A 49359-nucleotide genomic window follows, 5' to 3' on the forward strand; every position below is an offset into this window, starting at 1 on the left:
CACGGCCTCGGCCACCAGGCGCTGCCCGGCCTGCCCGCCGAGACTCTCGCCGTCCAGGCCCGGGAGAGTCGGCGCCTGCTGGAGGAGGCCGTCGGCGGATCGGTCACCGGCTTCTGCTACCCGTACGGTGCCGTCGACCTGCCCGCCGCCCTGGCCGTGCGCGACGCCGGGTACGACTACGCCTGCGCCATCGGGCACTCCCCGCTCACCGGCCGCTTCGCCCTGCCCCGCTGCTACGTCGGCGCCCGCGACGGCGCCTGGCGGCTGCGCGCCAAGAGGGGCCGGCAGCGGCTGCGCGACGCCGTCACCGAGCTGCGCCGCGCCCGCAGGGAGCCCCGGCCATGAGGGTGCTGCACATCGTCACCGGACTGGCCGCCGGCGGTGCCGAGCGCCAACTCCACCTGCTGCTACGGCACCTGCCGGCGCACCAGCAGTGCGAGGTGCTCGCCCTGACCGAGCCCGGCACGGTCGCCGCCGCGCTGCGCGCCGACGGCGTCACCGTCCACCACCTCGGCATGCGCGGCAACCGGGACCTGCGCGCGCTGCCCCGACTGGTCCGGCTGGTCCGGGCCGGCCGCTACGACCTGGTGCACACCCACCTCTACCGGGCCCAGCTGTACGGCCGGCTGGCCGCCCGGCTGGCCGGGGTGCGCGCGGTGGTCTCCACCGAGCACTCGCTGCACGCCGGGGTGATCGAGGGCCGCCCGGTCACCCGGGGCGTCAAGGGCCTCTACCTGGCGGCCGAACGGCTCGGCAGCACCACCGTCGCCGTCTCCCGACAGGTCGCCCAGACGCTGCGCTCCTGGGGCGTCCCGCCGGCCCGGATCGAGCTGATCCCGAACGGCATCGACGCCTCCCGCTACCGCCTCCCACCCGCCGAACGGGCTGCCGTCCGCAGCCGGCTGCGGGCCGAGCTCGGGCTGCCGCACGGGAGTTGGGTGGTCGGCGGGGTGGGCCGGCTGGTACCGGGCAAGCGCTTCGAGGTGCTGGTCGAGGCGCTCGCCGAGCTCGACCCGGCCACCCGGCTGGTGCTGGTCGGCGAGGGCCCGGAGCACGCCGCGCTGGAGCGCCGGGCCGACGAGGCCGGCGTGCGGGACCGGCTGGTGCTCGCCGGGGAGCGCGACGACGTGCCCGAACTGCTGGCCGCCCTGGACGTGTTGGCCGCCCCCTCGACCGCGGAGACCTTCGGCCTCGGCGTCCTGGAGGGCCTCGCGGCCGGGCTGCCGGTGCGGCACAGCGCCTGCCCGGCACTCGACGAACTCCCGCCCAGCGCCGCCCCGCAGGCCCGCCGCATCCCCTCCGAGCCGGCCGCCTACGCCGCCGCGCTGCGCGACCTGCGGCCGCTCAGCGGGCACATCGCCGACCCGCTGCCGCACCCCCCGGCCATCGGCCACTACGACATCGCCCGGGTCGCTTCCGACCTGGGTGCCCTCTACGACCGGCTGGCCCGCGTCTGACCGCCTGCCACCGCCGGAACCGCCGTACCAGACCCAAGGAGCTACACCCATGACCACACCGCGCCGAAGCGCCCGCCGCCTGGTCCGCCGCTGGTGGCCGGTGGTGCTCGCGGTTCCGCTGGGCGCCGCGGCCGGCGCCGGGTACGCCGTCGTCGCGCACCCGTCGTACGCCGCGAACGCCTACGTCCTCGTGGTCGCGCAGAACCCCGGGGAGGCCGCGATCGCGACCAACTTCGCCCAGGCGTACGGCCGGCTGGCCGGCCAGCCGCAGGTGCTCGCCGTGGCGGCCGACGAGACCGGCCACACCCGGACCGAGCTGCAGACCCTGGTGCACGGGACGACCTCGCCGGACGCCCCGATGATCGAGATCACCGGGACCGGGCGGCGCCCCCAGGACGCGGCCGGGACCGCCGACGCGGTGGCCCGCTCGCTGGTCGCCTTCGCCAACACCAGCAGCAAGGACACCAACGTCCGGCTGGTGACGCTGGCCCCGGCCGCCGCGCCGGACAAGCCGACCACGCCCTCCGGGAAGCTGGACGTCGCGGTCGGCGGCTCGGCCGGGCTGCTGTTGGGCGCGCTGGTGATGATGACCCGCCGCCGGGGCGGCGCGGGAACGTCCGAGGCCGACGCGAGCCGCGAAGCGCCGCGGGCCGCACGGGCACCGGAGGTCCCCGCCCCCGCCCCCGCTGCCCCCGCCCCCGCCGCCGTCGTGTCGGTGGCGGTCCCGACGCAGCCGCGCCCGCGTCGCGAGGAGCCGGCCGAGGCCGAGCCCGGGGCTGTCACCGCTACCGAGACCGGAGGAGCGAAGGCCGCGAGCCCGAAGAAGGAGAGCGCCAGGACCACCAGAGTGAAGAAGGAGAGCCCGAAGGCCGAGAAGAAGGCCGACGGCAAGGCCGACGACAAGGCCGACAAGCAGGCCGGCACCGCGCCCGCGACGGCGGAGCAGCCCGCGACGGAGCAGCCCCCGGCCGAGGAGCAGGCCTCCGCCGAGGAGCAGGTCCCCGCCACCGCGGGGGAAGGCCCCGCGGCCGCCGAGGAGCAGGTCCCCGCCACCGGGAACCAGACCCCCGCCCGGAAGAAGGCCCCGGCCGGGAGCGGCCGGTGAGCACCCGCACCCGCGGGAGCAGCCTGCCCGCCCAGGCGACGGCGCCGGCCTGGACCACCGAGCTGCGCCGCGAGGACGACGCCCTGGACGTCCTCGCGGAGGAGTGGGACGACCTGGCCGCCCGCTGCCGGACCGCCACCTTCTTCCAGGCCGCCGACTGGCAGCGCTCCTGGTGGCGCCACTACGGCCGCCCCGGCGGCCTGCTCGTGGTGCTGGTCCGCCGCGACGGCCGGCTGGTCGGCGCGGGCGCCTTCGTGCGCCGCGGCGGACCGTTCGGCGGCCTGACCGGTCTCGGCGTCGGGCTGGCCGACTACACCGACGTCCTGCTCGACGACGAGTACGCCGACCGGGCCGCCGTCGAACTCGCCGCCGCCCTCCCGCTCACCCGCCCGTGGCACTGGCTGGAGCTGCGCGAGGTCCACCCCGACGCGGCGGTACATCGGGTGTACGGGCACTGGCGCGGCAGCCGCCGCCGCTACCGCGACTCGCTCTGCCAGTACCTGCCGGCCGTCCCGATGGACCGGCTGCTCAAACGGGTACCCGGCAAGACCGCCCAGCGCAGCCGGGTGAAGCTCCGCAAGATCGCCGAGGCCGGCGTGAAGGTCCGTACGACCCCGGTGGCCGAGGTGCCGCAGGCGCTGGACGGGCTGCTGCGGCTGCACTTCCTGCAGTGGCAGGCGCGCGGCGTCACGCCGGAGCACCGCACCGACCGGTTCGCCCGGCACCTGACCGAGTCCACCACCGGACTGGTCGCCGCGGGCAGGGCCGTCGTCCACCAGTTCCACCTGGACGGCCAGCTGGTCGCGGTGAACCTGCTGCTGCTCTGCCCGTCCTTCGGGGGGCTGTACATGTACGGCGCCCACCCGGTGCTGCGCGAGCGCCTGGACATCGCCGGGCTGCTGTTCAGCGCGGCCCTGGACGAGACCGTCGGCGCGGGCGTCCCGGTGCTCGGCCTGCTGCGCGGGCAGGAACCGTACAAGCAGCGCTGGCGGCCGGACCAGCTGTCCAACCACCGGCTGCTGCTCGGCCCGGCCGGGGCGGCACCGGCGGCCGCCCTCCGGGCCGGGGCGGTGCTCGCCCGGCAGGCGGCGGCGCACCAGCTGCGCACCCGCTTCCCCCGGCTCAAGGAGGCGCTGCTGGCCCGCCGCCGCAGCTGACCGCTCAGTGCCGGGCGTGCTTCGTGCCCGTCGGAACGGCCGTCGCCTTGGCGGTCGTCGGACGGGCCGCCGGGTGCGGCGTCGCACTCGGCGCGGCGCGGCCCCCGGGCGCGGCCGGCGAGTCCACGGGGCCGGCCGGGCCCGGCGCCGCGGGCACGCCGGGGGCCGCCGCGGTGGGCGTCGGCGAGGGCGCCCCCTTCGACCCGGCCATCAACCCCTTGAACGTCGCCGCCGAGCGCGGATTGCGCTCGCACTGGAAGAAGCCGTGCGGACAGTAGTCGGTGACGGTCTGGTAGACGGTGTCGTGGGTGCGGATCCAGTCGACCATCCGCTGCACGAACTCGGGGTTGTCGCCGTTGCGGAACAGCCCCCACTCCGGGTACGAGACCGGCTTGCCGCGTTTGGCGGCGAACTCCACCTGGTCCTGGAGGCCGTACGGCTCGCGCACGTAGTCGTCGAAGGTGCCGCCGGCGGGCTGGTCGTAGTTGTCCATGCCGATGATGTCGACCACGTCGTCGCCGGGGTAGCACTTGGTCCAGGGGATGGCGTCCAGGCCGCGGCTGGGGGCGAAGTCGAAGCGGAAGCGCTGCCCGGGCACCGAGCGCATCACCTCGACGATCCGCCGCCAGTACGTCTTCCACGCCGACGGGTCGGGCTTGCAGCGGTGGGTGTAGGTGGTGCCGTTCATCTCCCAGCCGAGCGTGAGCACGGTGTCCGGACTGCCCAGCGCGACCAGTCGGCGCGCGAGCTTGAGGAAGTGCCCGTCGAAGTCCCCGCGCGCCCCCTGGGCGAGCAGTTCGGCGACCTCGTCGTCCGACACCTTCGCCTCGCTGGGCACCAGCATCGGCACACCGAGCACCAGCAGCCGCGACGGGTCGGCCTGCCGCCACTGCGACCAGAGGCCGAGCACCATCGGCTCGCCCTCGATGTCGCTCCAGCCGTTGCCCGCCAGGTAGGTGTGGCCGACCTGGATGTTCGCGTCGCCCAGCCACTGCGCGTACCGGCCGATCTGCGGGATGTAGTCGTCCCAGGAGCCGACGAACGCGCCGAACGGCGGCTCGTGGCTCGGCCGCTGGACCGGCGGGCGCGGGGCCGGACCGCGCTGCTCGATGGCGTCCGAGGAGAGGGTGTGCCGTTCGGTCTGGCTGAACGGCGTCCCGGCCGGGACGCTGGCCGTGGCCATCAGCAGCAGGGTGGCGGCGGCCAGCGTCAGGCGGCCGATTCGCATGGTGCTCTCCTCCGGAGTCTCGTGGGCGGGGAGCCACGGTCACGGCGTGGACGGACCGTGGCGCCCCGCTCGCTGACAGTAGGCCCGAAGAGGGACGAAGGGGCCGAATGTCACCCCAAAGTGGGCGCCGATCGAACGTCGGCTGCCACGGCGGCCGACGATCGCCGGTCATGTATCAGCTCTGTAACGGTCCCGCCGGGCCGCTGCGGCCCGCTCCGGCGCGCCCGCCGGAGCGGCCGCGGCCCCGACGGCGCAGGTGGGCGGGCGGACGTGCGGGGAGGGCGCGCGGGGCCGGGCGGACGCCGGGCGGGAGGTATCGGCGGCGGAACCGGGCTGACTCGCGGGCCCGGTGAAAGGTACCCTGCGGCCGTGTCCTGGAAGCCGCTGCGTGTACTGACCCCCCGCTCGATCCTGCCTGCCTCGGCGGTGGTGCTGGTCCTTGCGGCCGGAGCGGCGGCACACGCGAACAAGCCGGTGCCGTTCGGCGACCGGGTGGCGGGACCGGGTGACGCGGGGGCGACTCCGGTCAACTCCGAGTCGCTCAGCTCGGCCGACCTCGACCTGCGGGTGGGCCCGGGCCTGGAGGCCTCCCACAAGCAGACCGGCGAGCACGCCTGGTCCTACCGCCGCGAGGGCGCCGAGGCGCTCTACCTGGCGATGGCCGGCGACAACGCCATTGTGGTCTGGGACGACGGCATGGTGACCTCGGTGCGGCCCGGCGACCACGAGGTGCGCTGGCACCGCGCGGTGCCCGGCCTGGCCGACTGGCTGCGCGGCGACGGCGAACCCGGCGCCGACAAGCGGACCGAGGCCCAGCGCAAGGCGCTCGCCACGCAGCGGGCCGCGGGCGCGCTGCACACCGTCCAGCGGGACGGCTCGCCCTGGCTGGCCCTGGTCACGCCGAACCTGACCATGGGCCTGCGCGACGCCGACGGCGACCTGCGCTACAACGACAAGCCCTCCGGCGGCTGCGTCTACGACCCGCTGCGCGCCGTCCACACCGACTACGCCGTGCTCATTCCGCGCACCTGCACGAACAGCAGCGGGCAGGCCGTGTCCGGCGGCATCACCGGCTACCGGCTGGACAGCAACGGCTGGGCGACGAGCACCGGCCCGAACGCCACGGTCAAGGTGCTGGACCGCAGCCGGGTGGAGATCACCGACGGCCCGATCGTCCCGCCCAGGGTGTTCGACACCAAGGCGGCGGCGCCCGAGACGCCCTGCGGCAGCGTGGACGCGCCGTTCGCCGCGGTCCGTCCGCAGGGCGGCTGCGCGGCGGACCCGTCGGCGCTCCTCCCGGCCGCGGGCGAGTCGGCGGCCGCCGGCACCGCCCCGGACGCCCCGGCGGCGGACTCCGCGGCGCCTGCGGGGGACCAGCCGGCCGGACAGCCGCAGTAGTCGCGGTCGTCGCGGTCGGTCGCGGGCCGCGGTCGTCTCCGGTCGCGGCCACCGGCTCGGCCCGCGGACGGCGGCCTCCGGCCCGGGGTGACGGCTTCGGCCCGGGGCGAGGCTTCGGTCCGACGTGATGGCCTCGCTCCGGGCGGCCCTCGGCCGGACCGGCGGGGCCCCGGTGCCCGGCGGATACCCCAGGCCGGTACATCTCCGGAGGCGACACACGGGGCCCGGTAGACTTGCCGCCATGGCTATCTTCTCCGGGCAATAGCGGGTGGCGGCGCCACGAGGGCCGCGCCGACCGCCGTTGAAGTCCCCCTCACGCCAACCCGGCCCCGGGTCCGTCGTACCCGGCCGCCCGCCCACGTCCCAGGAGTAGTCCTCAGCCATGATTTCCGCCAACGCCCTCGAACTGCGTGCCGGTGCCCGGATCCTGATCGAGTCCGCGAGTTTCAAGGTCGCCGCCGGCGACAGGATCGGTCTGGTCGGCCGCAACGGCGCCGGCAAGACCACGCTCACCAAGGTGCTGGCCGGCGAGGGCCTGCCCGCCGCCGGCACCGTCACCCGGTCGGGCGAGGTCGGCTACCTCCCGCAGGACCCGCGCACCGGTGACCTGGACGTCCTCGCCAAGGACCGCATCCTGTCCGCCCGCGGCCTCGACACCGTGCTGAAGAAGATGCGCGAGAACGAGGACCGGATGGCCAACGGCAAGGGCGCCACCCGGGACAACGCGATGAAGAAGTACGCCCGGCTGGAGACCGAGTTCCTCACCAAGGGCGGGTACGCCGCCGAGGCCGAGGCCGCCACCATCGCCGCCGCGCTGGGCCTGCCGGACCGCATCCTCGGCCAGCCGTTGCACACCCTCTCCGGCGGTCAGCGCCGCCGCGTCGAGCTGGCCAGGATCCTCTTCTCGGACTCCGACGTGCTGCTGCTCGACGAGCCCACCAACCACCTGGACGCCGACTCGATCGTCTGGCTGCGGGACTTCCTGAAGACGTACAAGGGCGGCTTCATCGTCATCTCGCACGACGTCGACCTGGTCGAGACGGTCGTCAACAAGGTGTTCTACCTGGACGCCAACCGCTCCTGCATCGACGTCTACAACATGGGCTGGAAGCAGTACCAGCAGCAGCGCGAGGACGACGAGAAGCGCCGCAAGCGCGAGCGGGCCAACGCCGAGAAGAAGGCCGCGACCCTCAACGCCCAGGCCGACAAGATGCGCGCCAAGGCGACCAAGACGGTGGCCGCGCAGAACATGGCCCGCCGTGCCGACAAGCTGCTCTCCGGCCTGGAGCAGGTGCGCCAGAGCGACAAGGTCGCCAAGCTGCGCTTCCCGGAGCCGGCCCCGTGCGGCAAGACCCCGCTGACCGCCAGCGGCCTGTCCAAGTCCTACGGCTCGCTGGAGATCTTCACCGACGTCGACCTGGCGATCGACCGCGGTTCGCGGGTCGTCGTGCTCGGCTTCAACGGTGCCGGCAAGACCACCCTGCTGCGGATGCTGGCCGGGGTGGAGCAGCCGGACACCGGCGAGGTGATCCCGGGCCACGGCCTGAAGATCGGCTACTACGCCCAGGAGCACGAGACGCTCGACCCGGACCGCAGCGTGCTGGAGAACATGCGCTCGGCCGCGCCGGACACCGACCTGGTGCAGATCCGCAAGATCCTCGGCTCCTTCCTGTTCTCCGGCGACGACGTCGACAAGCCGGCCGGGGTGCTCTCCGGTGGTGAGAAGACCCGTCTGGCGCTGGCCACCCTGGTGGTCTCCTCCGCCAACGTGCTGCTGCTCGACGAGCCCACCAACAACCTCGACCCGGCCAGCCGCGAGGAGATCCTGGGCGCGCTGCGCGAGTTCTCCGGGGCGGTCGTCCTGGTCACCCACGACGAGGGCGCGGTCGAGGCGCTCGACCCGGAGCGGATCATCCTGCTGCCGGACGGCGTGGAGGACCTCTGGAACCCGTCCTACGCCGATCTGGTCTCCTTGGCCTGACCGGAAGTAGACGCGAGATCCGCTTTTCGGATGAGAATATCTAGTCCTTTCGGCGTGTCCGGGAATGAAGTAGACCCGGATTCCGTTTAAGGACTTTCCGTCGGCCCGCCACTCGATCGTGGTCGGGCCGACGCTGCTGATCAGCTATTTCTCGGCGAACGGCGACTTCCACCCGGGGGCGTGCACTCTGTGTGAGCGCCCTGATGCGCTCGGATCACCACCGTAGGACCACGCATTTCCGACATCGACCTTGTCGAATGGGTGGCCAGGACGCGATGGATGGGTGATCATGGGAATCTGACCGAGCAACGCTACGAGGAGGCACGGGTGGCCGAGACTCTGAAAAAGGGCAGCCGGGTGACCGGTGCCGCGCGTGAGAAGCTCGCGGCCGATCTCAAGAAGAAGTACGACTCCGGGGCGAGCATTCGCGCTCTCGCGGAGGAGACCGGTCGTTCGTACGGCTTCGTGCACCGGATGCTGAGCGAATCCGGAGTCATTCTCCGGGGCCGCGGCGGTGCCACGCGGGGCAAGAACAAGGCAACTGCCGGGGCCGGGTCCTGACGGTTAGTCAGCCACCGGCTGGATGACGCGGCGGCAGGGCGCCGGCCGAGGAGACGGCAGCTGACCACCAGCTGGGCGTCCGCCCTCGGGTCGTGTGGACCGGCCGCCGATCGTCATGTCCGGGGTGTCGTCCGCCCCCCGTTCTTCACGTCCGTTCGTTTTCCTTTCGAGCTTCGCTCCGCTCCGCTTTCGCGTTCCGTCGAGCGCCGTGGGCCCCGTCGATCTTTTCGGGCCGGGGCCCCTGCCCTCGCGTCTCGAGTTTTGTTACTCTCCGGTAGCCAAGTCCCTCGCCACCGGAGGTTCCCGCATGACCGCTCCCGCCACCGACCCGCAGGCCCCGAGCTGGGAGCGCGACGGCGTCCGCCTGGAGATCGACGGTGAACTCGCCGTCGTCACCCTGTGCCTGCCCAAGCGGCGCAACGCCCAGTCGCCCGCGCTCTGGCGCGCCCTCACCGCGGCCGGCCGCGAGCTGCCCGGCAGCGTCCGAGTGGTGCTGCTGCGCGCGGAGGGCGTTTCCTTCTCCGCCGGGCTGGACCGGGCCATGTTCACCCCCGAGGGCATCCCGGGTGAGCCCACCTTCCTCCAGCTCGCCGCCTCCAGCGACCAGGAGCTGGACGACGCCATCGCCTCCTACCAGGAGGCCTTCACCTGGTGGCGCCGCCCGGACCTGATCTCCATCGCGGCGGTCCAGGGCCACGCCGTCGGCGCGGGCTTCCAGCTGGCCCTCGGCTGCGACCTGCGGGTGGTCGCCGAGGACGTCCGGTTCGCGATGAAGGAGACCTCGCTGGGCCTCGTCCCGGATCTGGCCGGCACCAAGCCGCTCACCGACCTCGTCGGCTACGCGCGGGCGCTGGAGATCTGCGCGACCGGCCGCTGGGTGGGTGCCGAGGAGGCCGCCGCGATCGGGCTGGCCAACCTGGCGGTGCCGGGCGAGGAACTGGACGCCGCCGCCCGCGACCTCGCGGCGGCCCTGCTGGCCGCTCCGCGCGGGGCCGTGATCGAGACCAAGGCCCTGCTGCAGGGGGCCGCCGGGCGCTCCTTCGACGAGCAGCGTTCGGCCGAACGGGCGGCGCAGGCCCGCCGACTGCGGGAGCTCGCCGGGATCGGCGACTGACCGCGCGGTGACGGCGCAGGGCCCGGCCCCGGGAGATCCTCCCGGGGCCGGGCCCTGCCCTTTGTGCGGGGCGGGGGCTTCCGTGCGGGGAGCCGGCCGTCGGCGCTCGGCGGGCGGGGTTCGTGGCGAAATGCCAGAGTTGTGGAGGCTTGCGATATAGCTGGAGCCGCACGACGGGAGAAGCGCCATGCCTGACACTCCGACGCCCGCGACCATGCACAAGCACACCAGCGGCGGCAGCGCCGCGACCGCCGGCCCGCCGCCGGGGGCCGGCGGCGGTACCAAGCCGGCCGGCGAGCGCGGCCGCACTGCGCTGGCCGTCGGCGTGGTGGAGAAGATCGCCGGGATGGCGGCCCGTGAGGTCGCCGGGATCCACGCGCTCGGCTCCGGGCTCGCCCGTACCTTCGGTGCGATGCGGGACCGGGTGCCCGGCGGCAAGCCCAGCGTCGGGCGGGGGATCAAGGCCGAGGTCGGCGAGAAGCAGACCGCGATCGACATCGCCCTGGTGGTCGAGTACGGCGTGGTCATTCCCGAACTCGCCCGCCAAGTGCGGGAGAACATCATCAACGCGGTCGAACGGATGACCGGCCTGGAGGTCGTCGAGGTCAACATTTCGGTCAACGACGTCCACCTCCCGGACGAACCGGAGTTCGAGGAGGAAGAGGTGCCGGAGACGGCGCCCGGGCAGCGGCCGAAGCTCAAGTAGCGCGTTCGGCGGGGCGGGGCGGGGCGGGGGCGGGTCGGGGTCGGGTTGTCGGCGGCTCGGCGATGGCTCGGCGGCGGTTGGCGGTGGGTTGGTGGCGGGTCGGATCAGGGCCGGACGAGGTAGCTGGAGACGAGGGAGTAGCGGATGAACCTGGCCATCATCGGCCTGGCGGCGGGTATGGCCCTCGGCTTCGCCGGGTACTTCGGCGGATTCGCGGCCTTCCTGCTGGTGGGCGCGCTCGGGCTGGTCGGCTTCGTGGTCGGGCGCCTGCTGGAGGGAGACATCGAGCTGGGCGACCTCGGGGACCTGCTCCGCGGCCGCGACCGGCGTCACTGATGGCGGGCGTCGCGTCCGGTCCGGGGCGGGTTGCGGTCCCTTCCCGTTCGGGCTCCGGTCCGGATTCCTCGGCGGTCCCCGGGTCGGGTTCCGCCGTGGGATCCGTGCCGGGCCGTCGGGGGCGGCTCCGGGTCGCCGACCGGGTGTACGCCCGGATCGCGGCCCGGGCCGCCCGGGAGGTGCTCGCCGATGCCTGGCCCGCCGGGCGGGCGAAGGGGGCGCCGCCGCATGTCTCGGTGACCGTACCGGGCAGCACGGTGACGGTCCGGGTGGAGCTCGAGCTGCCGTTCCCCTCGGACATCGCGGCGCTGGCCGGGGCGGTGCGGCAGCGGATCGCCGAACGGGTGGTGGGGCTGACCGGGACGAGGGTGTCGGAAGTGGTCGTCGTGGTCGAGAAGTTGGTGACGGGGGGCGCCTCGTGGGCGTGAACGAGGAGGATTCCGCGACGGCGGGCGTGGAAGGGGCGGCGCCGAAAGCCCGGCCGCGGAGGGTGAGACGGCTGCGGGCTCCGCGTACGGCCGCGGCGGCGCTGGTGGCGACCGGGGTGCTGGTGATGGCGGGGGCACTGCTGTACGACGTGATCGCGGTGCGGGTGGGGCAGCCGGCGCGGCGGTGGCGGGCACAGATCGCGGACGAGCTGGCGACACGCCACCTCGACGACCTGGGAGTGCTGGTGGGGGCCGGAGTGGCGACCGCACTCGGTGGGTGGTTGCTGTGGCTGGCCGTCGCGCCAGGGCTGCGGCGGTGGCTCGTGCTGCGTCCGTACGGGGGGACGTCGGCGGCCATCGACCGGGCCGGGGTCGGGCACCTGTTGGCGGACCGGGCGGCGGGCCTGGACGGGATCGACCACCTGCGGATCCGGGTCGGTCGGCGGCGGGTCTGGATCTCGCTGGCGGGGGTGGCGGATCCGGCGTTGGTGCAGCGGCAGCTGCGGGACGAGCTGGAGCGGGTGGGGCTGGGGCGGCCGTTGCGGCTGGACGTGCGGATGGCACGAGGGGCCGCCGGCGCGGTGGGGGAGGACTTCGGTGCGGGGACGGGCGCGGGGACGGGTGGCGGCGCGGGTCGCGGTGAGGGGGTGGCGGGGTGAGGAGGACGGTCGTCAACCGGGTGCTGCTGGGGCTGGTGGGTGCGGTGCTCTTGGGCGTCGGGGTGCTGGTGTTGGCGGGCGGGCTCGACCTGTACCGGCGGCTGGGCGTACATCCGCCGGACTGGTGGCCGCTCACCTCGCCCGACCAGCCGGTGGTGAGCGCGCGTTCGCGGCGGCAGTGGGTGGCGTCGGCGTGGTGGTGGCCGACGGTGATCGGCGGGTTGGCCGTGCTGGTGGCCGGGATGGCGTGGTGGCTGGTCGCGCAGCTGCGGCGCAGCGGGCTGCCGAGCATCGCGGTGCCGACGCCGGGCGTGAGCGGGCTGCGACTGCGGATCGGTGCGCGGGCGCTGGAAGAGGCGCTGGAGAACGGGACGGTGGTGCTGCCGGAGGTCGAGCGGGCCGGGGTGCGGCTGGTGCGGGCACCGAGGCATCCGCGGTTGCGAGGCGCGGTGCGGTTGCGGCCGGGCGGGGATCCGGCCGCGCTGGTGGAGCACTTCGAGGACGGGCCCCGGGCGGATGCGTGCGGGAGCCTGCGGCTGGCGGAGTTGCCGGCCGATCTGCGCATCCGGGTCCTGCAGGCGGCCCCCGCCGAGCCGCGGCACGGGTGGGGGCGGCGGGGTCGGCGGGGGCGTCGGCAGTCGAGGGTGGAGTAGTCGGGACGGAGTAGCCGGGACTGACTGATCGGGATCGATTGGTCAGGAATGAGTGATTGGGAGTTGCGAGGGCGTCAGAGGGTGCGGAGGGCGCCGCCGTCGACGGGGACCATGAGGCCGGTCAGGTAGGAGGCGGCGGGGGACAGCAGGAAGGCGGCGACCTTGCCGAACTCCTCGGGGGCGCCGTACCGGCCCAGCGGGATGGTGGCGGTGGCCTTGGCGCGAGCGGCCTCGGGGTCGGGGGTGAGGCCGTCGAGCTCGCGGACCCGGTCGGTGTCGATCCGGCCCGGGAGCAGGCCGAGCACACGGATGCCGCGGGGGCCGAGCTCGTCGGCGAGGGACTTGGCGGCCATGGCGAGGCCCGGGCGCAGGCCGTTGGAGATGCCGAGGCCCGGGATCGGCTGGCGGACCGAGCTGGAGAGCACGAAGGCGATCACACCGCCCTCGGGGAGCGCGGCGGCGGTGGCGCGGGCGAGCCGGAGGGCACCGAGGAAGACGGACTCGAAGGCGTCGCGCCAGGCGTCCTCGGGGGTGGTCTCGACGGGGCCCGCCTGGGGGCCGCCGACGCTGATCAGGATGCCGTCGAGACGGCCGAAGTGGTGCCGGGCCTCGGAGATGAGGCGCTCGGGGGTGTCGGGGTCGGCGTTGTCGGCGACGAGGCCCCGGGCGGTGCCGAGGGTCCCGAGTTCGGCGACGGCGGTGTCGACGGCCTGCTGGGTGCGGCCGCTGACGAGCACGCGGGCGCCGTCGGCGGCGAGTTCGCGGGCGCCGGCGAGGCCGAGGCCTCGGGTGGCGCCGGTGACGATGTAGGCCTTGTCTTTCAGTCCGAGATCCATGGGGACATAGTGCCCGGTGGGGGTTGGGGTTCGAGGGGTGGGCTCTCGGCATGGTTGGGCCGAGGGCGGTTCCGGGGGCGGTTCCGGGGGTGGGGGGAGGCCGCCGCCCGGTGGGGTCGGGTGAGGGGTGATCGGAAGCCGGGGCAGGGCTGGCGTTGACGTCGGGGGGAAGGTTTACGGTCGTTGCCGGAAGTGCGGGAGGAGTGGTTCGGCGTGCGGATCGGGGAGTTGGCGGAGCGGGCGGGGACGACCACGCGGGCGTTGCGGTACTACGAGCAGTTGGGATTGTTGCCGGCCCGGCGGGCGGGCAACGGGTACCGGGCGTACGACGAGGGGGATCTGCGGTTGCTGCGGGAGATCCGGATGTTGCAGGACTTCGGGTTCGGGCTGGAGGAGACCAGGCCGTTCGTGGAGTGCCTGCGGGCGGGGCACCCGGAGGGGGACTCCTGTCCGGCCTCTCTGGAGGTGTACCGGCGGAAGTTGGGGGAGCTGGACGAGTGCATCGCCCGGCTCCAGGAGGTGCGGGCGCAGGTGGCGGGGCAGTTCGATCGGGCCGTGCGGGCACGGGACGAGTTGGCCGCCGTCCGGGAGCCGCCCCGCTGTGAACTGGTGAAGGAGTAGACGGTGGTGGAGATCACGGGTGTGCCGGCGGTGACGGACGACACGTTCGCCGCGGAGGTGCTGGCGGCCGAGGGCCCGGTGCTGGTGGACTTCACGGCGGACTGGTGCCCGCCGTGCCGGATGATGGCGCCGGTGCTGGCGGACATCGCGCGGGAGGAGGCGCACCGGTTGCGGGTGGTGAGCGTGGACGTGGACCGCAACCCGCGGACGCAGGCGGCGTACGGGGTGTTGTCGATGCCGACGCTGATGGTGTTCCGGGGCGGGCAGCCGGTGCGGTCGGTGGTGGGGGCGCGGGCGAAGGCGCGGTTGCTGCGGGAGCTGGACGACGTGCTCTAGGCGGGGGCGGCTTCGAGCTAGGCGGGGACGGCCTCGAGCGGGACCTCGGCTTCGGCGGCCTGCTTGGCGCGGTCCTTGGCCTCGCGGCGGGCGAGGACCCAGACGCCGACCGGGATCATCGCGGTGAACAGCCACCACTGGATCGCGTAGGCCATGTGCGGGCCGATGTCGGAGTGGTTGGGCTCGGGGATCAGCTGGGGCTGGTCGGCCGGGGCCGGGGTGGTGCCGGTGAGTTCGAGGTAGCCGCCGAGGAGGGGGACGCCGGTCCGCTTGGCCTGCTCGTCGGTGTTGATCAGGTTGAACTGGCGGTCCGGCAGGCCGGTGCGGTCCTTGATGCCGCTGGCGCCGTACGTCTCCTCGGCGCGCAGGCGGCCGGTGAGGGAGACCTCGCCGGCGGGGGCGGCCGGGACGGGGGGGTACTCGGTGGCCCCGTCGCCGGAGGCGACCCAGCCGCGGTTGACCAGGACGGTGCCCTTGCCGTCGGCGAGCTGGAACGGGGTCACGACGAAGTAGCCGATGGTCCCGCTGGAGTCGGTCCGCTTGCGGACCACGAACTCGTGTGCCGGGTCGTACTGACCGGTGGCGGTCGCCGCGCGCCAGGTGAGGTCCTTGGGGACCGCGAAGCCGGGGGTCGGCGACAGGGTGTCGAAGGGGACCGGCGCGGCCGTGAGGGCCTGGCCGATCAGCTCGTTCCGGGCCACCCGTGCCTCGTGGCGGTGCAGCTGCCAGAAGCCCAGCTTGATCGTCGCGGGGATCAGCAGCAGTGCGACCAGCATGGTGATCAACCACTGTCGGGTCAGCAGAAAACGGTACACATGGGAACGGTACGCCGACCTCACAACCGGCTCACGCACCGGGGTGCGGGGCGACCTCGCGCAGCAGCTGGAGGAAGGCGTCCTCGCCGACGACGGGGGTGCCGACCTCGCGGGCCTTGCGGGCCTTGCCGCTCCAGCTGTCCGGTTCGTTGGTGACCAGCAGGCTGGTGAGGCGGCTCACGGAAGTGGCGATGTGCAGTCCGGCCTCGACCGCGCGGTCCTCCAGGACCTCGCGGTCGGTGGCGGTGTCGCCGGTGATGGCCACCCGCATGCCCTGGACCAGCGGCTTGCCGTCCTCCCAGCGCCCCGGGTTGGGGTACGGGCAGGGCCGGCGCTTCTTGGCCTGGCGGTACGTGGCGCCGGTCCAGCCGGTGCGGCTCGGGCCGGCGGGCTCCTCCTCGCCGAGGTCGGTGACCGCGACGCAGTTCTGCAGCGGCAGCGGCACGCCGCCGTCACGGGCGAGGTGCAGGCTGGGGCGGAAGGCCTCGGCGAGCACCCGGGCGTCGTCCAGGGCGTTGTGGGCGTGGCGCTGCTGGACGCCGAAGTGGGCGGCGAGCGAGGACAGCTTGCCGTTGGGCAGCGGCAGCCGCAGGTCGCGGGAGAGGACCATGGTGCACAGCCGCTGCTCGACCGGGGCGCGCAGGCCGGCCCGGGAGAACTCGCGGGAGATCATGTTCCAGTCGAACAGCGCGTTGTGCGCGACCAGGACGCGGTTGCGCAGACGCGCGGCGAACTCGTCGGCGATCTGCGGGAAGGTCGGGGCGGTGGCGAGCAGTTCGGCGGTGAGGCCGTGGATCCAGACCGGGCCCGGGTCCCGTCCGGGGTTGACCAGGGTGTACCAGTGGTCGACGACGTCGCCGTCCGGGTCCAGCTGGTAGACGCCCGCCGAGATGACGCGGTCGGAGCGGCCGAGACCGGTGGTCTCGACGTCGACGACCGCGAAGCCCCGGGAGGGGTCGGCGGAGCGCTGCGCGGGGACCGGCGCGGTCCGCGGCACTCCGTACGTCTCGGGCTGGATCGGTTGCATGGTCCAACAGGATAAGGGGCCGGGCGGGGGGTTCCGGCCGGAATGATCCGATGGACCGGCCGGAATAGAGTGGTCGCGGGGGGTGTCGTACACCTGGTCGAAACCGTTCAGCTAAGGAACAGCGCATGCGTGCCACCGTGATTCACGGCCCCAAGGACATCCGGATCGAGGAAGTCCCGGACCCGGTGATCCAGCACCCGACGGACGTGGTGCTCCGGGTGGTGAACGCCTGCATCTGCGGCAGTGACCTGTGGGCCTACCGTGGGGTCGCGCACCGGGTGGCCGGGCAGCGGATCGGGCACGAGTTCCTCGGGGTGGTCGAGGAGGCCGGCGCCGAGGTGCGCGGCTTCGTCAAGGGCGACCTGGTGGTGGCACCGTTCGTCTGGTCGGACGGGACGTGTGACTTCTGTCTCGAAGGCCTCCAGACCTCCTGCCCGCACGGCGGGTTCTGGGGGCAGGTCGGTTCGGACGGCGGCCAGGGCGAGGCGGTGCGGGTGCCGTTCGCGGACGGGACGCTGGTGAAGCTGCCGAAGGAGGCGGCGGGCGACGAGAAGCTGCTGCCCGGGCTACTGGCACTGTCCGACGTGATGTCGACCGGACACCACGCGGCGGTCTCGGCGCGGGTGCGGCCCGGCGCGACGGTCGCGGTGGTCGGCGACGGTGCGGTGGGCCTGTGCGGCGTCCTGGCGGCGCACCGGCTGGGCGCGGGCCGGATCATCGCGCTGGGCCGGCACACGGCCCGTACCGAGCTGGCCCGTCGCTTCGGCGCGACGGACGTGGTGGCGGAGCGCGGCGAGGCCGCGGTCGAGGCGGTGAAGGAGCTGACCGGCGGTCAGGGCGCGCACGCCGTCCTGGAGGCGGTCGGTACCGAGGAGTCGATGCGGACGGCCGTCTCGATCGCCCGGGACGGCGGCGCGGTGGGCTACGTCGGGGTGCCGCACGGAGGCAGCGCGGGCGTCGACATCGGTCAGATGTTCGGCCGAAACGTTTCGTTGAACGGCGGAGTCGCCCCGGCCCGCGCGTACATCCCCGAACTGCTGCCGGACGTGCTCTCGGGCGCCATCGAGCCGGGGCTGGTCTTCGACCGCACCGTCGGCCTGGACGACGTTCCGGACGGCTACCGCGCGATGGACGACCGCTCGGCCCTGAAGGTGCGGATCGCGTTCTGAGTCCTCGGCCTCCCGGGACCGGGGGGGGGGGGGGGGGGGGGGGGGGGGGGGGGGGGGGGGGGGGGGGGGGGGGGGGGGGGGGGGGGGGGGGGGGGGAGGGTACTCTCGTACTTTCTCCCCCCCCCCCCCCCCCCCCCGCCCCCCCCCCCCCCCCCCCCCCCCCCCTCCCACCCCCCCCCCCCCCCCCCCCCCCCCCCCCCCCCCCCCCCCCCCCCCCCCCCCCCCCCCCCCCCCCCCCCCCCCCGGTGCCGTGTTCCGGGTGGGGCTGGAGGGGCGGGGCATCACTGGGATGGGCTGTTTTTCGGCCAATCGGATGGTGCGAGGGGGTGAACGGTCGACTGATCGCGGTCAACCCCTTCCGGGGTGGGCGGGACGCTCCTAGCATTGCGCGGCGCGCACCAGACCTGTGATGCCCCTCACGCTCGACCGTTCCCCCGTGTGACACATACGCCGAAGGAGTGAGGAGACAGCGTGGATTCGCCGCCGCTCACCACCACCGCCGCCACGGAAGCCCAAGTCATCGACGAAAGCGAGGAGTTCCGCACCCTGCGGCGCTCGTTCCGAAGCTTCGCCTTCCCGGTCACCATCGGCTTCGTGCTCTGGTACCTGCTCTACGTCCTGCTCTCCTGCTACGCCCCGGGACTGATGCGCACCAAGGTCCTCGGGCACGTCAACGTGGCCCTGGTGCTCGGGCTGCTGCAGTTCGCGACCACCTTCGCCATCGCCGCCTGGTACGCCCGCTACGCGGACCGGCGGATCGACCCCGCCGCCGCGGCGATCCGCGAGGCGCACGGCGCCGTCGTCCACGCCCCCCGGGAGTCCGCCGAATGACTCTGCTCGCCAGCTCCGCCACCGAGCACCGCGGCCTGACGATGGCCCTGTTCGGCGTGTTCGTCCTGGCCACCCTCGGCATCACCGTCTGGGCCGGGCGGCAGACGAGGAGCGCCTCCGACTTCTACGCGGGCGGCCGCGGCTTCACCGGCTTCCAGAACGGCCTGGCCATCTCCGGCGACTACATGTCCGCCGCCTCCTTCCTCGGCATCGCCGGGACCATCGCGCTCAGCGGCTACGACGGCTTCCTCTACTCGATCGGCTTCCTGGTCGCCTGGCTGGTCGCCCTGCTGCTGATCGCCGAACCGCTGCGCAACTCCGGCCGCTTCACGATGGCGGACGTGCTCGCGTTCCGGATGCGCCAGCGCCCGGTGCGCACCGCGGCGGGCGTCTCCACCATCGTGGTGTCGATCTTCTACCTGCTCGCCCAGATGGTCGGAGCCGGCACCCTGGTGGCCCTGCTGCTGGGGGCCGAGGGGAGTGCCGCCAAGCGCTGGACCATCGTCGGGGTCGGCGCGCTGATGATCGTCTATGTGGTGATAGGAGGGATGAAGGGCACCACCTGGGTGCAGATCGTCAAGGCGGTGCTGCTGATCGTCGGCGCCGCGCTGATGACCGTCCTGGTGCTGGCCAAGTACCACTTCAACCCCTCCGAACTGCTCGGCGCGGCGGCGAGCGCGAGCGGCAAGGGCGAGGCCTTCCTCCAACCGGGGCAGAAGTACGGCACCGGCACCGCCAAGCTCGACTTCATCAGCCTGGGCATCGCGCTGGTGCTCGGCACCGCCGGCCTGCCGCACATCCTGGTCCGCTTCTACACCGTGCCCACCGCCAAGGCGGCCCGGAAGTCGGTGCTCTGGGCGATCGGCATCATCGGCGTCTTCTACCTGATGACCCTGGCGCTCGGCTTCGGCGCGGCCGCGCTGGTCGGCTCCAAGGCGATCAAGGCGGCCAACGCGGCGGGCAACACCGCGGCCCCACAACTGGCCGAGGCGCTCGGCGGAGGCGTCGGGACCACCGGCGGCGCGATCCTCCTCGCGGTGATCTCGGCCGTCGCCTTCGCCACCATCCTGGCCGTCGTCGCCGGGCTCACGCTCGCCTCCTCGGCCTCCTTCGCCCACGACCTCTACGCCAACGTGATCCGGCGCGGGAAGGCGAGCGAGCGGGAGGAGGTGCTGTCGGCGAAGTGGGCCGCGGTCGCGATCGGCGCGGTGGCGATCGTGCTCAGCCTCTTCGCGGACAAGCTCAACACCGCCGCCCTCGTCGCCCTGGCCTTCGCGGTCGCCGCCTCGGCGAACCTGCCCACCCTGCTCTACTCGCTGTTCTGGAAGCGGTTCACCACCGTCGGCGCCGTCAGCTCGGTCTACGCCGGCCTGGTCACCTCGGTGGTGCTGGTGGTCTTCTCCCCGGTGGTCTCCGGCGCGAAGACCTCGCTCTTCCCGCACTCCGACTTCCACTGGTTCCCGCTGGAGAACCCCGGCCTGGTCTCCATCCCGGTCGGCTTCCTGGCCGGCTGGCTCGGCACGCTGCTGTCCACGGAACGCCCCGATCCGGCGAAGTACGCTGAACTGGAGGTCCGCTCACTGACCGGGCTGGGCGCCCACTGATCGTCCCGCGATGACTATGCTGGCCCGGCCCGCCGTGACGGTGGCCGGGCCGGCCGCATCTCGGGGAAGGACGCACGTGCTGCTCGACACCTTCGGACGCCAGGCCGTCGACCTGCGGGTCTCCCTCACGGACCGGTGCAACCTCCGCTGCACCTACTGCATGCCGGAGGAGGGCCTGCAGTGGCTGGCCAAGCCGGACCTGCTGACCGACGAGGAGATCGTCCGGCTGGTCACCGTCGCCGTGCGCGACCTGGGCGTGCGCGAGGTCCGCTTCACCGGCGGCGAGCCGCTGCTGCGCCCCGGGCTGGTCGCCGTCGTCGCCGCCTGCTCGGAGCTGGAGCCGCGCCCGGAACTCTCGCTGACCACCAACGGCATCGGGCTGGCCCGCACCGCGACGGCGCTGCGCGAGGCCGGCCTCGACCGGGTCAACGTCTCGCTGGACACCCTCGACCCCGAGGTGTTCCACACCCTCACCCGCCGCCACCGCCACCAGGACGTGCTGGACGGGCTGGCCGCCGCCGAGGCCGCCGGGCTGGCGCCGGTGAAGCTCAACGCGGTGCTGATGCGCGGGGTCAACGACCACGAGGCGGCTGACCTGCTGGCCTGGTGCCTGGAGCGGGGCTACGAGCTGCGCTTCATCGAGCAGATGCCGCTGGACGCCCAGCACGGCTGGGACCGCGCGTCGATGGTCACCGCGACGGAGATCCTGGACCTGCTGCGGGCCCGCTTCACGCTCACCCCCGAGCCGTCCGCCCGCCGGGGCGCGGCACCCGCCGAGCGCTGGCTGGTGGACGGCGGCCCCGGCCGGGTGGGCGTGATCGCCTCGGTCACCCGGCCGTTCTGCCGGGCCTGCGACCGCACCCGGCTGACCGCCGACGGCCAGGTGCGCAACTGCCTGTTCGCGACCGGCGAGACCGACCTGCGCACCGCGCTGCGCTCGGGCGCGGACGACGCCGAACTGGCCGCGCTGTGGCGGGCGGCGATGTGGGGCAAGAAGGCCGGGGCCGGGATCGACGACCCGGAGTTCCTCCAGCCCGAGCGGCCGATGTCCGCGATCGGCGGCTAGGCCGGCTTCCCGGAACCCTCGGTGCTCGCGGTGCTCTCGGAGGCCTCGGGGGTCCACTCGGTGAAGGCGACGACCTCCTTGAGGAAACCGCGCACCCCGAGGAACTGGGACAGGTGCTCGCGGTGCTCGTCACAGGCGAGCCAGGTCTTGCGGCGGTCCGGGGTGTGCAGCTTGGGGTTGTTCCACACCAGCACCCAGCCGGCGTCCGCCCGGCAGCCCTTGGCGGAGCAGATCGGCGTCTGCGGGGTTTCCATCGGGCCGTCCTCAACGATTGGCGGGTACGTCTGCGCCGCCAGTCTGTCACGCCCGCCCGGGCCGAACGGATCCGTCCGGGCATGACGACGCCGGGCAGCCACGGGGGGAGCCGCCCGGCGTCGGTCCGTCGCTCCGACGGGGGATGCGGAGCGCGTACGCAGTATGTCACGCGAAGACCCGGGGTTGGGGAGGTCTTGCATGATTAATCTGAGCTTCTTCTGAGCTTTCTCCGGGCCGGACGGGGGTGAAGCGGCATGAAACGGACGGTCAGTCCACGTCCTGTGAAGGATCGGTGGGAGCGGCCTTTGCCTCTCCTGTACCGGCCTTCGCGGCCGCTCCACCCGTCCCGCCCGCCCCACCCCTCCCGCCGGGGCCGAGCATCAGCGGGGTGTCGAGCGGGATGTCGAAGGTGCTCGGCAGCCCCGGGGCCCGCTCCCGGCCCGCGTTGGCGATCAGCACCGCGAAGTACGGCAGCAGCACGGCGCCCGCCAGCGCGGCGAACGCCAGGATCCGCTGGACGTCCCACAGCACCACGGCGAGCAGCACGCAGGCCGTACGGACCAGCATCGAGATGACGTAACGGCGCTGGCGTCCCCGGACGTCCTCGGTGAGGCTGCTGCGCGCCCCGGTGATCCGGAAGACCTGCCCGCCGTCGGCGCTCTTGCCCATGTGTCCTACCGCCCTCGTCACGCACCCGCGCGCCTGGCCGCGCGGCCTCCTCACGGTACGCCCGGCCACGGGCGGCGACGAGACCGGGTGGGCCGGACCCACCCGGTCGGGTACGCGAAGGGCCTGTCCGGCGGAGCGGACAGGCCCTTCGGTCGGGGCGCCGGCGAGGCGGCGCGGCCCGGTCGGCTACGAGCGCCGGGAGAGGTACTGCGGGGGCACGGCGTCGGTGAGCCAGACGCCGTTCTCGCTGAGCCGGAACTCGTGGCCGGCCGCCGTCATCGCCGCCGCGTTCACGGTCAGCACCACAGGACGGCCGTGCCGGGCGCCGACCCTGGTCGCCGTCTCGGTGTCCGCCGAGAGGTGGACGTCCTGGCGGGCCATCGGGCGCAGCCCCTCGTGGAAGATCGCCGCCAGGTGCCGGTCGGCGGTGCCGTGGTAGAGCACGGACGGCGGAACCGTGGCGGCCAGACCGAGGTCGACCGCCACCGTGTGGCCCTGGTTGGCGCGGATCGAGAGACCGTCCGGGGAGTAGCCGAAGCGGCGCTTGTTGTTGGTCGCCACGACGTGGTCCAGCTCGGCCCGGGTGAGTGGCCTGCCTCGGGCCGCGAGCGCGGTGAGCAGCTCGTCGACCCGGACCCAGCCGGCCCCGTCCAGCGTGATCCCCACCAGCCCGGGCTCGTGCCGCAGGATGCGCGACAGCATCTTGCTCGACCTGACCAGGCGCTTCTCGTCCATCATGTCTCTCGTATCCCCCGTAGGTCAGTGGCTAAGAGGCCTGGCTGACCGAACTCATGTTGAAGTCCGTGACACGCACGGGTGGCATCGCGGTGCGGGTGACGACGTCGCTCCACTCGCGGGGCAGGCAGCGTTCGGTGCGGCCCACCTCGGTGATCCGGTCCAGCAGGTCCACCGGGGACTCGTTGAACCGGAAGTTGTTGACCTCGCCGACGACCTCGCCGTTCTCGACCAGGTAGACGCCGTCCCGGGTGAGGCCGGTGAGCAGCAGCGTCGCCGGGTCCACCTCGCGGATGTACCAGAGGCAGGTGAGCAGCAGGCCGCGCTCGGTGCGGGCGATCATCTCGTCCAGCGTCGGCGCCGACTCCTGGTCGGCCGTCTCCAGCACCAGGTTGTCGATCGCCGGGCGCAGGGGCAGGCCGGTGAGGGCGGCCGCGTGGCGACTGGTGATCAGGTCGTTCAGCACACCGTCGCGGATCCACTCGGTGGCGGCGATCGGCTGGCCGTTGTCGAAGACGGAGAAGTCCCCGCCGGTGGAGTGGGTCAGCACGAACGGCGCGGCCTCCAGGCCGGGCTCGCGCGGGTCCGAGCGCAGCGTCAGCGGCAGGGAGCTGAGCTTGTCGCCGAGCCGGGTGCCGCCGCCGGGCTTGGAGAAGACCGTCCGGCCCTCCTGGGCGTCCCGGCCGCCGGCGTTCCAGTTGAGGACGACCAGCAGGTCGGCGACGGCCGAGGGCGGCAGGAGCGTCTCGTACCGGCCGGCCGGCAGGTCCACCTTGCGGGCGCCCCAGCCGAGCCGCCTGGTCAGCCCGGTGTGCAGGGCGGTGAGGTCGACGTCGGCGAAGTCCCGGGTGGCGGCGCCCACCCAGGCCGAGCCGGAGAGGTCGGCGGTCTTGGCGTTGATCTCGACCATGCCGGTGGGCTGGTCGTGGCGCAGCCGCAGGCCGGTGGAGCTGCCCAGGTAGCTGGAGGTCATTTCGTGCCGGGCGAAGCCGTACAGCAGTTCGCCCTGGGCGGCGGCGCGGGCGAAGGCCTCGCCGAGGGCCGGGCCGAAGGCGTCGAACACCTCGATGGAGGTGAGCGCCGGCGGCTCCGTGAAGTCCGGCGAGGAGGGCTGGTCGGCGATCAGCGGCTGGGCGTCCTCGGCCGGTCCGGCCGCGCGGGCGGCCTCCTCGGCGGCCCGCACCAGGCCCTCCACCTCCTCCGCGGTGACGGCCTCGCGGGAGACCACACCGGAGGCGGTGCCCTCGGCGCCCGCCACGGTGGCGATCACGGTGAGGCGGCGGCCGCGGGTGACGCCGTTGGTGGTCAGCGCGTTGCCGGCCCAGCGCAGGTTGGCGGTGGACTCCTCGTCGGCGATCACCACGCAGCCGTCGGCGCGGGAGAGGCCGAGCGCCAGCTCGACGAGTTCGTGGGGCTGCTTCGCGGTCATCAGTGACCCGCCTCCTGCTGGGTGTTGAGCACGTTGACGTTGCGGAACAGCGCCGACGGGCAGCCGTGGCTGACCGCCGCGATCTGACCGGGCTGCGCCTTTCCGCAGTTGAAGGCACCGCCGAGGAGGTAGGTCTGCGGGCCGCCGACCGCCGCCATCGAGCCCCAGAAGTCGGTGGTGGTGGCCTGGTAGGCGAAGTCCTTGACCTGGCCGGCGAGCTCGCCGTCCTTGATCGCGTAGGCACGCTGCCCGGTGAACTGGAAGTTGTACCTCTGCTGGTCGATCGACCACGAACGGTCGCCGACGATGTAGAGGCCGTTCTCGACCTGGGCGAACAGGCCCTCGGTGTCCGGGCCGTCGGCGGCGGGCTGCAGCGAGACGTTGGCCATCCGCTGCACCGGGACGTGCGAAGGGGAGTCGGCGAACGCGCAGCCGTTGGAGCGCTCGAAGCCCTTCAGCCTGGCGATGCCGCGGTCCAGCTGGTAGCCGACCAGGACGCCGCCCTTGACCAGGTCCCAGGACTGGGTGGCCACGCCCTCGTCGTCGTAGCCGATGGTGGACAGGCCGTGCTCGGCGGTGCGATCGCCGGTGACGTGCATCAGCTCGGAGCCGTACTTCAGCGAGCCGAGCTGGTCGAAGGTGGCGAAGGAGGTGCCGGCGTAGGCGGCCTCGTACCCGAGCGCGCGGTCCAGCTCGGTGGCGTGGCCGATCGACTCGTGGATGGTCAGCCAGAGGTTGGTCGGGTCGATGACCAGGTCGTAGCGGCCCGCCTCCACGCTCGGGGCCCGCATCTTCTCGCCCAGCAGGACGGGCAGTTCCGCGAGCTCGGCGTCCCAGTCCCAGCCGGTGCCCGTGACGTACTCGTAGCCGCGGCCGACCGGCGGGGCGAGCGTCTGCATCGAGTCGAAGGCGCCGGTGCGCTCGTCGACCGAGGTGGCCTCCAGGTCGGAGTGCACCCGGATCCGCTGCTGGGTCGTCACCGTTCCGGCGGTGTCCGCGTAGAACTTGTTCTCCTGGACGGTGCGCAGGGCTGCCTGGACGTGCGAGACGCCCTCGGCCGCCAGCAGCCGGGAACTGCGCTCGGCGAGCAGCGCCGTCTTCTCGGCGTCCGGCACCTCGAAGGGGTTGACCTCGTACGCGGAGACCCAGGTGACGTCGCGGTACACCGGCTCGTCGGCCAGCTCGACCCGCTCGGCGGTGCCGGCCGCCCGGCTGATCCCGCCGGACAGGCGGGCCACCGCGACGGCCTGCTCGGCGACCCGGGCCGCCGCATCGGCGGTCAGGTCGACACCGGCGGCGAAGCCCCAGGCGCCGTCCAGAAGCACCCGGACGGCGTAACCGAGCTGCACGCTGTCGGAGGTGCCGGCGGGACGCGCGTCACGCAGCCGCCAGGAGGCGCTGCGGATCCGCTCCAGCCGGAAGTCGGCGTGGCTCACGCCCAGTTCGCGGGCCCGGGTGAGGGCGGCGTCGGCGAGGGGCCGCAGCGGCAGGGCGAGGAACAGCGGGTCGACGGCGCGCCCGTGCGGGGCGCCGGAGCGATCGGCCGGAGGGATCGGAGGCAATCGGGCTCCCAGGTCGCGGAGGGTGGCGGTGCGGCGCCACAGGGGCGCCCGCACCGCATCATTTCCCGTCCACCCGGTTTCCGGCCAGCGCATTACGACCGCTGCGCCGCGGTTTCGGACGCGCCGTCCGAAACCGGCACCGTCCGACCGGTGGTGCCGTCTGACCAGCGGGGCCGGTGCCACCGGCCTGTGGGTGCGGGCCGTCAGTCGACGCTCTCCCACCAGCCGTCCAGCTCCGGCGGGTTGTCGACGTCGACCCGCTCGCCGGGCCGCGGCACGGCCAGCGGGACGGCCTGCTCCTTGGCGGCCTTCACCAGCCGCTCGACCGGCTCGGACCACGGGTGCAGGCCCAGGTTGAAGGTGCACCAGTGGACGGGCACCAGCAGGCCGGCGGCCAGGTCCCGGTGCGCGAGGACGGCGTCCTCCGGGGTCATGTGGATGTCCGCCCAGGCCGCGTCGTAGGCGCCGATCTGGACCAGCGCGGCGTCGAACGGGCCGTGCTGCGCGCCGATCCGGGCGTAGCCCTCGAAGTAGCCGGAGTCGCCGGTGTAGAAGACCTTGCGGTTCGGGCCGGCGACCACCCAGGAACCCCACAGGGTGGTGTTGCGGGTCAGCCCGCGGCCGGAGAAGTGGTGCGCCGCGGTGAGGGTGAGCACCAGGTCGCCCAGGGTGCAGGTCTCGTCCCAGTCCAGCTCGATGATCCGGTGCTCGGGGACGCCCCAGCGGCGCAGGTGGGCGCCGATGCCGAGCGGCACCGCGAACGGCGCGGACTGGCTGCGCACCAGGCGCTTGACCGTCACCATGTCCAGGTGGTCGTAGTGGTCGTGCGAGATCAGCACCGCGTCGACCTGCGGCAGCTCCTCCAGCTCGACCGGCACCGGGTGCAGCCGCTTGGGGCCGACGTGCGCGGCGGGGGAGCAGCGGTCGCTCCAGATCGGGTCGAACAGCACCCGGAAGCCCTCGATCTCCACCAGCGCGGAGGCGTGCCCGTACCAGGTGACCTCCACGCCCTCGGCGGCCGGCCCGGCCGGGACGGCGGGGCGGACCGTCGGAACCGGACGCGAGGGGACACGGCCGGCCCGCTCGAACAGCATCCGGCGGGCGGTGGCGCCGTCGAAGCCGGGGGCGCCGGCGGTGCGGGCGAGCGCGGAGGGCGCGTTGTGGAAGACACCGTCGCGGTACTGCGGGGAGTTGCGCACCCGCTCCTCGCGCTCGCCGTCCGGCCGCCGCCCGAACGCCGCCGGGAGGTCGCGCAGAGACCAGGCGGCCGCCCCCAGGCCGGCCGCCAGGGCGGTGAGGGCCAGCAGTCGTCCGCGTCGGTGGGTGCTCCCGGGCCGTGCCTTGGTCATCCGCTCTGCCTTCGTCGCTCACCGGGATGCTCGGGGATCGGTACGGCAGGTCCCGGGCCGGCCCGCACCACGGGGGCAACGGGTGCGCCCGCCCGTGTGGTTCCCGTACAGTCGCCCCGATCCGGGCAGCGCCCGGGCCTGGGCGATGTCCGTCGCCGGGGCGGCGCAGGCGGGTGCGGATTGTCGGATTGCGACAGATCCGCCGGGGTCGCGCTGTGGGAGACCGATGCGCCGCCGCCGCCGACCGCCCGATAGCGTCACATTGCGTGCGCATTCCGACGTACGCGCTCACACACGGAGAGAGGTGGATCGTTGAGCCGCTCGGTTCTCGTCACCGGAGGAAACCGGGGCATCGGCCTCGCGATCGCCCAGGCCTTCGCCGAGGCGGGCGACAAGGTGGCCATCACCAGCCGCTCGGGCGAGGTGCCCGAGGCGCTGGCCAAGTACGACGTCCTCGCGGTCCGCTGCGACATCACGGACGCCGCGCAGGTCGACGCCGCCTTCACCGAGATCGAGCAGAAGCACGGCGCGGTCGAGGTGCTGGTCGCCAACGCGGGCATCACCAACGACACCCTGCTGCTGCGCATGTCGGAGGAGGACTTCACCTCCGTCGTGGACACCAACCTGACCGGCACCTTCCGGGTGGTCAAGCGCGCGTCCAAGCTGATGATGCGTGCCAAGAAGGGCCGTGTCGTGCTCATCTCGTCCGTGGTGGGCCTGTCCGGCTCCCCGGGCCAGGCCAACTACGCCGCCTCCAAGGCCGGCCTGGTCGGTTTCGCCCGGTCGCTGGCGCGCGAGCTCGGCCCGCGCAACATCACCGTCAACGTGGTCGCCCCCGGCTTCGTCGACACCGACATGACCGCCGTGCTCAGTGACGAGCGCCGCGCGGAGATCGTCTCGGGCGTGCCGCTGGGCCGCTACGCGGCGCCCGCCGAGGTCGCCTCCACCGTGCGGTTCCTCGCGTCGGACGAGGCCGCGTACATCACTGGAGCCGTCATTCCCGTCGACGGCGGATTGGGCATGGGTCACTGAACATGAGTGGAATCCTCGAGGGCAAGCGGATCCTGATCACCGGTGTGCTGATGGAGTCCTCCATCGCCTTCCACACCGCCAAGCTCGCGCAGGAGCAGGGCGCGGAGATCATCCTCACCGCCTTCCCCCGCCCGAGCCTGACCGAGCGGATCGCCAAGAAGCTGCCGAACCCGGTCAAGGTGCTGGAGCTGGACGTCTCGAACCCGGAGCAGCTGGCCGGCATCGCCGACCAGGTCCGCGAGCACCTGCCGACCCTGGACGGCATCGTCCACTCGATCGGCTTCGCCCCGCAGGACGCGCTGGGCGGCAACTTCCTGGACACCCCGTGGGAGTCCGTGGCCACCGCGATGCACGTCTCGGCGTACTCGCTGAAGTCGCTGACCACGGCGCTGCTGCCGCTGATGCAGGACGGCGGCTCGGTGGTCGGCCTGACCTTCGACGCGCAGTTCGCCTGGCCGCAGTACGACTGGATGGGCCCGGCCAAGGCCGCCCTGGAGTCGACCAACCGCTACCTGGCGCGCTACCTGGGCGAGCGGGACATCCGCTGCAACCTGATCTCGGCCGGCCCGATCGGCTCGATGGCCGCCAAGTCCATCCCGGGCTTCGGCGACCTGGCCGACACCTGGAACCACCGTTCCCCGCTGAAGTGGGACCTGAGCGACCCGGAGCCGGCCGGCCGCGGCATCGTCGCGCTGCTGTCGGACTGGTTCCCGAAGACCACCGGCGAGATCATCCACGTCGACGGCGGTCTGCACGCCATCGGCGCCTGACGCTCCGCCCGTACGCCGCTGCCCGGCACCCCACGAGGGGTGCCGGGCAGCGGCGTCCTGTTCTCGTTCTCGTTCTCGTTCTTGCTCTCGTTCGGTGGGGCCCCGGGGTGGTTCTGGCTGAGGGCTGAGGGCTGAGGGGTGGGGCAGCCGGGGTCGGGGCCGAGGTGGCGTCGGAGGCCGGCGTGCGGGCGGTCAGGCCTCGATGGTGGCGCAGGGGCCGGGGGCGGCGCGGCCGGCCTCGACGGACGCGCGCTGGGCGTCGCCGTCCCTGATGGCCTCCAGGATGGCCTGGTGGCCGATGTAGCGCTCGGGGACCAGCTCGGGGCCGATGTCGTGCCGCAGGAGTTCGCGGGTGGCCTCGCCGAGGTCGGCGTAGACGGCGAGCAGGACGTCGTTGTGGGCGGCCTCCACCACGGCCTGGTGGAAGGCGGCGTCGGCCTGGACAAAGTCCTCGGCGTCGCCGGAGAGCCAGGCGGCCTCCCGGCGGGCCATCGCGCCGTCCAGCAGCTCCAGGTCGCGCGCGGTGCGGCGGCGGGCGGCGAGGGCCGCGGCCGAGGTCTCCAGCGCCGCCCGCAGCTCCGCGACCTGGGCCTGGTCGGCGTCGGCGAAGCGGCGGTGCATCACGCCGGCCAGCTCGCTGGTGGCGAGGACGTACGTTCCGGAGCCCTGTCTGATGTCGAGCAGCCCGTTGTGGGCGAGGGCGCGGACGGCCTCGCGGACGGTGTTGCGGGCGACACCGAGCTGTTCGACCAGGGCGGCCTCGGTGGGGATGCGGGAGCCGACCGGCCACTCCCCGGAAGTGATCTGGGCACGCAGCTGTGCGATCACCTGGTCGGACAGCGGGGTGCGCCTCGGCGAGGACAGCGCCACGGGGACTCCTTGCGACTACGGCTCGGTGGGGCCTGGGTGGGAGATGGCCGGCGGATGAACGGTCGGCACATCATGCCAATAACGGGGTGCATCAATTCATCCCATCATTCTATGATGCTCTCCATGCCCGCAGCAGACACCACCGCTTCCGCCCGGACCGAGAGCCGGACGCCGGCCGCCGAGTGGTCCGCCACCTCCGGCTCCGCCAAGTACCTGGGCTGGCTGTTCGCCGTCGCGATCGCCGCCGCCGCCTTCAACCTGCGCCCCGTGGTCACCAGCCTCGGGCCGCTGCTCGACCAGGTCCGCGACGACCTCGGGATGAACCCGACGCTCGCCGGACTGCTCACCGCCGTCCCCTCGCTGTGCTTCGCCCTGTTCGGGTTCGCCGCACCGGCCGCGGCCCGCCAGATCGGCCCGATCGCGGTGGTCACGGCCGGGATGGGCGCGATCACGGCGGGCGTGCTGGCCCGCTCCTTCGCCGGCGGCACGGCGGTGTTCCTGCTGCTCACCGCGCTCGCCATGGCCGGTGTGGCGGTCTCCAACGTGCTGCTGCCGGTGGTCATCAAGCGGTACTTCCCGGAGAAGGTCGGTCCGATGATCGGCCTGTACTCGATGGCGCTGTCGGCCGGCACCGCGCTGGCCGCGTTGGTCAGCGTGCCGCTGACCAACGCGCTCGGCGGTGACTGGCGCCATGGACTGGGCGTCTGGGCCGCGCTGGGCGCGCTCGCCCTGGTGCTCTGGCTGCCGGTGCTGATCGCCAAGCGCGAGCGCGGTGAGCGCGCCGACGGCGCCGCCGTCGCCCGGTTGCCCATCACCCGCAGCCGTACGGCCTGGGCGCTGGCCTGCTTCTTCGGCCTCCAGGCCACCGGCGCGTACGTGGTGATGGGCTGGCTGCCGAAGATCTTCCAGGACGCCGGCGTCGACAAGGGCACGTCCGGGGTGCTGCTCGCGGTCACCATGGTGATCGGCGTGCCGGTCTCCTTCGTGCTGCCCAACCTGGCCGCCCGCCGCGGCGACCAGCGGCCGTTCGTGGTCGTGCTGGCCTCCTGCGGCATCGCCGGGTACGCCGGGCTGGCGTTCGCCCCGGCCGGCGGGGCGTGGGTCTGGGCCGTGCTGGTGGGCCTGTCCAACTGCGCCTTCCCGCTGGTGCTGACGATGATCGGACTGCGAGCCAGGACGGCGGGTGGGGTGGCGCAGCTGTCCGCCTTCGCCCAGGGCGTCGGCTACCTGATCTCCGTTCCCGGCCTGATCCTGATCGGCCGGATCTACGACATCACCGGCCAGTGGTACTGGCCGCTGGGATTCCTGGCGCTGCTGCTGGTGCCGCAGATGCTGTTCGGCCTGCGCGCGGCGCGGGCCCGGCACATCGAGGACGAGGCGGTGCACCCGGCGGAGCAGGCCAAGGCGTGACGCCCCGGGCACGGCGTGCGATGCCCTGGAGGAGCGCGTGATGCCGCGGCAGGGCGCGTGCGGCAGTGGAGGGGCGTGTGACGCCGCGGCGGGGCGCGTGAGGCCGCGAGGCGGTCGGACGCGGCGGTGAAAGCCGGGCCTGGGAAGGTCAAGGCCCGGCCAAGGGGGAGGGGCCAGCGGAGGACGGGCGTGTTCGGGATGGGAGACTTTCGGACATGCCCGTTCTCGATCCCAATCCCACCGACGGCCGCAAGCAGCTCGGCCGCATCGCCCTCGCCTTCGGCGCCGTCGTGGTGCTGGTGGCGATCATCGCCACCGTCGCGGCCACGATGGGCTGACGGACGCCCGTGCGCCATCCGACGCCCCGGTGAACGGGGCATGATGACACTCGTCGTTCCTCGGAGTGGCGGCATCCGGGAGCGTCGCGCCGCCGGGCCGCTTTTCTGCCAAGCTTGCTGGGTATGAGCGCCGACACGCCCCGCAGGATCATCGTTCTCCGCCATGCCAAGGCCGACTGGCCGAACGGCGTGGACGACCACGACCGGCCGCTGGCCGACCGGGGCCGTCACCAGGCCCCGGACGCCGGCCGCTGGCTGGTGGACTCCGGCATCAGCCCCGACTACGTGGTCTGCTCCACCGCACTGCGCACCCGCGAGACCTGGAAGCTGGCCGTCCACGAGCTGCCGCAGCGGCCCCTCAAGACCGTCTACGAGGAGCGGGTCTACGAGGCCAGCCCCGGCGAGATCATCGCGGTGCTCCAGGAGACCCCGGAGGAGTACTCGGACGTGGTGCTGGTCGGCCACAACCCGGGGGTGCTGGGCCTGACCCAGGTGCTGGCCGGGGACGCGGGGGACCGGGACGCGCTGGAGCGGCTGCGACTCGGGGGCTTCCCGACGGCGGCGATCGCGGTGCTCAGCTTCAGCGGCTCCTGGAAGGGCGTCGAGCCGGGCGTGGCCGAGCTGGTCTCGTACCACACGCCGCAGGACTGACCCCGGAACGTACGTCAGGGGCGCGCGGATTGATCCACGCGCCCCTCGTGTGTCCGCGGCTGCGGGACGCGAAACGCAGGCACTCCTCGGCGGGCCTCACTCCATCGGCCGTCGCCGGGTCCGCGCCTACTCGGTCGGGGTGCCGTGCAGCGCGTCGGCCGCCTCGACCTCCTCGCGGGTGATGCCCAGCAGGTACAGCACGGTGTCCAGGAACGGCACGTTCACCGCGGTGTCGGCGGCCTCGCGCACCACCGGCTTGGCGTTGAACGCCACCCCGAGGCCGGCCGCGTTCAGCATGTCCAGGTCGTTGGCGCCGTCGCCGATCGCCACCGTCTGCTCCAGCGGCACCTTCGCCTGCTCGGCGAAACGGGCCAGCCAGCGGGCCTTGCCCGCCCGGTCCACGATCTCGCCGACCACCCGGCCGGTGAACCTGCCGTCCACCACCTCCAGGGTGTTCGCGGCCGCGAAGTCCAGTCCCAGCTGCTCCACCAGGTGGTCGGTGACCTGGGTGAAGCCACCGGACACCACCGCGACCTGGTAGCCGAGGCGCTGCAGCGTACGGATCAGAGTGCGCGCGCCCGGCGTGAAGCGGACCTCGGCACGGACCTTCTCGGTCACCGAGGCGTCCAGCCCGGCCAGCAGTGCCACGCGGGCCCGCAGCGACTCGGCGAAGTCCAGCTCGCCGCGCATCGCCGCCGCCGTCACCTCGGCGACCTCCTCCTCGCAGCCCGCGTGGGCGGCGAACAGTTCGATCACCTCGTCCTGGATGAGCGTCGAGTCGACGTCCATGACCACCAGGCGCTTGGCCCGGCGCTCCAGCCCGGCGGCGACCACCGCGACGTCCACCCGCTGGGTGGCGGCCTCCTGGGCCAGGGCGGCCCGCAGCTCGTCGGTGGCCACGCCGGAGACGGCCAGCTCGACCGCCGTCACCGGGTACTTGGCGAGCCGGAAGACACGGTCGATGTTGCCGCCCGAGGCGGTGATCCGGGAGGTGAGCGCGGAGACGGCGGCGGCGGTCAGCGGGTTGCCGAGCACCGTGACGTGCGAACGGCCCTCACGGCGCGGCCGGTTGTCACCGATGCCGGAGAGGATTTCGGCCTGGAGCTTCTGCTCGTCGGCCCAGCGGTGGACGGTGGCCCGCAGTCCACCCTCGGCACCGGGTGTGGGAGGCGGGGTGATCAGGGCGCACAGCGTGATGCGGCCACGGGTGACCACCTGCTCGATGTCGATGACGTCGACGCCGAAGCCGGCCAGCGTCGCGAAGAGGCCGGCGGTGATGCCGGGGCGGTCCTTGCCGAACACCTTGACGAGCAGGGTGCGCTCGTCCGCGGTCCGGTGCTGGGCGGCGGGGAGGGGCTCAGCGGCCAGGGGCGATGCGTTCATGGTGCCTCCCACGCTACCGGGCGGCCGAGGGCCCGGGAGCACCCGTCCCACCTCGCGGGACGCCGCGGGTCAGGGCTCGGTAGCAGCCTGGTCACAGTCGCCAGGGCTGACTTTCACCGGCGGTCGGCAGGCTGGAATGATTCCCCCCGTCAGTCACAGGAACATCGCAGCCCCGGCCGGGGGCCACAATTCGGGGGAACCGAGAGAGCGGGGCAGGCGAGCAGTGCCGCAACTCGTCATCGAGATCAACGGACAGCAGCGGACTCTGGAGCCCGGGCGGTCCTACACCATCGGGCGCAACCCGCAGTCGGACTTCACGTTCGACGATGCCAGGGTCTCCTGGCAGCACGGGACCATCAGCTTCAACGGCAGCGGTTGGCAGCTGGACGACCACGGCAGCACCAACGGAACGTACGTGGCCGGCGCCCGCACCATGCAGGCCCAGCTGTTCCCCGGTGCCGTGGTCAACCTGGGCAACCCGGAGAACGGCCCCCGGCTCGGCTTCTCCGCACCCGCGCACGCCGTGGCTCCGCAGGCCCCGGCGCCGGAGGCCGCCCCGGTGCACGAGGCCGCCACCAGCCGCGGCCCGGTGCCCACGCCCCAGCAGCCCGCCCCGCAGCAGGGCTGGCCGCAGCACGACCCGTACCAGCAGCCGCAGCCGCAGCAGCAGGCCTGGCAGGGGCAGCCGCAGGCCCAGCCGGCGTTCCCGCAGCAGCAGTACGCGCCGCCGCAGGCCCAGCCGGCCCCGCAGCAGCCCCAGCCCCAGCACGGTGGCTTCCCCCAGCAGGGCTTTCCGGCCCCGCCGCAGCACGACGGCGGGCCGCAGCCGACCATCATCCGCAACCTGACGTCGGCGATGCGCACCGTCCGGATCGGCCGTGCGCTCGACAACGACGTCGTGGTGTCCGACCTCCAGGTCTCCCGCCACCACGCCGAGCTGCGCCAGCTCCCGGACGGCCGCTACGAGATCGTCGACCTCGGCAGCCACAACGGCATCTTCCTCAACGGCCAGCGGGTGCAGCGTCAGCTGATGGGCCCGCAGGACCGGCTGACCGTCGGCCACTCCAGCTTCGTCCTGGTCGGCGACCAGCTGCAGGAGTTCGTCGACACCGGTGCGGTCTCCTTCTCCGCCCGTCACCTGACCGTCGAGGTCGAGCACAAGGGCACCAAGAAGATCCTGCTCAACGACGTCAGCTTCGGTGTCCCGGAGAAGTCGCTGGTCGCCGTCATCGGCCCGTCCGGCTCCGGCAAGTCCACGCTGCTGCGCGCTCTCACCGGCTACCGCCCGGCCGACCGCGGGGAGGTCCTGTACGACGGCCGCAACCTCTACAAGCAGTTCGCCGAGTTGCGCTCGCGCATCGGCCTGGTGCCGCAGTCCGAGATCCTGCACCGCGAGCTCACCGTCCGCAAGGGCCTCAAGTACGCGGCCCGGCTGCGCTTCCCCGGCGACACCGAGGCCCGCGAGCGAGACGCCCGGATCGACGAGGTGCTGTACGAGCTGCGCCTGGACAAGCGTGCCGACAACAAGATCACCGCGCTCTCCGGCGGCCAGCAGAAGCGCGTCTCGGTCGCCCTGGAGCTGCTCACCAAGCCCTCGCTGATCTTCCTGGACGAGCCCACCTCGGGCCTCGACCCGGGTATGGACCGCGAGGTCATGCAGATGCTGCGCGGCCTCGCCGACGACGGCCGCACCATCCTGGTCGTCACCCACTCGGTGGCCGAGCTGGCGCTGTGCGACCGGCTGCTGGTGATGGCGCCGGGCGGCTCGGTGGCCTACTTCGGCCCGCCGGACGAGGCGCTGCACTTCTTCGGGTACGAGACCTGGGCGGACGTCTTCCAGGCCTTCGAGAACTACCCGGACCACGACTGGGCCGGCCGCTACCGCGGCTCGGTGCACTACCGGCAGTACTCCGCGCCCACCGTGGAGGCGGGTGAGGTGCAGCACGTCCAGGTCGCCCAGGAGGCCGTCAGGCCGCCGAAGCCGCAGAGCTGGGGCTCGCAGCTGTGGACGTTGATGCGCCGCTACATGTCGGTGCTCGCCTCGGACCGCGGCTTCCTCGCGCTGTCCGTGCTGCTGCCCGCCGTCATCGGCGCGGTCAGCGTGCTGATCCCGAACGAGCCGGGGCTCGCGCCCAATCCCAAGACGCAGCTCCACCTCAACAGCGGCGCCGCGACGATCATGCTGATCCTGGCGATCGGCGCCTGTTTCTCCGGAGCGGCCAACTCCGTCCGCGAGTTGATCAAGGAGCGGGCGATCTACGAGCGAGAACGAGCCACCGGGCTCTCCCGCTCGGCGTACATGATGTCCAAGATCATCGTGCTGGGGTTCTTCAGCGTGATCCAGGGCGCCATCATCTCCGCCGTCGGCTTCCTGCCGCGCAAGCTCCCCGAGCACGGCCTGATCGTCAAGAACCTGCCGGTCATCGAAATGACCATCGGCATGATCCTGCTGAGCTTCGCCGCGATGATGTTCGGCCTGATGATCTCCGCGCTGGTGAAGACCGCCGAGAAGACCATGCCGCTGCTGGTCATGTTCGCCATCGTGCAGGTGGTCTTCACCGGCTGCCTCTTCCAGATCTTCAGCAAGCCCGGACTGGAGCAGGTCGCCTGGCTGATGCCGGCCCGCTGGGGCACCGGCATCGTGTCCACCACGCTCGACCTCTCCGTGCTCATGGGCCCCTGGAACAAGGACTTCCAGAACCCCAACTACGACCCGCTCTGGAAGCACAGCGTCGCCCAGTGGGCGATCGACGCGGGCGTGCTGATCGCCATCTCGATCGTCATCGGCGTCATCGTGACCCGGCTCCAGCGCCGGCACGAGCCTGAGGTCATGCAGAAGGGCTGACCCTTCTCGACGACAGGCCGAGGGGCGGCTCTCCCAGTGTGGAGGGCCGCCTCTTTCGTGTTCCGGGCGTGTTCGGTTCCGTGTTCCGGGAGGTCCCTCGGGGCTCCGGGTGGTCTCCCTAGGACTCCGGGCGGGCCCTGTGGCCTAGGTCCCCGGACCTGGGCCCTGGGCGGCCGCGGACGGACGCGGCGCTCGTCGCGACGGCGGTAGTTTGGCGATATGCCCAGCATCACCGGAGACCACCGGGCCCACCGCGGCCCGCTGCTTGCCTGCGAACCGTGCCTGTCCGGGATCGAGACCGTCAGCCAGGCACTGCTCGCCATGAGCCGGCACCTGGAGGTCCGCGAGGTGCTGCGCCGCATCACCGCTTCTGCCCGCGGGCTGCTCGGCGCCGAGTACGCGGCCCTGGGTGTTCCCGACGACCACGGGGGCTTCGCCCAGTTCGTGGTCGACGGTGTCACCGACGAGCAGTGGCGGGCGATCGGCCCGCTGCCCCGGCAGCACGGGGTGCTCGCCGCGATGCTGCACGAGGCCGGTCCTACGCGGCTCGTGGACGTCCGCAAGGCACCCGCCTTCGAAGGCTGGCCAGCGGCCCACCCCGACATGGACGCCTTCCTGGGCATGCCGATCCTGGACACCGACGCGGCCGAGGACGAGCCGCAGGTGATGGGCGTCATCTTCCTCGCCAACAAGCGCGGCGGCGGCCTCTTCACCGACCACGACGAGGAGCTGCTGCGGATCCTTGCCGCGCACGCCGCCCTCGCCCTGTCCAACGCCCGGCTGTACGAGCGCAGCCGCGAACTCACGCTGGCCGGCGAGCGGGCCCGGATCGCCCACGACCTGCACGACGCCGTCTCGCAGAAGCTCTTCTCGCTGCGGCTCACGGCCAAGGCGGCCGCCAAGCTCGTCGACCGCGACCCGGCCCGGGCGCGTGCCGAGCTCGCCGAGGTCGCCCGGCTGGCCGCCGAGGCGGCCGACGAACTGCGCGCCGTCGTCGTGGAGCTACGCCCCGCCGCGCTGGAGGAGGACGGGCTCAGCGCGACTCTCGCCTCGCAGGTGCAGGTGCTCGACCGGGCGCACACCGCCGATGTCACCTTCACCGCCGACGGTGTCCGGGCGCTGCCGCCAGCCCAGGAGGCCGCGCTGCTGAGAGTCGCCCAGGAGGCGCTGCACAACGCGCTACGTCACTCGGGAGCTCGGACCGTCACCGTCACCTTGGCCGGGACGCCGGCGCGCGGTGCGGTGCTGCGGGTGCACGACGACGGGCGCGGCTTCGATCCAGAGTCAGTCCGTCGAGCCGGCCGCCACCTCGGCCTGGCCTCGATGCGCGACCGAGCGTCCGCCGTCGGCGGCACGCTAACCCTGGAGTCGGCCCCCGGCCGGGGGACGCTCGTCGAGATGGAGGTCCCCGGTGCCTGAGAGCACACCGTCGATCCGTGTCCTGCTGGTCGACGACCACCAGGTGGTTCGGCGCGGGCTGCGCACGTTCCTGGAGGTCCAGGACGACATCGAGGTGGTCGGGGAGGCCGCCGATGGGGCGGAGGGCATCGAGCGGGCCCGTGAACTCGATCCTGACGTGGTCCTGATGGACCTCAAGATGCCCGGCGTCGACGGCATCGAGGCGCTGCGCACGCTCAAGGGGGAAGGCAGCCGGGCCCGGATCCTGATCGTCACCAGCTTCACCGAGCACCGCACGATGGTCCCCGCGCTGCGGGCCGGTGCGGCCGGGTACGTCTACAAGGACGTGGATCCGGAGGCACTGGCCGGGGCGATCCGATCTGTGCACGCCGGCCACGTCCTGCTCCAGCCCGAACTGGCCGAGGCCCTGCTTTCCGACGACGGCCCTCGTGCTCCGCAGGGTCGCGGAGGCACGCTCACGGAGCGCGAGCGCGAGGTGCTGGGCCACATCGCTGACGGCCGCTCCAACCGGGAGATCGCCCGCAGCCTGCACCTCTCGGAGAAGACGGTGAAGACCCATGTGTCCAACATCCTCATGAAGTTGGACCTGGCCGACCGTACTCAGGCGGCACTCTGGGCCGTTCGCCATGGCGAGACCCGCGAGGGGTAGTGCGCTGGGGGCGCAGGGAGTTGGTGCGGGCGCTGTGTCGATCGGCAGGGTTTCGGCCAGAACTGGCGTCAAACGATGGTCCGGCATATGCCTTTCGGCAGGGATGGTCCGAATTTTGGTGACGTGTGGTCATTCGGTTGTGCCAGCCTGAATGCCGACACCGATTCCGATGGAGGGCCGGATGAACGCGATGCGCAATAACTGCGGGCCTGCCGTGCTGGCCCATGAGTTCGAGTTGACGTGCCGCCTGTCCGGCGCGTCCATCCCGTCCAGCTCTGAGCCGCCCCTGGCTTCCGAGCGCGGAAGCCAGGGGCGGGGGCCGGACGAACCCCTCTTGTCGGGGTGTCAGGACATGGATCCGCATATCGGCGCAGCGGAAGCCGCCGAGCGCCGGGCGCGATCGGCCCGGGTGGCAATCCGCGACCGGCAGGCGTACGGGCCGGAGCTGCTGAGGCGCCGGCTCCGGATGCGGCGCTGGCAGTTCAACCTGGCACGTGAACGCGAACTGATCCCCGAACCGGACCTCGACAACGGCACCTGGTCGGCCCTCGTCGAGGTGCAGCTCGAGGCTCGTGCCGAGGAGATCGTCCTCGCGTTGGGCGCCGTGCCGCCGGTGGGAGCGGCCAAGGCGGCCACGGTGCTGAGGCACACCACCGGTCTGCTGGTGATCGCCGAGGACGTCAGACGCCTTGCCGCCACAGGGGAGCTGCGGCCCTGTGGCGGATACCGGGGTTGGCCGACGTACAGCCGGGAGACCTTGGCCGCAGTCCCGTTTGCCGCGGTGGAGCAGGCCGTCATGGAGCGCATGCGCAAGGCCGCGGACACGGCGAGAGCCGCGGTCGAGGTGCTGGAGCGGCGGCTTGCGGAGAGCTTCTCGGAGGAGGAGGCGGCCGAGATCCTGGGGTGGTCCCGGCGCAGGCTGGCGGCCGCTACGACGCAGGGAGACCTGACGGTCGGGCCCGACGGCAGGTACGAGCGCGCCGAGGTGATCGCGCTCGCCGCTGCCGGCTCCGGGCCCCACCGCCTCTCAGCGGTCGTCTCGCTCGTCGACGAGGGCGTTGTAGGCGGCCACCTGGGCGCGCCGGGCGGTGCGCCACAGCGGGGTCAGGACGGATTGGCGGGCCGCCATCTCCGAGGCGCTGACGGCAGCGCCGTGGCCGCCGGAGGCGATGGTGAGCAGGGCGGACACCTGGCGGGCCGACTCCAGGACACGGACGGCCCGGGACGGGTAGCCGGGGGCGAGCAATTCGCTGTGGCCACGCCGGCGGTACGCATCGAGGGCGCGCAGGGCCTCAGGCCCGGCCCCGGCCACGTCGAGGCGAGCGAGCATGACGGTAGCCTCCCTCAGCCCGTCTGCGAGCTCACGCTCGGCTTCGTGGAGCGACGGCACGTCCGCCGGAGGTGCGTCATTGACCTCGGAACAGCGCCACAGCACGGTGGCCGAGCGGTCGCCGGCCGGACCGTACACCTCCACCTCCGGCACCAGCCCGAGCGGTGCACCCACAGCCAGGACGGCCTCACCCGCACTCATGGCCTGCTCGTTGAAGGCTCTCGGGCCGGTCAGCCCGAGCGGATGCCCGGCTGAGGGCAGCGCGAGACGAAGACCCTTCACACCGAGCACTCGCAGTCGGCCCAGCGCCCAGGTCAGGCCGTGCTGCTCGCCAGGTTCGTCGCCGGGAAGCCCGGTGACCCGATGGATCTCGTCTGCGCCCAGGACTGCCGTGGCGGCGTCGTCCGGAGGGACCAGACCAGCCAGCAGGGCGTTGCCCCATGCGGTGAGCCGCCCCGAACGGGGCTCTTCGTACGGATTGTCGGCAGGTGTCGCGAGCATCCGGCCAGCCTACGGAATCGGCGGTCATCCGCGTGGCGTAGGTTTGCCCATGCGTGTGCGGCGCACCGACCCCGTGCCCACCGGCTGCCGGAGTAGGCTCGCCGCCCGCACCGACGGCCGAGAATCTTGTTTTTTGGGGAAGGCGTAGGCATGAGCGACGTGCTGGAGCTGGTGGACGTATCCGTGGTCCGGGAGGGGCGCGCGCTGGTCGACCAGGTCTCGTGGTCCATCTCCGAGGGCGAGCGCTGGGTCATCCTGGGCCCGAACGGCGCCGGCAAGACCACGCTGTTGCAGATCGCGTCCTCGTACCTGTTCCCGACCTCGGGCAAGGTCACGGTGCTGGGCGAGAAGCTCGGCGAGATCGACGTCTTCGAGCTGCGCTCCCGGATCGGCCTGGCCGGCGCCGCCATGTTCGACAAGCTGCCCGCCGAGCAGACCGTGCTCCAGACCGTCCTCACCGCCGCGTACGGTATGACGGTCACCTGGCAGGAGACCTACGAGGAGTCGGACGAGGCCCGCGCCCTTGCCCTGCTCGACCGCCTTGGCATGGCCAACCTCACAGACCGCAAGTTCGGCACCCTCTCCGAGGGAGAGCGCAAGCGCACCCTGATTGCCCGCGCCCTGATGACCGACCCCGAGCTGCTGCTGCTCGACGAGCCCGCCGCCGGCCTGGACCTCGGTGGCCGCGAGGACCTGGTCCGCCGGCTGGGCGCGCTCGCTCAGGACGAGTTCGCCCCGGCGATGGCGATGGTCACCCACCACGTCGAGGAGATCGCGCCGGGCTTCACCCATGTCCTGATGATCCGCCAGGGGAAGGTGCTCACGGCCGGGCCGATCGACACCGAGCTGACCGCCCGCAACCTCTCCAAGTGCTTCGGCTTGCCGCTCACCCTGGAGCGGCACGGAGACCGCTGGTCGGCCCAGGGTCTGCCGCTGGGCTGAGCCCCCGTCCGTTCGTTCATCCGGAAGGCCGTCGGAACCGGTCGCACGTGCGACCGGTTTCCGCCCCTCGACCTGCGGGAACTGTCCGCTTCGAAGGCCTTCGCTCCCTAGGATGGACGTGTGGACAGCTGGATCTGGTGGCTCCTGGCCGCCGCAGGGCTCGGCATACCGCTGGTGCTCACCGCGATGCCGGAGTTCGCCATGTTCGCGGTCGGGGCGCTGGCCGCCGCCGGCGTGGCCGCGCTGGGCGGGGGAGTGGTCCTTGAGACCGTGACCTTCGTCGTCGTCTCGGTCGCTCTGGTGGTCTTCGTCCGCCCGATCGCCTACCGGCAGCTTCGAAAGGGCCCGCAGGTCAAGATGGGCATCGAGGCGCTCCAGGGCGCCACCGCGGTCGTCGCGGAAACCGTCGACGGGGAGGGCGGGCGGATCAAGCTGAGAGGCGAGATCTGGTCGGCCCGTGCGCTCCACCCGGGCCAGGTGTACCAGCCGGGGCAGCAGGTCGACGTCGTCGAAATCCAGGGCGCGACCGCCCTGGTCGTCTAGGGGAGAGTCCGTGGAACCCGTCCTTATCGTTTTGGTCGTCCTGGTCGTGGTGGCCTTCATCGCGCTGATCAAGACGATCCAGGTCATCCCGCAGGCCAGCGCCGCGATCGTGGAGCGCTTCGGCCGCTACACCCGGACGCTCAACGCTGGGCTGAACATCGTCGTCCCGTTCATCGACCGGGTTCGTAACCGCATCGACCTGCGCGAGCAGGTCGTGCCGTTCCCCCCGCAGCCGGTGATCACCCAGGACAACCTGGTCGTCAACATCGACACCGTCATCTACTACCAGGTGACCGACCCTCGCGCCGCGACGTACGAGGTCGCCAGCTACATCCAGGCCATCGAGCAGCTGACCGTCACCACGCTGCGCAACATCATCGGCTCGATGGACCTGGAGTCCACCCTCACCTCGCGCGAGGTCATCAACGCCGGCCTGCGCGGAGTCCTGGACGAGGCCACCGGCAAGTGGGGCATCCGGGTCAACCGTGTCGAGCTGAAGGCGATCGAGCCGCCGACCTCCATCCAGGACTCGATGGAGAAGCAGATGCGCGCCGACCGGGACAAGCGCGCCGCGATCCTCACCGCCGAAGGCCAGCGCCAGGCCCAGATCCTCAAGGCCGAGGGTGAGAAGCAGGCCGAGGTCCTCAAGGCCGAGGGTGAGGCGCAGGCCGCAGTCCTGCGCGCGGACGGTGAGGCGGCCGCGATCCGGACGGTCTTCGAAGCCATCCACGATGGCGACGCCGACCAGAAGCTGCTCGCCTACCAGTACCTCCAGACCCTGCCCGAGCTGGCCAAGGGCGACTCCAACAAGCTCTGGATCATCCCCAGCGAGGTCGGCGACGCGCTCAAGGGCCTCGGCGGCGCCTTCACCGGTCTGACCGGCAACGGCGGAATGAACGGCGGCGCGGTCGCGGCACCCAGCATCCCGCAGACCGCCCCGGCGGCCACCCAGGTGCCGCTGGACCCGGCAGCCGGCCCGCGGCCTGTGGACACCGAGAAGGGCGCCGCCCGTCCCCGGGTGGACCCGGCTCGGGAGTACCCGAAGATCGACCCGGAGTGATCGGTCGAACCCCAATGACTGGCGAGGGCCCGCTGCCGAGAGGTGGCGGGCCCTCGGCCTTTCTCGAGGCCGACGCGTACGTCCCGGGGTGTGTGGCGTGCGTCCCGAATCGTGGGCGGGTCTGGTCGGCGCGCGAGGCCGTCCGGCATGATCCCCTCGGACAGGACCGAGAGGAGAGGTGACTTATGACGCTCTGGGAGTCGATCGCCGTCCTGGCGGCCGGCGTCGGCGCCGGGATGATCAACGTCATCGTCGGTTCCGGCACACTGATCACCTTCCCGGTCCTGCTCGCCGTCGGCATCCCGCCCGTCACTGCCAACGTCTCCAATTCATTCGGCCTGGTCCCCGGCTCGCTCAGCGGCGTGATCGGATACCGCCGTGAACTGGTGGGCCAGGGCCGCCGGGTGCTGCGCATGGGCACGGCCTCACTGCTCGGCGGGCTGCTCGGGGCGCTGCTGCTGATCAAGTTGCCGAGCGGGGCCTTCGACGCGATCGTCCCGGTGCTGATCCTGCTCGCGCTCGTTCTGGTGGTGATCCAGCCGCGGGTGGCCAAGGCCGTCGCGGCCCGCCGCCGACCCGGTGGCGATCCGGACGGCAGCCTGGTGCTGCTGATCGGGGTGTTCCTGACCGGCATCTACGGCGGCTACTTCGGCGCCGCGCAGGGCGTGCTGCTGATGGCACTGATGGGGATGCTGCTCCAGGAGGACCTCCAGCGGATCAACGCGGTGAAGAACGCCCTGGCGATGATCGTGAACGCGGTCGCCGCGCTCTTCTTCCTCTTCACCTCGACCGTGAACTGGGCCGCCGCCGGTCTGATCGCGGCGGGCTCGCTGGTCGGTGGCCTGCTCGGTGCCAAGGTTGGCCGCCGCCTCCCCCCGACCGCGCTGCGCGGTGTCATCGTGGTGGTCGGTCTCGTGGCCGTCGCCAAGCTTCTCTTGAGTTGAATGTCCGTCACATCACGTGCAAACCGGAGGAGTGCGCCATGGCCCTGGAGATGCGTGAGAGCTGCGAGCGCTGCGCGGTGTCGCTGACCGCGGACGGCCGTGCCTCGATATGTTCCTACGAGTGCACCTTCTGCTCGGACTGCACCGAGGCCATGGCCGACAGCTGCCCCAACTGTGGTGGCGAGCTGGTGGCCCGTCCGCGGCGGAAGGCCGCCTGACACCGGAACCCCGGACGTTCCGGTAGCCCGGAGTCCCGGCACTCCGGAATCCCGGCACCGGACCGACGACCCATCAGGAGCGCGGCGATGAGCAACAGGGCACGGCTGAACGAGGACGAGATCACGGCGGCCCTGGTGGCGCTGCCCCAGTGGACGCGGGAGGGCGACAGCATCTCCCGCACCGCCGACGCCCCGGACTTCCCGGCGGCGATCCGGGTGGTCGTCGCCGTCGCCGAGCAGGCCGAGGCGCTCGACCACCACCCCGACATCGACGTCCGCTGGCGCACGCTGCGCTTCGTCCTGTCCACCCACAGCGCCGGCGGCCTCACCGGGCTGGACTTCTCCCTCGCCGCCCGGATCGACGAGGCCCTGCGCGCCGAGTCGGCGGCCTGACGCGGAACGACCGCGAAGCCCGGGACCGTACGGCCGAGGACCGAGGGCCCGGGCGGCGCCTCCGGGCGGGCGTGAGATGCTGACTGCCGCATCGGCAGGCGGACGGCTCGGAGGGACGGGAACGGATGGCGCAGGAGCCCTTCGGAGACGCCCACCCCCGGCAGCCGTGGCCGCCCCAGGGCCACCAGGACTGGCAGAACGACACGTACAGCGGGTACTCCGAGCAGCAGCAGGCACCTCAGCAGCCGTCGCAGTGGCAGCCCCAGCCGGACTACGGCTCAGCCGAGTACGGGCAGCAGCAACAGCATCCGCAGCAGCAGTTCGGCCAGGGCGGCTACGGGCACGCCGGCCATGACCAGAGCGGGTACCACCAGAGTGGGTACGGCCAGTCCGGCTTCGGTCCGACCGGCTATGTCGAGGGCCGCTATGTCGAGGGTGGCTACGTCCAGGGCCGGTACGACGGCCAGGAGCAGTACCAGCCGCATCCGCATTACCCCGACCACACACAGCAGCACCAGTCCTACGCACCGTACGCCACGTCGCAGCAGCCCGCCGCCGCAGAGGGGCTGTACGTCCCTGCGGGGGCGGAGTACTCGCCGGACGGCTACGTGCACATCGAAGAGGTCGAGCCGGCACCCGAGCCCGGCCCCGAGCAGCCTGCGGGGACCTCTCGGGAACAGGCCCCCGAGCGCCAGGCCGAGACCGCCGCACCGTCGAGGGCCGCTGCTCGTCGAGGCGCCGGCGGCGGAGCCGGTTCCGGTTCCGGCGTGGGCTCCGGCTCCTCGCTCTCCGCCAAGGCCCGGAAGGCCGCCGGCGCGGTGCTGACCGGGGAGCACGTGCCCAGCCGCAAGGCCCTGCTGGTGCGGACCGGCGCCGGTGTGGCCGCGCTGGGGGTGCTGGTGGCCGCCGGGTTGACGGTTGGCGCCGAGGGCGGTGGCAGCGCGGCGGCGAGCAGCGGCGGTGAGCCGGGTTTCGCGGTGGCGCATGCCCGGGCGTGGGCCGCGCAGCCCGCCGCGACCGGTTCGTCCGGGGGCGACGACACGCTGATCGGCAGCTGGCTGCTGGCCGACGTGGTGGTCCGGGCCGACGGCTCCGGGGTGCGCGCCTATGACCGGGCGGGTGGCAAGCCGACCTGGTCGGTGGAGCCGCCGGCCGCCGGGGCCGCTCCGTGCGGGCTGTCGACGGGGGTGAACCAGGCGGGTCTGGGCGCGGTGCTGTTCCGTCCGCAGGCCGACCCGAAGAGCCCCTGCACGCTGGTGACCGCGGTGGACACCAAGACCGGCAAGACCGCCTGGACCAAGACTCTCTCGGACGCCAAGGGCGCGTACTCGGCCCGGGTCGGCGTCACCGAGGACAAGGTGGTTGCCGTCGGTGACGACCGGGCGTTGGCCTGGGAGTCCGCCGACGGAAAGGACGTCTGGCAGTACACCGGCCAGGGCAAGTTCTGCACCCTCTCTGGCGGCGTCAGCGGCAAGACCGTGCTCGTCGCCTCCTCCTGCGCCGATTCGACCCCTGCCGACCAGGCCGTCGCGCTGAACACCGCGGACGGCAAGGTCGCCTGGTGGCGGGGCCTGAACAACCAGCCGAAGACGGTGACCGTGCTGTCCGCCGAGCCGTCCGTGGTCCTCACCACCGGCGAGAAGCCCGAGGCGGACCGGCTGTTCGCCTGGGGTGCGGGCGGTGATCCGGCCGCCGAGATCCCGGTGGCCGTCGACGGCGGTCGGCTGGACGTCGCCCACGGTACGTTTTCGGCCACTCCCGGCGTGTACTTCGAGGGCCGGACGATGGTCACCACCCTGGCCCCTCCGAACGGCGGCGGACAGGTGGCCGCCGTCGGCTACGACCTGGACACCGGCAAGCAGCGCTGGAAGGTGCCCACCGCTGCCAAGGGCGCCGCCCGGGCCGTGGGCATCGACGGCGGGACGCTGGTGCTCGCCGCCGATGAACGACGGGACCAGCCTGCCCGCCTCAGCAGGTTCCCTCTGGCGGGCGGCCAGGAGGCGATCGGCGGCAACTTCCCGGCCGGCACCGGTTCGCTCCTGATCTCCGGACGGGTGCTGATCGGCGGCGGGCAGGTGGTCGTGGTGCCCGAGCACTCGACCAACTACGGCACGGCGGCGGGGTACCAGGCGAAGGACTGAGGCCCTCCGTCCGTACCCCTCCGTCCATGCCATCCCACAGGCACCCGCCGCCGTCCGGACGCCGGGAGCGTCCTCAGACCGGGAGCGTCGAGAGTTCCGAGAGCGTCGACAGCGCTGAGGGAGCCGAGAGTGCCGAGAGTGCCGAGGACGATCCCGTGCCCGGAAACCGCCTCACGCCGCCGAGACGGGTCGGCCCGGTACGGCAGGCAGCCAGTCGGCGAGGTCCCGGACCTCCGAGCTGCGCAGACCGAGCGCGAGCATGAGACTCGCCTGCGGCGTCGGTACGAACGGGCGGCGCAGCAGCTTCATCCCGGCCTGCTCCGGCGTACGGTCCGCCTTGCGCTGGTTGTCCTCCGCGCACGCGGCGACGGTGTTCATCCAGCTGTCGGCACCACCGCGCGACTTCGGCTCGAGGTGGTCCACCGTGGTGGCCCGCCGGCCGCAGTACGCGCACAGGTGCTGGTCCCGGGCCAGGACGCCCCGCCTCGACCACGGAGCCTGTTGTCGGAACGGCACCCGTACGTACCGTTGCAGTCTGATCACCCGTGGCACCGGGACGGCCACGCCCGTCCCCCGGATCGAGCGCAGCGGATGCGCCTGCTCCACCACCGCCTTGTCCTGGAGCACCAGGACGACGGCGCGCTGGAGCGACACCGTCGTCAGGGGCTCGTAGCTCGCGTTCAGAACCAGCGTGTTGCGCACTCGGCACACCCTTCCCGCGGGCGTGCCACGGCGGCACGACCGTCTCCACACACGTCACTGCCGCCGCACGGCGGTGGAACCACTCTGAATGGGCCCGCAGCCGTCGAACAACGGAATTTCCGGTATCGGGGAGGGGCCCGGGAGAGCGGGCCCTCCGACCCGGTGGGGTGCCTCGGGGAAAACTCGCTGGCCGGAACCGCGTAGGCTCTATCAGGCTGGAGTCGTACCGACCCGGGGCCCGACCGAATCGGGCCGGCACCGGGCGGACGCCCGATCGAAGGAGAAGCGTGACCGTGACGGACATCGTCGACGAGCTGCAGTGGCGTGGGCTGATCGCCCTTTCCACTGACGAGGACGCACTGCGCAAGGCGTTCGCGGACGGCCCGGTCACGTTCTATTGCGGCTTCGACCCGACGGCCCCCAGCCTGCACCTCGGCAACCTGGTGCAGATCCTCACCATGCGCCGCATCCAGCAGGCGGGGAACCTCCCGCTCGGTCTGGTCGGCGGCGCCACGGGCCTGATCGGCGACCCGAAGCCCACCGCCGAGCGCGTGCTCAACGACCCCGAGACGGTGGCCGGCTGGGTCGAGCGCCTGCGTGGCCAGATCTCGCGCTTCCTCGACTTCGAGGGCCCGTACGCGGCGCGCATGGTCAACAACCTGGACTGGACGTCCGGGATGTCGGCGATCAGCCTGCTGCGTGACGTGGGCAAGTACTTCCGGGTCAACAACATGATCGCGAAGGAGGCCGTCGCCCGACGGCTCAACTCCGACGCGGGCATCAGCTACACCGAGTTCAGCTACCAGATCCTCCAGGGCATGGACTACCTGGAGCTGAACCGCCGCTACGGCTGCGCCCTGCAGACCGGCGGCAGCGACCAGTGGGGCAACCTGACCGCCGGCACGGACCTGATCCGCAAGGCCGACGGCAAGTCCGTCCACGCGCTGGCCACGCCGCTGATCGTCAAGGCCGACGGCACCAAGTTCGGTAAGACCGAGTCCGGCACCGTCTGGCTCGACCCCGAGCTGACCACCCCGTACGCCTTCTACCAGTTCTGGCTGAACGCGGACGACCGGGACATCCCGAACTTCCTGCGGATCTTCAGCTTCCGCTCGAAGGAGGAGATCGAGGAACTGGAGCGCGAGACCACCGAGCGCCCCGCCGCTCGCCTCGCCCAGCGCGCCCTCGCCGAGGAGCTCACCACGCTGGTGCACGGCGCGGAGCAGTACGAGCGCGCGGTCGCCGCGTCCAAGGCGCTGTTCGGCCAGGGCGACCTGGCGGACCTGGAGGGCCCGACCCTGGCGGCCGCCCTGGCCGAGGTCCCGAAGGCCGAGGTGTCCGAGCTCCAGACGGTGGTCGACCTGCTGGTCGCCGTCGGCCTGTCGCCGAGTCGCTCGGCCGCGCGCCGGACGGTCAAGGAGGGCGGTGCCTACCTCAACAACGTCAAGGTGACGGACGAGGAGGCTGTGCCGACCGAGGCCGACCTGCTGCACGGCCGCTGGCTCGTGCTGCGGCGCGGCAAGCGGAACCTGGCGGCGGCGGAGCTGGTCGCCGCCGGCTGAGGCATGGCCATGGCTGAAACACACCTGCTCTGAGCTGCGGCTTCGAGCCTCGAGGGCCGGATCTGGACAGATCCGGCCCTCGGCGTTTGACGATGTCGTCCAGGTGGCCTAGTGTTGAACGAGTCGCTGGAGCGGCCACCCCACTCGGCAAGACCCACTCTCACTCTGATCCCCATGAAAATGGGCTTGTTGGCGTTCCCGTCAACCGGAGCGAGTGTGAATTTCGAGTGACGCTCGAAATGCGTTAGTGTGGTGGGCGTCGCGAAAGCGATCCCGGTCAGTTACGGGAAATCGGATGAATGAAACTCCGGAAAACGGAGCGGAAAACATCTGATAAGCTGGAAACACGAAAGAACGAAGCCCGGAGGCCCGCTGGAAGGCGGTCCGAAGGAAGCGTCCGTTCCTTGAGAACTCAACAGCGTGCCAAAAGTCAACGCCAGATATGTTGACATCCCCGGCCTTGATCGTTTGATCGGGGTTGGAGATTCCTTTTGAAATAAACACTAGCGAGGACGCAGTGCGCGGGGCCGCCCTATTCCGGTGGTTGCCGTGCCGCTCAACGCGGGTGT

General features: G+C 72.5%; 49 protein-coding genes (1 of these 49 only partly in view). 35 read left to right on the forward strand and 14 right to left on the reverse strand.

Features of this window, described 5'->3' with window-relative positions; translation table 11 throughout:
• The 4 genes in view from ACZ5OX_RS22360 to ACZ5OX_RS22375 are tightly spaced (at most 49 nt apart) and all read left to right on the forward strand, a layout consistent with a single transcriptional unit that may run on beyond the window.
• Nucleotides 1–345, forward strand: the 3' portion of a protein-coding gene (locus ACZ5OX_RS22360; protein ID WP_465632290.1) for a polysaccharide deacetylase family protein. Its footprint begins 507 nt before the window's first position; the window shows 345 of its 852 coding nt (coding positions 508–852); its start codon lies beyond the left edge, outside the window; its stop codon occupies nt 343–345.
• Complete coding sequence (locus ACZ5OX_RS22365; RefSeq protein ID WP_465632292.1) at nt 342–1457, forward strand: glycosyltransferase; 1116 nt, start codon at nt 342–344, stop codon at nt 1455–1457. The genes ACZ5OX_RS22360 and ACZ5OX_RS22365 overlap by 4 nt, the downstream gene beginning before the upstream one ends.
• Nucleotides 1458–1506: 49 nt before the next feature.
• Nucleotides 1507–2562, forward strand: a complete 1056-nt coding sequence (locus ACZ5OX_RS22370; RefSeq protein WP_465632294.1) for a Wzz/FepE/Etk N-terminal domain-containing protein — start codon at nt 1507–1509, stop codon at nt 2560–2562.
• Complete coding sequence (locus tag ACZ5OX_RS22375; protein ID WP_465632296.1) at nt 2559–3719, forward strand: GNAT family N-acetyltransferase; 1161 nt, start codon at nt 2559–2561, stop codon at nt 3717–3719. Before ACZ5OX_RS22370 ends, ACZ5OX_RS22375 begins: the two co-directional genes overlap by 4 nt.
• Nucleotides 3720–3723: 4 nt before the next feature.
• On the opposite strand, the gene ACZ5OX_RS22380 is transcribed toward ACZ5OX_RS22375, so the two are convergent.
• Nucleotides 3724–4947 carry a glycoside hydrolase family 26 protein gene (locus ACZ5OX_RS22380; RefSeq protein ID WP_465632298.1) on the reverse strand — a complete coding sequence of 408 codons (1224 nt, stop codon included), beginning with the start codon at nt 4945–4947 and terminating at the stop codon, nt 3724–3726.
• A 369-nt stretch (nt 4948–5316) separates the two neighbouring features.
• On the opposite strand from ACZ5OX_RS22380, the gene ACZ5OX_RS22385 reads away from it, so the two are divergent.
• The 9 genes from ACZ5OX_RS22385 (at nt 5317) to ACZ5OX_RS22425 (ending at nt 12783) form a co-directional block, all read left to right on the forward strand.
• Nucleotides 5317–6345, forward strand: coding sequence for a hypothetical protein (locus ACZ5OX_RS22385; protein ID WP_465632300.1), 1029 nt, complete (start codon nt 5317–5319; stop codon nt 6343–6345).
• Between the two features lie 382 nt (nt 6346–6727).
• On the forward strand, nt 6728–8326 hold the full coding sequence (locus ACZ5OX_RS22390; RefSeq protein ID WP_355262816.1) for an ABC-F family ATP-binding cassette domain-containing protein: 1599 nt from the start codon (nt 6728–6730) through the stop codon (nt 8324–8326).
• Between the two features lie 327 nt (nt 8327–8653).
• Nucleotides 8654–8887, forward strand: a complete 234-nt coding sequence (locus ACZ5OX_RS22395) for a helix-turn-helix domain-containing protein (RefSeq protein WP_030059940.1) — start codon at nt 8654–8656, stop codon at nt 8885–8887.
• A gap of 307 nt (nt 8888–9194) precedes the next feature.
• Complete coding sequence (locus ACZ5OX_RS22400) at nt 9195–10001, forward strand: enoyl-CoA hydratase/isomerase family protein (RefSeq protein ID WP_449791887.1); 807 nt, start codon at nt 9195–9197, stop codon at nt 9999–10001.
• A 214-nt stretch (nt 10002–10215) separates the two neighbouring features.
• On the forward strand, nt 10216–10707 hold the full coding sequence (locus ACZ5OX_RS22405) for an Asp23/Gls24 family envelope stress response protein (RefSeq protein ID WP_465632362.1): 492 nt from the start codon (nt 10216–10218) through the stop codon (nt 10705–10707).
• Between the two features lie 144 nt (nt 10708–10851).
• Nucleotides 10852–11043, forward strand: a complete 192-nt coding sequence (locus ACZ5OX_RS22410) for a hypothetical protein (RefSeq protein WP_449791889.1) — start codon at nt 10852–10854, stop codon at nt 11041–11043.
• Nucleotides 11044–11138: 95 nt separating this feature from the next.
• Nucleotides 11139–11471, forward strand: coding sequence for a hypothetical protein (locus ACZ5OX_RS22415; protein WP_465632302.1), 333 nt, complete (start codon nt 11139–11141; stop codon nt 11469–11471).
• Between the two features lie 62 nt (nt 11472–11533).
• Entirely contained in the window at nt 11534–12130 is a 597-nt protein-coding gene (locus tag ACZ5OX_RS22420; protein ID WP_465632304.1) for a DUF6286 domain-containing protein, read from the forward strand.
• Nucleotides 12127–12783, forward strand: a complete 657-nt coding sequence (locus ACZ5OX_RS22425) for an alkaline shock response membrane anchor protein AmaP (RefSeq protein ID WP_465632306.1) — start codon at nt 12127–12129, stop codon at nt 12781–12783. The genes ACZ5OX_RS22420 and ACZ5OX_RS22425 overlap by 4 nt, the downstream gene beginning before the upstream one ends.
• 74 nt (nt 12784–12857) lie before the next feature.
• Here ACZ5OX_RS22425 and ACZ5OX_RS22430 read toward each other — a convergent pair whose 3' ends face one another.
• Nucleotides 12858–13619 carry an SDR family oxidoreductase gene (locus ACZ5OX_RS22430; RefSeq protein WP_465632308.1) on the reverse strand — a complete coding sequence of 254 codons (762 nt, stop codon included), beginning with the start codon at nt 13617–13619 and terminating at the stop codon, nt 12858–12860.
• Between the two features lie 213 nt (nt 13620–13832).
• On the opposite strand from ACZ5OX_RS22430, the gene ACZ5OX_RS22435 reads away from it, so the two are divergent.
• Nucleotides 13833–14240 carry a MerR family transcriptional regulator gene (locus tag ACZ5OX_RS22435; protein ID WP_449791919.1) on the forward strand — a complete coding sequence of 136 codons (408 nt, stop codon included), beginning with the start codon at nt 13833–13835 and terminating at the stop codon, nt 14238–14240.
• Nucleotides 14241–14243: 3 nt separating this feature from the next.
• Nucleotides 14244–14576: a thioredoxin gene (gene trxA / locus ACZ5OX_RS22440; RefSeq protein WP_392878278.1), complete on the forward strand. Its 333-nt coding sequence runs from the start codon at nt 14244–14246 to the stop codon at nt 14574–14576.
• Nucleotides 14577–14593: 17 nt separating this feature from the next.
• Here trxA and ACZ5OX_RS22445 read toward each other — a convergent pair whose 3' ends face one another.
• Together ACZ5OX_RS22445 and ACZ5OX_RS22450 are read right to left on the reverse strand one after the other, a co-directional pair.
• Nucleotides 14594–15391 (reverse strand): SURF1 family cytochrome oxidase biogenesis protein, encoded by a 798-nt coding sequence (locus ACZ5OX_RS22445; RefSeq protein WP_449791895.1) that lies wholly within the window; start codon nt 15389–15391, stop codon nt 14594–14596.
• Between the two features lie 31 nt (nt 15392–15422).
• Complete coding sequence (locus tag ACZ5OX_RS22450; protein ID WP_465632310.1) at nt 15423–16418, reverse strand: DEDDh family exonuclease; 996 nt, start codon at nt 16416–16418, stop codon at nt 15423–15425.
• Nucleotides 16419–16543: 125 nt separating this feature from the next.
• Here ACZ5OX_RS22450 and ACZ5OX_RS22455 point away from each other — a divergent pair, with 125 nt between their 5' ends.
• The 4 genes from ACZ5OX_RS22455 to moaA all read left to right on the forward strand — a co-directional run bounded on the left by ACZ5OX_RS22455 (nt 16544) and on the right by moaA (nt 21088).
• Nucleotides 16544–17587, forward strand: a complete 1044-nt coding sequence (locus ACZ5OX_RS22455; protein ID WP_465632312.1) for a zinc-dependent alcohol dehydrogenase family protein — start codon at nt 16544–16546, stop codon at nt 17585–17587.
• A gap of 471 nt (nt 17588–18058) precedes the next feature.
• On the forward strand, nt 18059–18418 hold the full coding sequence (locus tag ACZ5OX_RS22460; RefSeq protein WP_465632314.1) for a DUF485 domain-containing protein: 360 nt from the start codon (nt 18059–18061) through the stop codon (nt 18416–18418).
• Nucleotides 18415–20022, forward strand: a complete 1608-nt coding sequence (locus ACZ5OX_RS22465; RefSeq protein WP_465632316.1) for a solute symporter family protein — start codon at nt 18415–18417, stop codon at nt 20020–20022. Before ACZ5OX_RS22460 ends, ACZ5OX_RS22465 begins: the two co-directional genes overlap by 4 nt.
• A 76-nt stretch (nt 20023–20098) precedes the next feature.
• Nucleotides 20099–21088, forward strand: coding sequence for a GTP 3',8-cyclase MoaA (gene moaA, locus ACZ5OX_RS22470; RefSeq protein WP_465632363.1), 990 nt, complete (start codon nt 20099–20101; stop codon nt 21086–21088).
• On the opposite strand, the gene ACZ5OX_RS22475 is transcribed toward moaA, so the two are convergent.
• The 6 genes from ACZ5OX_RS22475 to ACZ5OX_RS22500 form a co-directional block, all read right to left on the reverse strand.
• Nucleotides 21085–21342 carry a hypothetical protein gene (locus tag ACZ5OX_RS22475; protein WP_465632318.1) on the reverse strand — a complete coding sequence of 86 codons (258 nt, stop codon included), beginning with the start codon at nt 21340–21342 and terminating at the stop codon, nt 21085–21087. The genes moaA and ACZ5OX_RS22475 overlap by 4 nt on opposite strands.
• 268 nt (nt 21343–21610) lie before the next feature.
• Nucleotides 21611–22012, reverse strand: a complete 402-nt coding sequence (locus ACZ5OX_RS22480; protein WP_449791901.1) for a DUF3099 domain-containing protein — start codon at nt 22010–22012, stop codon at nt 21611–21613.
• Nucleotides 22013–22198: 186 nt separating this feature from the next.
• The gene (locus ACZ5OX_RS22485; RefSeq protein ID WP_449807682.1) at nt 22199–22747 is read right to left on the reverse strand and encodes an RNA 2'-phosphotransferase; all 549 of its coding nucleotides are present in this window, start codon (nt 22745–22747) and stop codon (nt 22199–22201) included.
• A 31-nt stretch (nt 22748–22778) separates the two neighbouring features.
• Nucleotides 22779–24176, reverse strand: a complete 1398-nt coding sequence (locus tag ACZ5OX_RS22490) for a metallopeptidase TldD-related protein (protein WP_465632320.1) — start codon at nt 24174–24176, stop codon at nt 22779–22781.
• Nucleotides 24176–25729, reverse strand: coding sequence for a TldD/PmbA family protein (locus tag ACZ5OX_RS22495; protein ID WP_465632365.1), 1554 nt, complete (start codon nt 25727–25729; stop codon nt 24176–24178). The genes ACZ5OX_RS22490 and ACZ5OX_RS22495 overlap by 1 nt, the downstream gene beginning before the upstream one ends.
• Nucleotides 25730–25941: 212 nt before the next feature.
• Nucleotides 25942–27087 carry an MBL fold metallo-hydrolase gene (locus ACZ5OX_RS22500; protein ID WP_465632322.1) on the reverse strand — a complete coding sequence of 382 codons (1146 nt, stop codon included), beginning with the start codon at nt 27085–27087 and terminating at the stop codon, nt 25942–25944.
• Nucleotides 27088–27399: 312 nt separating this feature from the next.
• Here ACZ5OX_RS22500 and fabG point away from each other — a divergent pair, with 312 nt between their 5' ends.
• Both fabG and fabI read left to right on the forward strand, forming a co-directional pair.
• Nucleotides 27400–28119 (forward strand): 3-oxoacyl-[acyl-carrier-protein] reductase, encoded by a 720-nt coding sequence (gene fabG, locus ACZ5OX_RS22505; protein WP_449791904.1) that lies wholly within the window; start codon nt 27400–27402, stop codon nt 28117–28119.
• 2 nt (nt 28120–28121) lie between these two features.
• Nucleotides 28122–28889, forward strand: coding sequence for an enoyl-ACP reductase FabI (gene fabI / locus ACZ5OX_RS22510; protein WP_449791905.1), 768 nt, complete (start codon nt 28122–28124; stop codon nt 28887–28889).
• A 192-nt stretch (nt 28890–29081) separates the two neighbouring features.
• Here fabI and ACZ5OX_RS22515 read toward each other — a convergent pair whose 3' ends face one another.
• Nucleotides 29082–29759 (reverse strand): FadR/GntR family transcriptional regulator, encoded by a 678-nt coding sequence (locus ACZ5OX_RS22515; RefSeq protein ID WP_449791906.1) that lies wholly within the window; start codon nt 29757–29759, stop codon nt 29082–29084.
• Nucleotides 29760–29882: 123 nt separating this feature from the next.
• On the opposite strand from ACZ5OX_RS22515, the gene ACZ5OX_RS22520 reads away from it, so the two are divergent.
• The 3 genes from ACZ5OX_RS22520 to ACZ5OX_RS22530 all read left to right on the forward strand — a co-directional run bounded on the left by ACZ5OX_RS22520 (nt 29883) and on the right by ACZ5OX_RS22530 (nt 32158).
• Complete coding sequence (locus ACZ5OX_RS22520) at nt 29883–31169, forward strand: CynX/NimT family MFS transporter (protein ID WP_465632324.1); 1287 nt, start codon at nt 29883–29885, stop codon at nt 31167–31169.
• 215 nt (nt 31170–31384) lie between these two features.
• The gene (locus tag ACZ5OX_RS22525) at nt 31385–31507 is read left to right on the forward strand and encodes an SGM_5486 family transporter-associated protein (RefSeq protein WP_449791908.1); all 123 of its coding nucleotides are present in this window, start codon (nt 31385–31387) and stop codon (nt 31505–31507) included.
• 123 nt (nt 31508–31630) lie between these two features.
• The gene (locus ACZ5OX_RS22530) at nt 31631–32158 is read left to right on the forward strand and encodes a SixA phosphatase family protein (RefSeq protein WP_449807664.1); all 528 of its coding nucleotides are present in this window, start codon (nt 31631–31633) and stop codon (nt 32156–32158) included.
• Nucleotides 32159–32284: 126 nt separating this feature from the next.
• Here the strand turns inward: ACZ5OX_RS22530 and serB are convergent, their stop codons facing one another.
• Complete coding sequence (gene serB, locus ACZ5OX_RS22535; protein WP_449791910.1) at nt 32285–33541, reverse strand: phosphoserine phosphatase SerB; 1257 nt, start codon at nt 33539–33541, stop codon at nt 32285–32287.
• Nucleotides 33542–33764: 223 nt separating this feature from the next.
• On the opposite strand from serB, the gene ACZ5OX_RS22540 reads away from it, so the two are divergent.
• The 3 genes from ACZ5OX_RS22540 (at nt 33765) to ACZ5OX_RS22550 (ending at nt 38454) form a co-directional block, all read left to right on the forward strand.
• Nucleotides 33765–36386 carry an FHA domain-containing protein gene (locus tag ACZ5OX_RS22540; RefSeq protein WP_465632326.1) on the forward strand — a complete coding sequence of 874 codons (2622 nt, stop codon included), beginning with the start codon at nt 33765–33767 and terminating at the stop codon, nt 36384–36386.
• A 321-nt stretch (nt 36387–36707) separates the two neighbouring features.
• The gene (locus tag ACZ5OX_RS22545; RefSeq protein WP_449791923.1) at nt 36708–37805 is read left to right on the forward strand and encodes a GAF domain-containing sensor histidine kinase; all 1098 of its coding nucleotides are present in this window, start codon (nt 36708–36710) and stop codon (nt 37803–37805) included.
• On the forward strand, nt 37798–38454 hold the full coding sequence (locus ACZ5OX_RS22550; RefSeq protein WP_392913946.1) for a response regulator: 657 nt from the start codon (nt 37798–37800) through the stop codon (nt 38452–38454). The genes ACZ5OX_RS22545 and ACZ5OX_RS22550 overlap by 8 nt, the downstream gene beginning before the upstream one ends.
• Nucleotides 38455–39481: 1027 nt before the next feature.
• Here the strand turns inward: ACZ5OX_RS22550 and ACZ5OX_RS22555 are convergent.
• Nucleotides 39482–40285 carry a hypothetical protein gene (locus ACZ5OX_RS22555; RefSeq protein ID WP_465632328.1) on the reverse strand — a complete coding sequence of 268 codons (804 nt, stop codon included), beginning with the start codon at nt 40283–40285 and terminating at the stop codon, nt 39482–39484.
• Nucleotides 40286–40435: 150 nt separating this feature from the next.
• On the opposite strand from ACZ5OX_RS22555, the gene ACZ5OX_RS22560 reads away from it, so the two are divergent.
• From ACZ5OX_RS22560 to ACZ5OX_RS22590, 7 genes are all read left to right on the forward strand, one after another.
• Complete coding sequence (locus ACZ5OX_RS22560) at nt 40436–41227, forward strand: ABC transporter ATP-binding protein (protein ID WP_449791913.1); 792 nt, start codon at nt 40436–40438, stop codon at nt 41225–41227.
• Nucleotides 41228–41347: 120 nt separating this feature from the next.
• Nucleotides 41348–41770, forward strand: a complete 423-nt coding sequence (locus tag ACZ5OX_RS22565; RefSeq protein WP_392878240.1) for an NfeD family protein — start codon at nt 41348–41350, stop codon at nt 41768–41770.
• A gap of 10 nt (nt 41771–41780) precedes the next feature.
• Entirely contained in the window at nt 41781–42830 is a 1050-nt protein-coding gene (locus tag ACZ5OX_RS22570) for an SPFH domain-containing protein (protein ID WP_392878238.1), read from the forward strand.
• A 185-nt stretch (nt 42831–43015) separates the two neighbouring features.
• Complete coding sequence (locus ACZ5OX_RS22575) at nt 43016–43774, forward strand: sulfite exporter TauE/SafE family protein (RefSeq protein WP_465632331.1); 759 nt, start codon at nt 43016–43018, stop codon at nt 43772–43774.
• Nucleotides 43775–43812: 38 nt separating this feature from the next.
• Nucleotides 43813–43992, forward strand: coding sequence for a DUF1272 domain-containing protein (locus ACZ5OX_RS22580; RefSeq protein ID WP_465632333.1), 180 nt, complete (start codon nt 43813–43815; stop codon nt 43990–43992).
• Nucleotides 43993–44079: 87 nt separating this feature from the next.
• Entirely contained in the window at nt 44080–44385 is a 306-nt protein-coding gene (locus ACZ5OX_RS22585) for a 4a-hydroxytetrahydrobiopterin dehydratase (protein WP_465632335.1), read from the forward strand.
• A 125-nt stretch (nt 44386–44510) separates the two neighbouring features.
• Entirely contained in the window at nt 44511–46526 is a 2016-nt protein-coding gene (locus ACZ5OX_RS22590) for an outer membrane protein assembly factor BamB family protein (protein WP_465632337.1), read from the forward strand.
• 171 nt (nt 46527–46697) lie between these two features.
• Here ACZ5OX_RS22590 and ACZ5OX_RS22595 read toward each other — a convergent pair whose 3' ends face one another.
• Nucleotides 46698–47228 carry an HNH endonuclease gene (locus ACZ5OX_RS22595; RefSeq protein WP_465632339.1) on the reverse strand — a complete coding sequence of 177 codons (531 nt, stop codon included), beginning with the start codon at nt 47226–47228 and terminating at the stop codon, nt 46698–46700.
• A gap of 293 nt (nt 47229–47521) precedes the next feature.
• Here ACZ5OX_RS22595 and tyrS point away from each other — a divergent pair, with 293 nt between their 5' ends.
• On the forward strand, nt 47522–48790 hold the full coding sequence (tyrS, locus tag ACZ5OX_RS22600) for a tyrosine--tRNA ligase (RefSeq protein WP_465632367.1): 1269 nt from the start codon (nt 47522–47524) through the stop codon (nt 48788–48790).
• Nucleotides 48791–49359: the final 569 nt, after the last annotated feature.

Source organism: Kitasatospora sp. NPDC032121, from assembly GCF_055580145.1.

Coding starts and splice junctions, on each gene's coding strand:
- ACZ5OX_RS22365 (WP_465632292.1), top strand. CDS start 342: ATGAGGGTGCTGCACATCGTCACCGGACTGGCCGCCGGCGGTGCCGAG.
- ACZ5OX_RS22370 (WP_465632294.1), top strand. CDS start 1,507: ATGACCACACCGCGCCGAAGCGCCCGCCGCCTGGTCCGCCGCTGGTGG.
- ACZ5OX_RS22380 (WP_465632298.1), bottom strand. CDS start 4,947: ATGCGAATCGGCCGCCTGACGCTGGCCGCCGCCACCCTGCTGCTGATG.
- ACZ5OX_RS22390 (WP_355262816.1), top strand. CDS start 6,728: ATGATTTCCGCCAACGCCCTCGAACTGCGTGCCGGTGCCCGGATCCTG.
- ACZ5OX_RS22400 (WP_449791887.1), top strand. CDS start 9,195: ATGACCGCTCCCGCCACCGACCCGCAGGCCCCGAGCTGGGAGCGCGAC.
- ACZ5OX_RS22405 (WP_465632362.1), top strand. CDS start 10,216: ATGCACAAGCACACCAGCGGCGGCAGCGCCGCGACCGCCGGCCCGCCG.
- ACZ5OX_RS22410 (WP_449791889.1), top strand. CDS start 10,852: ATGAACCTGGCCATCATCGGCCTGGCGGCGGGTATGGCCCTCGGCTTC.
- ACZ5OX_RS22430 (WP_465632308.1), bottom strand. CDS start 13,619: ATGGATCTCGGACTGAAAGACAAGGCCTACATCGTCACCGGCGCCACC.
- ACZ5OX_RS22450 (WP_465632310.1), bottom strand. CDS start 16,418: ATGCAACCGATCCAGCCCGAGACGTACGGAGTGCCGCGGACCGCGCCG.
- ACZ5OX_RS22455 (WP_465632312.1), top strand. CDS start 16,544: ATGCGTGCCACCGTGATTCACGGCCCCAAGGACATCCGGATCGAGGAA.
- ACZ5OX_RS22465 (WP_465632316.1), top strand. CDS start 18,415: ATGACTCTGCTCGCCAGCTCCGCCACCGAGCACCGCGGCCTGACGATG.
- ACZ5OX_RS22475 (WP_465632318.1), bottom strand. CDS start 21,342: ATGGAAACCCCGCAGACGCCGATCTGCTCCGCCAAGGGCTGCCGGGCG.
- ACZ5OX_RS22480 (WP_449791901.1), bottom strand. CDS start 22,012: ATGGGCAAGAGCGCCGACGGCGGGCAGGTCTTCCGGATCACCGGGGCG.
- ACZ5OX_RS22485 (WP_449807682.1), bottom strand. CDS start 22,747: ATGGACGAGAAGCGCCTGGTCAGGTCGAGCAAGATGCTGTCGCGCATC.
- ACZ5OX_RS22490 (WP_465632320.1), bottom strand. CDS start 24,176: ATGACCGCGAAGCAGCCCCACGAACTCGTCGAGCTGGCGCTCGGCCTC.
- ACZ5OX_RS22500 (WP_465632322.1), bottom strand. CDS start 27,087: ATGACCAAGGCACGGCCCGGGAGCACCCACCGACGCGGACGACTGCTG.
- fabI (WP_449791905.1), top strand. CDS start 28,122: ATGAGTGGAATCCTCGAGGGCAAGCGGATCCTGATCACCGGTGTGCTG.
- ACZ5OX_RS22520 (WP_465632324.1), top strand. CDS start 29,883: ATGCCCGCAGCAGACACCACCGCTTCCGCCCGGACCGAGAGCCGGACG.
- ACZ5OX_RS22525 (WP_449791908.1), top strand. CDS start 31,385: ATGCCCGTTCTCGATCCCAATCCCACCGACGGCCGCAAGCAGCTCGGC.
- ACZ5OX_RS22530 (WP_449807664.1), top strand. CDS start 31,631: ATGAGCGCCGACACGCCCCGCAGGATCATCGTTCTCCGCCATGCCAAG.
- serB (WP_449791910.1), bottom strand. CDS start 33,541: ATGAACGCATCGCCCCTGGCCGCTGAGCCCCTCCCCGCCGCCCAGCAC.
- ACZ5OX_RS22545 (WP_449791923.1), top strand. CDS start 36,708: ATGAGCCGGCACCTGGAGGTCCGCGAGGTGCTGCGCCGCATCACCGCT.
- ACZ5OX_RS22555 (WP_465632328.1), bottom strand. CDS start 40,285: ATGCTCGCGACACCTGCCGACAATCCGTACGAAGAGCCCCGTTCGGGG.
- ACZ5OX_RS22560 (WP_449791913.1), top strand. CDS start 40,436: ATGAGCGACGTGCTGGAGCTGGTGGACGTATCCGTGGTCCGGGAGGGG.
- ACZ5OX_RS22575 (WP_465632331.1), top strand. CDS start 43,016: ATGACGCTCTGGGAGTCGATCGCCGTCCTGGCGGCCGGCGTCGGCGCC.
- ACZ5OX_RS22580 (WP_465632333.1), top strand. CDS start 43,813: ATGGCCCTGGAGATGCGTGAGAGCTGCGAGCGCTGCGCGGTGTCGCTG.
- ACZ5OX_RS22585 (WP_465632335.1), top strand. CDS start 44,080: ATGAGCAACAGGGCACGGCTGAACGAGGACGAGATCACGGCGGCCCTG.
- ACZ5OX_RS22590 (WP_465632337.1), top strand. CDS start 44,511: ATGGCGCAGGAGCCCTTCGGAGACGCCCACCCCCGGCAGCCGTGGCCG.